The organism is Pseudooceanicola sp. (assembly GCF_029213205.1).
Lineage (GTDB): Bacteria > Pseudomonadota > Alphaproteobacteria > Rhodobacterales > Rhodobacteraceae > Pseudooceanicola.
Genome location: NZ_JARGNH010000019.1, coordinates 1 through 56,863, shown reverse-complemented (window position 1 = coordinate 56,863; position 56,863 = coordinate 1). Strand labels below are relative to the sequence as shown.

At 61.4% G+C, this 56,863-nt stretch carries 56 protein-coding genes and 2 pseudogenes (1 of these 58 cut by a window edge); 25 read left to right on the top strand and 33 right to left on the bottom strand.

Annotation, left to right across the window (positions count from 1 at the left end):
• The 13 genes from P1U48_RS13705 to P1U48_RS13645 form a co-directional block, all read left to right on the top strand.
• Window positions 1–1,041, top strand: partial view of a carboxyl transferase domain-containing protein gene (locus tag P1U48_RS13705; RefSeq protein ID WP_301069650.1) — the 3' portion only. Its footprint begins 567 nt before the window's first position; only the last 1,041 of its 1,608 coding nucleotides appear in the window; the start codon falls outside the window, past its left edge; the stop codon is at window positions 1,039–1,041.
• 10 nt (window positions 1,042–1,051) lie between these two features.
• Entirely contained in the window at window positions 1,052–3,058 is a 2,007-nt protein-coding gene (locus P1U48_RS13700) for a biotin carboxylase N-terminal domain-containing protein (RefSeq protein WP_301069649.1), read from the top strand.
• A gap of 4 nt (window positions 3,059–3,062) precedes the next feature.
• Window positions 3,063–4,022 (top strand): hydroxymethylglutaryl-CoA lyase, encoded by a 960-nt coding sequence (locus tag P1U48_RS13695; RefSeq protein ID WP_301069648.1) that lies wholly within the window; start codon window positions 3,063–3,065, stop codon window positions 4,020–4,022.
• A gap of 12 nt (window positions 4,023–4,034) precedes the next feature.
• Window positions 4,035–4,949, top strand: coding sequence for an SDR family NAD(P)-dependent oxidoreductase (locus P1U48_RS13690; protein ID WP_301069647.1), 915 nt, complete (start codon window positions 4,035–4,037; stop codon window positions 4,947–4,949).
• The gene (locus P1U48_RS13685) at window positions 4,949–5,743 is read left to right on the top strand and encodes a citryl-CoA lyase (RefSeq protein ID WP_301069645.1); all 795 of its coding nucleotides are present in this window, start codon (window positions 4,949–4,951) and stop codon (window positions 5,741–5,743) included. Before P1U48_RS13690 ends, P1U48_RS13685 begins: the two co-directional genes overlap by 1 nt.
• 76 nt (window positions 5,744–5,819) lie before the next feature.
• Complete coding sequence (locus P1U48_RS13680; protein ID WP_301069643.1) at window positions 5,820–6,245, top strand: MaoC family dehydratase N-terminal domain-containing protein; 426 nt, start codon at window positions 5,820–5,822, stop codon at window positions 6,243–6,245.
• A gap of 195 nt (window positions 6,246–6,440) precedes the next feature.
• Window positions 6,441–7,220 carry an ABC transporter ATP-binding protein gene (locus P1U48_RS13675; RefSeq protein WP_301069641.1) on the top strand — a complete coding sequence of 260 codons (780 nt, stop codon included), beginning with the start codon at window positions 6,441–6,443 and terminating at the stop codon, window positions 7,218–7,220.
• Between the two features lie 4 nt (window positions 7,221–7,224).
• Entirely contained in the window at window positions 7,225–9,222 is a 1,998-nt protein-coding gene (locus P1U48_RS13670) for an AMP-binding protein (RefSeq protein WP_366142894.1), read from the top strand.
• Between the two features lie 15 nt (window positions 9,223–9,237).
• On the top strand, window positions 9,238–10,122 hold the full coding sequence (locus P1U48_RS13665) for a branched-chain amino acid ABC transporter permease (protein WP_301069639.1): 885 nt from the start codon (window positions 9,238–9,240) through the stop codon (window positions 10,120–10,122).
• A 93-nt stretch (window positions 10,123–10,215) separates the two neighbouring features.
• Complete coding sequence (locus P1U48_RS13660) at window positions 10,216–11,178, top strand: branched-chain amino acid ABC transporter permease (RefSeq protein ID WP_301069676.1); 963 nt, start codon at window positions 10,216–10,218, stop codon at window positions 11,176–11,178.
• Window positions 11,179–11,213: 35 nt separating this feature from the next.
• A complete protein-coding gene (locus P1U48_RS13655) occupies window positions 11,214–12,452 on the top strand; it encodes an ABC transporter substrate-binding protein (protein WP_301069637.1) in 1,239 nt (412 codons plus the stop codon).
• A gap of 60 nt (window positions 12,453–12,512) precedes the next feature.
• Window positions 12,513–13,304 carry an ABC transporter ATP-binding protein gene (locus P1U48_RS13650; RefSeq protein ID WP_301069674.1) on the top strand — a complete coding sequence of 264 codons (792 nt, stop codon included), beginning with the start codon at window positions 12,513–12,515 and terminating at the stop codon, window positions 13,302–13,304.
• A 13-nt stretch (window positions 13,305–13,317) separates the two neighbouring features.
• Window positions 13,318–14,106, top strand: a complete 789-nt coding sequence (locus P1U48_RS13645) for an SDR family NAD(P)-dependent oxidoreductase (protein ID WP_301069635.1) — start codon at window positions 13,318–13,320, stop codon at window positions 14,104–14,106.
• A gap of 22 nt (window positions 14,107–14,128) precedes the next feature.
• Here the strand turns inward: P1U48_RS13645 and P1U48_RS13640 are convergent, their stop codons facing one another.
• On the bottom strand, window positions 14,129–15,232 hold the full coding sequence (locus tag P1U48_RS13640) for a CaiB/BaiF CoA-transferase family protein (RefSeq protein WP_301069633.1): 1,104 nt from the start codon (window positions 15,230–15,232) through the stop codon (window positions 14,129–14,131).
• Window positions 15,233–15,344: 112 nt separating this feature from the next.
• Here P1U48_RS13640 and P1U48_RS13635 point away from each other — a divergent pair, with 112 nt between their 5' ends.
• From P1U48_RS13635 to P1U48_RS13625, 3 genes are read left to right on the top strand one after another with little or no spacing between them, the layout of a single operon-like run.
• Window positions 15,345–16,133 (top strand): enoyl-CoA hydratase-related protein, encoded by a 789-nt coding sequence (locus P1U48_RS13635; protein WP_301069631.1) that lies wholly within the window; start codon window positions 15,345–15,347, stop codon window positions 16,131–16,133.
• Between the two features lie 15 nt (window positions 16,134–16,148).
• Window positions 16,149–17,387 (top strand): thiolase family protein, encoded by a 1,239-nt coding sequence (locus tag P1U48_RS13630; protein WP_301069629.1) that lies wholly within the window; start codon window positions 16,149–16,151, stop codon window positions 17,385–17,387.
• A 16-nt stretch (window positions 17,388–17,403) separates the two neighbouring features.
• Window positions 17,404–18,570, top strand: coding sequence for an acyl-CoA dehydrogenase family protein (locus tag P1U48_RS13625; RefSeq protein ID WP_301069628.1), 1,167 nt, complete (start codon window positions 17,404–17,406; stop codon window positions 18,568–18,570).
• A gap of 291 nt (window positions 18,571–18,861) precedes the next feature.
• Here P1U48_RS13625 and P1U48_RS13620 read toward each other — a convergent pair whose 3' ends face one another.
• From P1U48_RS13620 to rpoN, 18 genes are all read right to left on the bottom strand, one after another.
• The gene (locus tag P1U48_RS13620; RefSeq protein WP_301069627.1) at window positions 18,862–20,058 is read right to left on the bottom strand and encodes a phenylacetate--CoA ligase family protein; all 1,197 of its coding nucleotides are present in this window, start codon (window positions 20,056–20,058) and stop codon (window positions 18,862–18,864) included.
• 27 nt (window positions 20,059–20,085) lie between these two features.
• Window positions 20,086–20,895: an enoyl-CoA hydratase/isomerase family protein gene (locus P1U48_RS13615; RefSeq protein WP_301069626.1), complete on the bottom strand. Its 810-nt coding sequence runs from the start codon at window positions 20,893–20,895 to the stop codon at window positions 20,086–20,088.
• 33 nt (window positions 20,896–20,928) lie between these two features.
• A complete protein-coding gene (locus P1U48_RS13610; RefSeq protein WP_301069625.1) occupies window positions 20,929–22,080 on the bottom strand; it encodes an acyl-CoA dehydrogenase family protein in 1,152 nt (383 codons plus the stop codon).
• Window positions 22,077–23,186: an acyl-CoA dehydrogenase family protein gene (locus P1U48_RS13605; RefSeq protein ID WP_301069624.1), complete on the bottom strand. Its 1,110-nt coding sequence runs from the start codon at window positions 23,184–23,186 to the stop codon at window positions 22,077–22,079. Before P1U48_RS13605 ends, P1U48_RS13610 begins: the two co-directional genes overlap by 4 nt.
• A gap of 1 nt (window position 23,187) precedes the next feature.
• Complete coding sequence (locus P1U48_RS13600; RefSeq protein WP_301069623.1) at window positions 23,188–23,637, bottom strand: MaoC family dehydratase; 450 nt, start codon at window positions 23,635–23,637, stop codon at window positions 23,188–23,190.
• Entirely contained in the window at window positions 23,634–24,353 is a 720-nt protein-coding gene (locus P1U48_RS13595; protein ID WP_301069622.1) for a transglutaminase family protein, read from the bottom strand. The genes P1U48_RS13600 and P1U48_RS13595 overlap by 4 nt, the downstream gene beginning before the upstream one ends.
• A gap of 504 nt (window positions 24,354–24,857) precedes the next feature.
• Complete coding sequence (locus P1U48_RS13590) at window positions 24,858–25,715, bottom strand: MaoC/PaaZ C-terminal domain-containing protein (RefSeq protein WP_301069621.1); 858 nt, start codon at window positions 25,713–25,715, stop codon at window positions 24,858–24,860.
• Window positions 25,716–25,738: 23 nt separating this feature from the next.
• The gene (locus P1U48_RS13585) at window positions 25,739–26,890 is read right to left on the bottom strand and encodes a thiolase (RefSeq protein ID WP_301069620.1); all 1,152 of its coding nucleotides are present in this window, start codon (window positions 26,888–26,890) and stop codon (window positions 25,739–25,741) included.
• A gap of 3 nt (window positions 26,891–26,893) precedes the next feature.
• On the bottom strand, window positions 26,894–27,271 hold the full coding sequence (locus P1U48_RS13580; protein ID WP_301069619.1) for an OB-fold domain-containing protein: 378 nt from the start codon (window positions 27,269–27,271) through the stop codon (window positions 26,894–26,896).
• 161 nt (window positions 27,272–27,432) lie between these two features.
• Window positions 27,433–28,566 (bottom strand): CoA transferase, encoded by a 1,134-nt coding sequence (locus tag P1U48_RS13575; protein ID WP_301069618.1) that lies wholly within the window; start codon window positions 28,564–28,566, stop codon window positions 27,433–27,435.
• Window positions 28,567–28,569: 3 nt separating this feature from the next.
• Window positions 28,570–30,072: a 3-hydroxyacyl-CoA dehydrogenase NAD-binding domain-containing protein gene (locus P1U48_RS13570; RefSeq protein ID WP_301069617.1), complete on the bottom strand. Its 1,503-nt coding sequence runs from the start codon at window positions 30,070–30,072 to the stop codon at window positions 28,570–28,572.
• Entirely contained in the window at window positions 30,069–31,235 is a 1,167-nt protein-coding gene (locus tag P1U48_RS13565) for an acyl-CoA dehydrogenase family protein (RefSeq protein WP_301069616.1), read from the bottom strand. The genes P1U48_RS13570 and P1U48_RS13565 overlap by 4 nt, the downstream gene beginning before the upstream one ends.
• Window positions 31,235–31,939, bottom strand: a complete 705-nt coding sequence (locus P1U48_RS13560; RefSeq protein ID WP_301069615.1) for an SDR family oxidoreductase — start codon at window positions 31,937–31,939, stop codon at window positions 31,235–31,237. The genes P1U48_RS13565 and P1U48_RS13560 overlap by 1 nt, the downstream gene beginning before the upstream one ends.
• Entirely contained in the window at window positions 31,932–32,702 is a 771-nt protein-coding gene (locus tag P1U48_RS13555) for an enoyl-CoA hydratase-related protein (RefSeq protein WP_301069614.1), read from the bottom strand. Before P1U48_RS13555 ends, P1U48_RS13560 begins: the two co-directional genes overlap by 8 nt.
• 3 nt (window positions 32,703–32,705) lie before the next feature.
• Entirely contained in the window at window positions 32,706–34,325 is a 1,620-nt protein-coding gene (locus P1U48_RS13550) for a class I adenylate-forming enzyme family protein (RefSeq protein WP_301069612.1), read from the bottom strand.
• A gap of 9 nt (window positions 34,326–34,334) precedes the next feature.
• Window positions 34,335–35,114 carry an enoyl-CoA hydratase-related protein gene (locus tag P1U48_RS13545; RefSeq protein WP_301069611.1) on the bottom strand — a complete coding sequence of 260 codons (780 nt, stop codon included), beginning with the start codon at window positions 35,112–35,114 and terminating at the stop codon, window positions 34,335–34,337.
• A 35-nt stretch (window positions 35,115–35,149) separates the two neighbouring features.
• Window positions 35,150–36,382, bottom strand: coding sequence for a CoA transferase (locus tag P1U48_RS13540; protein ID WP_301069610.1), 1,233 nt, complete (start codon window positions 36,380–36,382; stop codon window positions 35,150–35,152).
• 156 nt (window positions 36,383–36,538) lie between these two features.
• Window positions 36,539–37,954: an RNA polymerase factor sigma-54 gene (gene rpoN / locus P1U48_RS13535; RefSeq protein ID WP_301069609.1), complete on the bottom strand. Its 1,416-nt coding sequence runs from the start codon at window positions 37,952–37,954 to the stop codon at window positions 36,539–36,541.
• 230 nt (window positions 37,955–38,184) lie between these two features.
• Here rpoN and P1U48_RS13530 point away from each other — a divergent pair, with 230 nt between their 5' ends.
• Entirely contained in the window at window positions 38,185–39,846 is a 1,662-nt protein-coding gene (locus tag P1U48_RS13530; protein WP_301069608.1) for a sigma 54-interacting transcriptional regulator, read from the top strand.
• 70 nt (window positions 39,847–39,916) lie between these two features.
• Window positions 39,917–40,348 (top strand): annotated as a pseudogene (locus P1U48_RS13525) (transposase); the annotation flags it as partial.
• A 49-nt stretch (window positions 40,349–40,397) separates the two neighbouring features.
• Here the strand turns inward: P1U48_RS13525 and P1U48_RS13520 are convergent.
• The 8 genes from P1U48_RS13520 to P1U48_RS13485 form a co-directional block, all read right to left on the bottom strand.
• Window positions 40,398–41,129, bottom strand: coding sequence for an enoyl-CoA hydratase/isomerase family protein (locus P1U48_RS13520; protein WP_301069607.1), 732 nt, complete (start codon window positions 41,127–41,129; stop codon window positions 40,398–40,400).
• Complete coding sequence (locus P1U48_RS13515; RefSeq protein ID WP_301069605.1) at window positions 41,122–42,072, bottom strand: hydroxymethylglutaryl-CoA lyase; 951 nt, start codon at window positions 42,070–42,072, stop codon at window positions 41,122–41,124. Before P1U48_RS13515 ends, P1U48_RS13520 begins: the two co-directional genes overlap by 8 nt.
• Complete coding sequence (locus P1U48_RS13510; protein WP_301069603.1) at window positions 42,069–42,281, bottom strand: hypothetical protein; 213 nt, start codon at window positions 42,279–42,281, stop codon at window positions 42,069–42,071. The genes P1U48_RS13515 and P1U48_RS13510 overlap by 4 nt, the downstream gene beginning before the upstream one ends.
• A gap of 91 nt (window positions 42,282–42,372) precedes the next feature.
• Window positions 42,373–43,146 (bottom strand): enoyl-CoA hydratase/isomerase family protein, encoded by a 774-nt coding sequence (locus P1U48_RS13505; protein ID WP_301069601.1) that lies wholly within the window; start codon window positions 43,144–43,146, stop codon window positions 42,373–42,375.
• A gap of 15 nt (window positions 43,147–43,161) precedes the next feature.
• Window positions 43,162–43,269: a hypothetical protein gene (locus P1U48_RS13500; RefSeq protein ID WP_301069672.1), complete on the bottom strand. Its 108-nt coding sequence runs from the start codon at window positions 43,267–43,269 to the stop codon at window positions 43,162–43,164.
• Window positions 43,269–43,559, bottom strand: coding sequence for an acyl-CoA dehydrogenase family protein (locus tag P1U48_RS13495; protein ID WP_301069670.1), 291 nt, complete (start codon window positions 43,557–43,559; stop codon window positions 43,269–43,271). Before P1U48_RS13495 ends, P1U48_RS13500 begins: the two co-directional genes overlap by 1 nt.
• A 6-nt stretch (window positions 43,560–43,565) precedes the next feature.
• Window positions 43,566–43,889, bottom strand: coding sequence for a hypothetical protein (locus P1U48_RS13490; protein ID WP_301069600.1), 324 nt, complete (start codon window positions 43,887–43,889; stop codon window positions 43,566–43,568).
• A 63-nt stretch (window positions 43,890–43,952) separates the two neighbouring features.
• Complete coding sequence (locus tag P1U48_RS13485) at window positions 43,953–46,091, bottom strand: acetate--CoA ligase family protein (protein ID WP_301069599.1); 2,139 nt, start codon at window positions 46,089–46,091, stop codon at window positions 43,953–43,955.
• Between the two features lie 225 nt (window positions 46,092–46,316).
• Here P1U48_RS13485 and P1U48_RS13480 point away from each other — a divergent pair, with 225 nt between their 5' ends.
• From P1U48_RS13480 to P1U48_RS13470, 3 genes are all read left to right on the top strand, one after another.
• On the top strand, window positions 46,317–47,093 hold the full coding sequence (locus tag P1U48_RS13480) for an enoyl-CoA hydratase/isomerase family protein (protein WP_301069598.1): 777 nt from the start codon (window positions 46,317–46,319) through the stop codon (window positions 47,091–47,093).
• On the top strand, window positions 47,090–48,220 hold the full coding sequence (locus P1U48_RS13475; protein ID WP_301069597.1) for a thiolase family protein: 1,131 nt from the start codon (window positions 47,090–47,092) through the stop codon (window positions 48,218–48,220). The genes P1U48_RS13480 and P1U48_RS13475 overlap by 4 nt, the downstream gene beginning before the upstream one ends.
• Before the next feature lie 295 nt (window positions 48,221–48,515).
• The gene (locus P1U48_RS13470; RefSeq protein ID WP_301069596.1) at window positions 48,516–49,142 is read left to right on the top strand and encodes a TetR/AcrR family transcriptional regulator; all 627 of its coding nucleotides are present in this window, start codon (window positions 48,516–48,518) and stop codon (window positions 49,140–49,142) included.
• 9 nt (window positions 49,143–49,151) lie between these two features.
• Here P1U48_RS13470 and P1U48_RS13465 read toward each other — a convergent pair whose 3' ends face one another.
• Window positions 49,152–49,553 (bottom strand): OB-fold domain-containing protein, encoded by a 402-nt coding sequence (locus P1U48_RS13465; RefSeq protein WP_301069595.1) that lies wholly within the window; start codon window positions 49,551–49,553, stop codon window positions 49,152–49,154.
• A 259-nt stretch (window positions 49,554–49,812) separates the two neighbouring features.
• On the opposite strand from P1U48_RS13465, the gene P1U48_RS13460 reads away from it, so the two are divergent.
• The 4 genes and pseudogenes from P1U48_RS13460 (at window position 49,813) to P1U48_RS13445 (ending at window position 52,069) form a co-directional block, all read left to right on the top strand.
• On the top strand, window positions 49,813–50,622 hold the full coding sequence (locus P1U48_RS13460) for an FCD domain-containing protein (RefSeq protein WP_301069593.1): 810 nt from the start codon (window positions 49,813–49,815) through the stop codon (window positions 50,620–50,622).
• Between the two features lie 80 nt (window positions 50,623–50,702).
• Window positions 50,703–50,896 (top strand): annotated as a pseudogene (locus P1U48_RS13455) (IS5/IS1182 family transposase); the annotation flags it as partial.
• 93 nt (window positions 50,897–50,989) lie between these two features.
• On the top strand, window positions 50,990–51,265 hold the full coding sequence (locus tag P1U48_RS13450; RefSeq protein WP_301069669.1) for a hypothetical protein: 276 nt from the start codon (window positions 50,990–50,992) through the stop codon (window positions 51,263–51,265).
• Between the two features lie 228 nt (window positions 51,266–51,493).
• Entirely contained in the window at window positions 51,494–52,069 is a 576-nt protein-coding gene (locus P1U48_RS13445; protein WP_301069591.1) for a flavodoxin family protein, read from the top strand.
• A 94-nt stretch (window positions 52,070–52,163) separates the two neighbouring features.
• Here P1U48_RS13445 and P1U48_RS13440 read toward each other — a convergent pair whose 3' ends face one another.
• From P1U48_RS13440 to P1U48_RS13420, 5 genes are all read right to left on the bottom strand, one after another.
• A complete protein-coding gene (locus P1U48_RS13440; RefSeq protein WP_301069589.1) occupies window positions 52,164–52,619 on the bottom strand; it encodes a PaaI family thioesterase in 456 nt (151 codons plus the stop codon).
• A gap of 9 nt (window positions 52,620–52,628) precedes the next feature.
• A complete protein-coding gene (locus P1U48_RS13435) occupies window positions 52,629–53,360 on the bottom strand; it encodes a helix-turn-helix domain-containing protein (RefSeq protein WP_301069588.1) in 732 nt (243 codons plus the stop codon).
• A complete protein-coding gene (locus P1U48_RS13430; protein WP_301069587.1) occupies window positions 53,344–54,198 on the bottom strand; it encodes an SDR family oxidoreductase in 855 nt (284 codons plus the stop codon). Before P1U48_RS13430 ends, P1U48_RS13435 begins: the two co-directional genes overlap by 17 nt.
• A complete protein-coding gene (locus P1U48_RS13425; protein ID WP_301069586.1) occupies window positions 54,195–56,066 on the bottom strand; it encodes an AMP-binding protein in 1,872 nt (623 codons plus the stop codon). Before P1U48_RS13425 ends, P1U48_RS13430 begins: the two co-directional genes overlap by 4 nt.
• A gap of 180 nt (window positions 56,067–56,246) precedes the next feature.
• A partial coding sequence (locus P1U48_RS13420; RefSeq protein WP_301069584.1) for an SDR family oxidoreductase occupies window positions 56,247–56,863 on the bottom strand: 617 nt, incomplete at its 5' end.

The window sequence follows — 56,863 nt, the reverse complement described above, 5'->3', positions numbered from 1 at the left end:
GCGGGCGGCGCCTATATCCCGGCGCTTTGCGACGAGGTGGTGATCGTGCGCGGTCAGGGCTTCATGTATCTTGGTGGGCCGGAACTGACCTTTGCCGCAACCGGTGAAAAGGTTGAAGCCGAAGAACTGGGCGGCGGCAAGATGCATTCGTCCGTTTCCGGTGTGACCGACCATTTGGCCGAAGATGACGCCCACGCTTTGGCCATCACCCGCGATATCGTCAGCCATCTGGGCGAAAAGCCCCAGTCGCGCAAAACGCCTGCGACGCCGCGCGAGCCGGCCTATCCGGTCGAGGAAATCTATGGCCTTGTCAGCCGCGATCCCAAGGTGCCGACCGACAACCGTGAAATTGTTGCTCGGCTGGTGGACGACAGCGATTTTCACGAATTCAAGCCGCTTTATGGTGACACGATCATGACCGGCTGGGGCCGCATCAACGGCCACGAAGTCGGCATCATCGCCAACACCGGGGTGCTCTTTGTCGAGGCCGCGCTGAAGGCCACGCATTTTATCAACCTCTGCGTCCAGCGCGATATTCCGCTGCTGTTCCTGGCCGATGTGAACGGCTTCATGGTCGGCCGCGAGGTCGAGCAGATGGGCATCGCCAAGGCCGGTGCCAAGATGATCACCGCGATGTCCTCGGCCCGGGTGCCAAAGTTCACCATTATCACCGGCGGCTCCTACGGGGCCGGATATCTGGCGATGCTGGGCCGTCCGTTCCAACCGGACGCGATGTTCGCCTGGCCTACGGGCCGCTCCGCGATCATGGGCCCGGAACAGGCCGCCAGCGTGCTGGCGCAGGTCCGCGCGCAGATCAACGAGCGCGAGGGTAAAAGCTGGACCCCAGAGGAGGAGGAAGCTTTCAAGGCGCCGATCCGCAAGGAATACGAGAATTTTCAAGGGGCCTATAATTTCGCCTCCAACCTCTGGATCGACAGCGTGATCGAGCCGTGTGAGACCCGCGATGTCATGGCGCTGATGCTGGATGTGACCTCGCGCAGAGCCAAGGTCGAAACCAATTTCGGCGTGTTCAGGATGTGAGGCGCGAGCAATGAAAATCAAAACGCTTCTCATCGCCAATCGCGGCGAAATTGCCTGCCGGATCGCGCGCACCGCGCGGGCCAGCGGCATCACCCCTGTCGGCGTGCATTCTGAGGCCGATGCCAATGCGCTGCATGTCCGCGAGATCGGACATTCCGTCTGCATCGGCGCCGGTCCAGCCTCCGAGAGCTATCTGAAAATCGACGCGGTGATTGCCGCCGCGCAATCGGTCGGCGCGGATGCGATCCATCCCGGTTATGGCTTTCTGGCCGAAAACTCCGAGTTCGCCCGGGCGGTCGAAGCCGTCGGCATGATCTTCATGGGGCCGACGCCGGACACGCTTGACCGTTTCGGCGACAAGGCCAGCGCCAAAGCGGCGGCCGTGGCTGCCAGCGTCCCGGTGATTTCGGGAGCGGAAGGTGCGCGGTCCGATCCCCAGCAGATTGCCGATGAGGTCCGCGCGATGGGCCTGCCGGTCCTGCTCAAGGCCGTCGGCGGCGGTGGCGGGCGCGGCCAGCGGCTTGTCACCGATGAATCCACCCTTGTGGAAGACATCGAAGGCGCGCTGCGCGAGGCAAAGTCCACCTTTGGCTCCGAAGGTCTGCTGTTGGAACGTTTCCTGCCAGAAGCGCGCCATGTCGAGGTGCAGATCGCGGGCGACGGCAAGGGCCATGTGGTGCATCTGTTCGAACGCGACTGCACGCTTCAGCGCCGCCACCAGAAGGTCATCGAAGAGGCCCCGGCCTGGGGCCTGCCCCGCGCGCTGCTGGACGAGATCGCGCATGACGCGGTGCGCCTGGGCGAAACGCTTGACTATCGCGGGCTGGGCACGGTCGAATTTCTGGTCGCGGGCGAGGATTACTTCTTTCTTGAGGTGAACCCCCGCATTCAGGTGGAACACCCCGTCACCGAGGCGATCACCGGGCTGGACCTCGTTGCGCTGCATCTGCGCATTGCCGAAGGCGCGGGCCTTGGCCTGGTGCAGGATGACCTGAAGATCAACGGCCACGCGGTCGAGGCACGGCTATATGCCGAGGATCCGGCGATGCAATTCGCCCCCTCAACCGGCACCTTGACCACGCTAAGCCTGCCGGAAGGTCTGCGCATCGACAGTGGCGTCGAAGAAGGCGACGCGGTGACGCCCTATTACGATCCGATGATCGCCAAGCTGATCGTTCATGCGCCCGACCGGGAGACCGCATTGGCGCGGCTGGCGACCGCTTTGGAACACGTTGCGGTGGAAGGTGTGCAAACCAACCGCGCCTTTCTGACGGCACTGGCGCGCGACCCTGAATTCGAACAGATGCAGGTTCACACCCGCTGGATCGACGGCAGGCTCGACACGTTGACGCAGGCCGGTGCGCCCGACCGCTCCAACCTTTGGAAGGCGGCGGCGGCTGTTCTTTTTGTGGCCTCAAACCGGTGCGATCACAGCCCGGACCCTTGGCGCAATCGCGACACATTCACCGGTTGGCGCCTCGGTCTCGGCGGCGATCCGCTCGAAGCGGGGCAACGCGTGACGCTGACCGACGCGGGCGGAGACTCTGAAGAGTTGCGCGTCGGGCCGGTCAAACCGGGCAGCCGATACACCGTGCGCTCCGAAGATGGCGAGGCGATCACTCTGACCGCGCGGGAAATCACACCGGGCCGCTGGCAGTTGGGCGAAGGCGATGACGTCTATCTGATCGACGCGCGGCTGCATGCCGGGGTGATCGAACTGGACACGCCAACAGGCCGCCTTGTCTACCGCCCGGCGGCACCGCTGGCCTTTGCGGGTGGTGACGCGGCGGCGGATCGTGCCGTGACTTCTCCGCTGACCGGCATGATTGTCGAGGTCAAGGTCAGCGACGGGCAATTGATTTCCGAAGGCGACGTGATCGCAGTCATGGAATCGATGAAGCTCGAAATATCGATCCGCGCCACCGCCGCCGGCACAGCCAGCAATATCACAGTCTCGAATGGGGACATGGTCGATCGCGGCCAGGTCATCGCCGAGATTCTTCCGTCCGAGGAGTGACAACATGAGCGACTTTCCCAAATTTGTCGAATTCCGCGAAGAAGGCCCGCGCGAGGGCTTTCAGATCGAAAAGAAAATCTATCCGATCGAACAGCGGATCGAGCTGATCGACATGCTCAGCGATACCGGTCTGAAGCGCATTCAGGTTGGCAGTTTTGTCAGCCCGCAATATGTGCCGCAAATGGCCGACACCGGCGAGCTGTTTCAGCGCATCAAGCGCACGCCGGGCGTGAACTACACGTCGCTCTGGCTGAACGACAAGGGGTTTCGCAAGGCCCTGACAGCGCATGAGGTTGATATCGACCCGCGCCTGCTGTTCTACCCCTCCGAGGCCTTTGCCCAGTCCAACAACAATTGCTCCTCCGCCGAAATGCGCGAAAAGCAACGCGATTGGGTTAGGCTTTACAAGGAAGAAGGCTACACGGTTGATGCGGCCTATGTGATGACAGCTTTTGGCTGCAATTTCGAAGGCGCCATCCCGCAAGAGCGCATTCTGGACGATTTCCGCTTCATCCTCGAACTTTGCGAGGAAGAGCAGATTCCCGTGCCGATCCTTGTGGTCGCCGACACGATGGGCTGGGGCAACCCGGAGGCGGTCAAACGAATGATCGGTGCGCTGCGCGAGATGGCACCGGATGCGCGCATCGGGATGCACATCCATGACACCCGCGGGCTGGGCATCGCTAATGTCCATGCCGCCCTGTCGATGGGTGTAGACATGTTCGAAAGCTCTGTCGCCGGCCTTGGCGGCTGTCCTTTCGCGGGCCACGGCCATGCACGTGCCGCAGGCAATGTCTGCACCGAGGACGCGGTTTTCCTGTGCCACGAACTGGGCATTGAAACCGGCATTGATCTGGACGCGCTTATCGCCGCTGCGGTGAAGGCGGAAGAGATCATCGGTGTGCCGCTCATGGGCCGCGTCATGCACACTGGCGGTCTCGACAAATACCGCAAGGCAAGCTGAGGGAGGACGAAAATGACTAAGGCACTTGATGGAAAGGTGGTTCTGGTCACCGGAGCAGGTGGCGGAATCGGACGCGATATTGCCCTGATGGCGGCGTCCGAAGGGGCCGCTGTGGTGGTCAACGATCTGGGCGCGTCGCTGAAAGGCACCGGCCAGACCGAAACCGCAGCGCAAAAGGTGGTTGAAGAAATCAAGGCCGCCGGGGGCGATGCAATCGCCGATGGCGGCAGTGTCGCCGATCCCGACGCCGCACGTGCGATGATCGAGGCCGGGGTAAAGGAATTCGGCCGCATCGACGCCGTGGTGAACAATGCCGGCATCCTGCGCGACGGTTACTTCCACAAGATGACCTATGAGGATTTCGACGCGGTGGTGAAGGTCCATCTTTATGGCGCCTTCAACACCAGCCGCGCCGCCGCCGACTATTTCCGCGAACAGGAAAGCGGCGCGCTTGTGCACATGACTTCGACCTCGGGGCTGATTGGCAATTTCGCGCAAGCGAATTATTCCGCCGCCAAGCTGGGCATCGCTGCATTTTCGAAATCTGTGGCACTGGATCTCAAGCGCTGGAACGTGCGTTCCAATTGCATCGCGCCCTTCGCCTGGAGCCGGATGATCTCGTCGATCAAGACCGACACAGAGGAACAGCAAAAGCGGGTCGAGAAGGTCAAGAAGATGACCCCTGCCAAGGTCGCGCCGATGGCCTGTTACCTGATGAGCGATCGCGCGGCGGATGTGTCGGGGCAGATCTTCGCAGTGCGGATGAACGAGATATTCCTGTTCAACCAGCCCCGTCCGGTGCGCTCTGTCCACTCGGGTGAAGGTTGGACCGCTGATGAAATCGCCGAGCGCGCCATTCCTGCGCTCAAATCGCACTTCACACCGCTCGAAGTATCAGCGGATGTGTTTCCGTGGGATCCGGTCTGATGGGTAAGCGCAAGAAAAAAATCAGCTCGAAGATCGGCTGGAGCACCCCCGACCAAATCAACGTGCGCGGGCTCGACCTGCCGAACGAGATTCTGGGCCACATGAACCTGGGCGATCTGGCCTTTCTGCAACTGACGGGTCGCAAGGCCACGCCCGAGGAAAGTCGCGTCTTCAATGCCATCGTGATCACCCTGGTCGAACACGGGATCACCCCCTCGGCCATGGCCGCGCGCATGACCTATATGGGCGCACCGGAATCGCTTCAGGCGGCTGTCGCGGCTGGCCTATGTGGTTTGGGCACGGTGTTTGTCGGCTCCATGGAAGGCGCATCGAAGATGCTCTATGAGGCGCTGCCCGAGGAAAAACTGGGCACTGGCGCTGATCTGGATGCGATTGCCTTGGAAACGGTCGAGAAGTTCCGCGCCAAAAAGACCATCGTGCCGGGGCTGGGTCATCCGGTGCACAAACCGGTCGATCCGCGCACCCCGCGCCTGTTCGAAATTGCAGCCGAGAACGGCAAATCCGGTGAATACATCGAATTGATCCAGAAAATTCAGGTCGTCGCCGAGGAAAAGTCGGGCAAGATGCTGCCGATCAACGCCACTGGTGCGATTGGCGCGATCTGCTGCGAATTCGGCTTCCCCTGGAAGATCGTGCGCGGTTTTGGCGTCATGGCGCGGGCTATCGGGCTGGTTGGGCATATCCTGGAGGAAAGCGAAAACCCGATTTCCTTTGAATTGTGGCAGCGCGCCGAGCAGGAGATCCTCGAAACCTCCGGTCCCGGAGCAACCTGATCCTGTCCTATGTTGGCGAACATATCCTCGGCATGCCGCGATCCTTCTGAGGCCAGGAACATGAGTGAGATCGACCTTGACCCGCTGGCGCCCTGGCTGGGACGCTCCGAAACCAAGGAAGATGTTCTGCGCAGGGGTGGATTTCTGCCCCCCTGTCCCGCTGCCCGCCCGCATGTGGGCTGACGGCGGTGTTACACATATCGCGCGGCTGAAGATTGGAAAGACCGTCACCCGCCGCTCGTTATTCGGGGATATAACGGCCAAGCAAGGCCGCAGCGGGGCAATCGTCTTTGTCACTGTCGAGCACGAGTATTTCAGTGGCAACCGGCTGTGTATCCGGGAGAAGAAATCAATTGTCTTTCGTGAGATCACAAAGTCGCGCCCGGTGATGCTGCCCTGCGAATTGCTGTTGCACAATGAAGGGACCGAAACCTTCGGGACAGTCTGGTGTCAGAATCAAAACGGCGTTCGAAGCTTTTCCGCAGAAAACGCGACCGTCTGATCAGATTCAGTTGTTGACGAAAATTTCTAACGGTTGTTAGTTTGCGAGGAGCGACTTGGTGCATAGACCAGGCAAACCTCTGAATAAAGAGGTGGGAGGAGAAACGATGCGAGGAAAACTCGTTACCAACGGACAACTGTACGGTCAGGCTATGCTCGACTCCATGAGGTGTCGGGAAAAGACACGGGCTGCATCATGACCACGAATGGCGGGACCGTCCCATCACCGCTTGCGGTGCGTGGTGCAACTTTGAAATTTGGCGGTGTGACGGCGCTCGACGATGTGAGCATCACCGTAAACGACGATGAATTGCTTGCGATCATCGGCCCGAACGGTGCCGGAAAAACATCGCTTCTGAACGTTACCGCGGGCTTCTACCGTCCGCAGAAGGGCCGGATCGAATTGTCCGGGCAGGACGTGACCGGCCTGCGTGTTGACCAGATCGCCCGGCGTGGCCTGGCCCGTACTTTTCAGGGCACCCATCTTTTTGCCGGGCAGACCGTGGTGGAGAACATCATGATCGGCCGACACATGCTGATGAAATCGAATGTGTTTCAGGCCTTTTTCCAGTTTGGTCCTGTGATGCGCGAAGAGTCGGAGCATCGCGAAGCGGCAGAGGAAATCATTGATTTTCTGGAAATCGAGGCGATTCGGAGCAGGCCCGTGGGCACATTGGGCTACGGGTTGCGCAAGCGGGTCGATCTGGGGCGTGCGCTGGCGCAGGAACCGTCGATTCTGCTGATGGATGAGCCGATGGCTGGCATGAACTCGGAAGAGAAGGAAGACCTGGCGCGTTTCGTTCTCGATGTGCGCGAGGCGCGCAAAATCCCGGTGGTTCTGGTGGAGCACGACATGGGCGTTGTGATGGATCTTGCCGACCGGATCGTGGTGCTGGATTTCGGGAGGGTGATCGCCGAAGGCACACCCGAGGAGATCCAGAAAAACCCGGCTGTGATCAAAGCATATCTGGGGTAGCGGGATGGTCAAACAACGAACAGCAATGGTCTTTTCCGACCCGGTCGTCACGCAGTGCGAAACCCTGCCCCAGGTTTTGCTGGCCCGCGCACTTTCGGAGCCCAACGCGCTTGCCGAGCGCCACAAGCGGCTTGGTATCTGGCGCGAATTCACCTGGGCCGATGTGCTTGACAAGGTTCGTGCCCTGGCTCTCGGGTTGGAGAACCTGGGCCTGTCGGCGGGCGAATCCGTCATGATGATCGGCGAAAACGAACCCGAACATTTCTGGGCTGAATACTCCGTTCAGTCGTTGGGCGGCAAAGTCCTGTCTGTCTATCCGGATCAGAACGCCGAAGAAATTCTGTATTTGGCCGAAGACTCGCAAACGCGGATTTTTCTGGCGCAGGATCAGGAGCAGGTCGACAAATGCATCGAGATCGCGGGCAAGTACTCGGGTGCTCTGGCGATCGTTTACTGGGATGATTCAGGGCTCTGGGGCTATGATCATCCGCTGCTGCATTCCTTCGAAAGCGTGAGCGAGGCCGGGCGTGAAATCCACGCTGGGAACCCCTCCCGCTTTGAGGAACACATCAAACGCGGGCGCGCCGAGGACACGGCTCTGCTGTCCTACACGTCAGGGACCACGGGAAAGCCCAAGGGCGTTATCATCAGCCATCGTTACCTGTTCGACAATTGCTCGCGGGTGATGGGCGCGATCGATATCGCGCCCGGCACAGAATACCTGACCTACATTTCTCCCGCCTGGGTGACGGAACAGATTTTCGGCCTGTCGATCGGGCTGATCGCGCCGATGGTCGTCAACTTTCCCGAAGGCCCCGAGGAAGTGCTGGACAACATCCGCGAACTGGCGGTTGACGCTTTGGTGTTCAGCCCGCGCCAGTGGGAAAATCTTGCCTCCATCGTGCAGGCCCGGATGCTGGGTGCGGGCAAGATCCGTACCGCGATGTACAATTGGGGGATGAAGGTCGGTCGCGCCGTTCATGTCGAACGGCTGGAAGGGCGTAAGCCCAGCCTTGCCGCGCGCCTGCAACTTCCCTTCGCCGAAGCGCTGGTCCTGCATCACTTGCGCGACAATCTCGGCCTCGGCAAAGCCAGAAATGCGTTGAGCGGCGGTGCCCTGATGGCGCCGGACGTCTTTCGCATGTTCCACGCGATGGGGGTCAAACTGCGAAACGTCTATGGCGCTACCGAAATCGGGCTTCTGACCGCGCATGTGGGCGAAAGCTATCAGCTTGAGACAAGCGGCAGCTGGATGCAAAGCAACCCGGCCTACGGGGCGCCGCTGGAATTCCGGGTGTCGCCGGAAGGGGAACTCCTTGTGCGCGGCGGTTCGGGATTTGGCGGCTATCACGGCAAGCCCGACAAGACTGCGGAAGCGTTGACCGAAGATGGCTGGTATGAAACCGGCGACGCGGTGTCGATGACCGACGACGGAGAGCTCTTGTTCTTTGACCGTGTCAAGGACATGCGCCGCCTGGCAAACGGGCACAGCTACCCGCCGCAGTTTATCGAAACGCGGCTGCGCTATAGCCCGTTCATCAAGGATCTCATGACCTTGGGCGACGAAGCCCGCGACTTCGTCAGCGCGCTGATCAATATCGACATGGAAGTTCTGGGTCGTTGGGCGGAAGAGAACAAGATCAGCTTCTCCACCTATACCGATCTGTCGCAGAAACCCGAGATTCTCGAACTGATCAAAGGCGAAGTGGCGCGAATCAATGCGCTTTTGCCCGCGGGTTCGCGGGTGGCGCGATTTGCGAACTTCCCAAAGGAACTCGACCCGGACGAAGGCGAGTTGACCCGCAGCCGGAAACTGCGGCGGGCCTTTCTGGAAGAGCGATATGCGAAACTTGTCGAGGCGATTTATGGCGGTGATGATCAGGCTGACCTTGAAATCGCCGTGACCTATCAGGATGGCCGTCAGGGCGTGCTCAAGGCCACCGTGCGGATATCAGATGTAGAACACGCATCGAAGGCTGCCAGTCGGCAGTCCACACTTTGAAGGAGGTCGGTGACAATGGTCTATTTCATCAATGACATCATAACCGGGGCTTTGATCGGCCTGCTTTATTCGCTTGTGGCCATGGGCTTTGTGGTGATTTACCGTGCCAGCAAGGTGTTCAATTTCGCCCAGGGCGAACTTGTGATCATCGGCGGGTTCATCGTCTGGTACACGACCATGGAGGTCGAGCTCAGCCTCTGGCTGTCGATCCCGCTCTCGCTGGTTCTCGCGGGCATCGTCGGCTATCTCATCGAGCGGATTTTCCTGACAAAGCTGATCGGTGAATCGGTCTTTTCGATGGTCATGGTCACGGTCGGCCTGCTGATCCTGTTGCGCGGCGTTGTGCTGCTGCTGTTTGGCCCGGCCGTGCGACCTTTCCCGATCATCTTCCCGCTCAAGCCCCTGTTCCTCGGCGATATGTTGATCCCGATGAACCTGCTGATTGGCGGCATCATCACCATTGTCGCCGCCGTCGGTCTGTCGTGGTTCTTCAACCGGACCCGGTCCGGCCTGCGGATGACCGCGGTGGCGGAAGATCATGTCGTGGCGTCTTCGATGGGGATTTCCGTAAAGGGCTCGATTGCCTTCGCCTGGGTTCTGGGGGCGATCCTGTCCACCATCGGCGCGATGATCTTTCTCAGCGGAAAGTCACTGACCTTCCTGGCCTCGGATATCGGCTTTGCGGCCCTGCCAGTGGCGCTTTTTGCCGGGTTGGAATCCATCGGCGGGCTGATCCTCGCGGGGGTGATCATCGGCATCGCCCAGAGTCTGACCACAAACTACCTCGATCCTTTGATCGGCGGCTCTCTGGGCAGCGTCGTGCCCTACATCATCATGCTTGCCATTCTGCTGATCCGGCCCACCGGGCTGTTCGGCTGGCGCGCGATCGAGCGGGTGTAACTCATGGACCCTTCCGGCATTTTCCCCACAAGCTATCGCACCGACAGACGCGTCGTCCGCACGCGTTGGCAAGCGATTGCACTGGCCTTGTTCATGGTTCTCATGCTGGCGGCGCCCTATCTTGCGAGCGGGCGCATCATTGCCGTGCTGAACATGATGATGATCAGCGCCGTCATCGCCGTCGGGCTTCAGATTTGCACCGGCTATGCCGGGCAGATCAATCTCGGCCAGGCGGCATTCATGGGTGTCGGTGCCTATACGGCCTCGATCCTGGCCTCAAAAACCGGCCTCACGTTCCTTCTGACGATTCCCTTGGCCGGGTTCTCGGCTGCGCTGTTCGGCTTTCTCTTCGGCCTGACTGCGGCACGGATCAAGGGGTTCTACCTGGCTCTGACAACCATCGCGGCCCAGTTCATCTTTCACTTTGCGGTCCTGAACCTGCCATCGACCTGGATGGGTGGGTCAAACGGCATCACAGTTCCCCCTGCGGAACTTTTCGGACTGCGCTTTGTCGGCGAAACATCGCAATTCTACATGAATCTCGTGGTTGCTTCGATCATGATCGCCGGCGCTTTCGGGATCGTGCGGTCACGCTTTGGCCGGGCCTTCGTGGCCGTCAGGGACGATGACGTGGCAGCCGGCATCATGGGCATCAACGTTGCGGCCACCAAGGCGAATGCCTTTCTGATCGGCGCGTTCTATGCCGGCGTGGGGGGCGCGCTCTGGGCCTATCTGATCCGCTTTGTCGGTGTGGATCAGTTCACCTTGTTTAACTCGATCTTCTTCGTGGCCATGATCATCGTCGGCGGAATGGGGTCGATCGTGGGGGCTTTGGTCGGTGTGTTCATCATCCGCCTGATACAGGAAATCATCGCGACGGTCGGCCCCAATATCGCTGAGTCGGTGTCCTTTCTGGGCGGCGACATCGTATTCGCCGGCATGAATGTCATTCTCGGCGGCGTGATCGCATTGTTCATGATCCTTGAACCCAAGGGGCTGATGCACCGCTGGAATATCCTGAAATCATCTTACCGTATCTGGCCGTTCCCCTATTGACGAACAGGGTGGCTTTAAACCTGGGAGGAATAACAATGACCTACAAGACAAGACTTGGGCTTCGCGGCCTGCTGGCAGCGGGTGCCATAGCAGTCACGACAGCCATGCCGTTCAAGGCGCAGGCGGAAACGACATACAATCTGGCTCTGCTTTCGGACTTTTCCGGTCCCTATGCTGACATCATGCCCATTCTGGCAGGCGGACGCGAGGCTGTGTTCACTTGGTGGAATGAAACCCGCGGCAAGGAACTTGGCGTAAGGCTGAACTACAAGAACTACGAAACCCGCTATGACGCGGCACAGGTCGCGAGCCTCTGGCCCGGGATCAAATCGGAACTGGACCCGATTGCCGTGGTGGGCCTCGGCGGGCCTGACGTTGCCGCCCTGTCCGAACGCCTGCCGGAAGACAAGATCCCGATGTTCATGGCGACAGCCGCATACGGCTATGCCTGGCAGTCCGATGCCTGGATTTTCAATCCGCGTCCGACCTATTCGCACGAAAGCGCAGGCTTCCTCGCTTGGTTGAAAGAGAAGCGGGGCGGCGATGAGCCTCTCAAATTCGCAGTTATGGCCTCAGAAGCCTCGCCTGCCTATGTCGATATGGCCAAGGGTCTCGAACTTTATGCAGAAGAGAACCCGGAAGAACTTGATCTCGTCGAGGTCATCTATACCGAAGTACAACCGACCGATCTGACGACGCAGATGCGCCGCGTCGCGCGGGCCGGAGCCGAAGCTTTGATCATCCAGACAAACACGTCGATCGTGGTTGCGGCGAAACGTGGATTGCAAGCCAACGGCGCCGACATCCCGATCATGATGAGTTCGCATAACGGGCTGCCCGCCTCCGGCGGTGCGCTTGGCGGACTCGAGCAGCTCGAAGGCGATTACGAAGCCTACGGTATGGCCGTTGCGGCTGACGAGGATACTCCCTCGCGGCAATTTTATGAAACACTGGTTTCCGATCATGGTCTCGACGCGCCTTGGAACGTCGTCACCGCGATGGGCATTTCCCAGGGTCTGTACACCGTGGCCGTGATCGGGCACGCGATCGAGGAGAACGGCGCCGAGGGTCTGACCGGCGAGAAGGTGCGCGAGGCGCTCTTTGCCGGGCCTATCACCACCGAGGAAACCCACGGGTTCCTGCCGACCCTGACCTTCACCCCCGAAGCGCCTTTCCCTCTGAAGGGTCTCAAGGTGAATGTGGGCACCGTCAAGAATGGCAAGATCTCCATTGAAGCCACCGGCGTCGATGTTCCCGACGTTCACAAGTGGTAAAATAACCGGGCGCCGCGATTGCGGCGCCCGTCCTGATCCTTAGCCCCGGGCAGAATGACCATGCTGGAACTCAACAACGTGGAAGTGACCTATTCCGACGTCATCCTGGCGCTCAAGGGCGTGTCGATGTCTGTCCAGGACGGTCAATGTGTTGCGCTGCTCGGCGGCAATGGCGCGGGAAAAAGCACCACGCTCAAAGCCATTTCCGGGACGCTGAAGTCCGAAGACGGGACCGTTTCGGCGGGGTCCATCATGCTGAACGGCACCGCGATTCAGAACATGGAAGCGTCGAATGTGGTGAAGAACGGTCTGATCCACGTGATGGAAGGCCGGCGCGTGCTGCGTCACCTCACCTCCGAGCAGAACCTGATCGTCGGCGGGCACATGGTGCCCAACTCTGCCGAGCTGAAAAACCGGCTGGACCATGTCTATACGCTGATGCCGCGCCTTGCGGACCTGCGCAGCCGCACCGCCGGCTTCATGTCCGGCGGCGAGCAGCAGTTGCTGCTGATCGGCCGGGCGATGATGGCCAAACCGAAACTCATCGCGATCGACGAACCGTCGCTGGGGTTGGCCCCGATGATGATCCGCGATGTCTACGCGGTGCTCAAGCAACTCAAATCGGAAGGCACGACGTTCTTCCTGGTCGAACAGAACAGCGCCGCGGCGCTGTCGATCGCGGATTATGCCTATGTGATGGAAAACGGACGTATCGTGATGGACGGCCCGGCCGACAAGCTCGCCGATAACGAGGACATCAAGGAATTCTATCTCGGTGTCACCGCCTCGGGCGAACGCAAGAGCTATCGTGAAATCAAACACTATCGGCGCCGCAAGAGATGGCTGGGATAGGAAAGGAATTGCTATGAGTGAGCTACTCGACATCAAGGGACGTACTGCATTTGTAACCGGGGCCGGTCAGGGCGTGGGCCGACAGGTCGCGCTTTATCTGGCCCAGCACGGCGCAGGCGCCGTTGTGATCAACGATTTCCACGCCGAGCGCGCCGAAAGCGTTGCTGCCGAAGTGGAAGCGGCAGGCGCAAAGGCGCTCCCGCTCGCTTTTGACGTGTCCGATTTCGAAGCGGTCGGCGCGGCCTTTGCCAAGGTACAGGAAACCTTCGGCAGCGTGGATATTCTGGTCAATAACGCGGGCAACGCCGGGCCGACGTCGCGGCTTGACGACCTGGTTCCGTTCTGGGAATCGGACCCGTCGGAATGGCGCCGCTGGATGGCCACCAATTTCGATGGGGTTCTAAACTGCACCCGCCATGCGATGCCGCTGATGGTCAAAGGCGGCTATGGGCGTATCGTGACGGTGATCTCGGACGCGGGCCGCGTGGGCGAGCCGCATCTGGCGGTGTACTCCGGTGCCAAGGCCGGGGCGGCAGGTTTCATGCGCGCCATTGCAAAGGCCGGTGGCCGATTTGGCATCACCGCAAATTGCGTCGCCCTGGGCGGCACCAGAACCCCGGCGGTCGCCGATCTGCTCCCCGACGCCGAGACCGAAAAGCGGGCGCTGTCGCAATATGTGATCCGCCGGCTGGGCGAGCCGGAAGACCCCGCCGGCATGATCCTGTTTCTCTGCTCGGATGCCGCCAGCTGGATCACCGGACAGACCTATCCGGTGAATGGCGGGTATTCCTTTGCCTGCTAGCGCCAAATGCGGGGGGTGGCCGTCAATCGGAGCCGCCCGCAAAGACGCTGTCATTGTCGGCGCCGATCTCCGGAGGCAGGCCCGAAATCTCGGAGTCAAAATTGTCGAACTTCAACGGCTGGACCAGGAAGGTTTCGGTCTTGCCGCCGTCCTGCGTCATGGTGCGCAGCAGCTGGCGCGCACGCACATGCGGGTCATCAAGCGTTTCAACGAGCGAATGGAGCGGGCCCCAGGGCACGCCGGCGCGGTCGAACTGATCGCCCCAGTCATTGCGCGTCTTGCTGACCAGCACCGCCGCGATCTCTTCGCGCAGCGCGTCCTTACGGGCGACACGCTCGCGACCTTTCAATCCAGCAAGCTCCGGCTTGCCGATCACATTGCAGAACGGTGTCCAGAACCAGTCCTCATGCGCGATAGACAACGTCATCAACTTGCCGTCCTTGCAGGTAAACACGCCATAGGCCGGTTCGGCGATGAACTCGCCAAGCGGCGTGCCATTGGCCGCCGGAACAAGGAAGGCGGTGAGCATGGAGACCACGGCGTCCGACATCGAGACATCCACGTAACGCCCCTGCCCCGTGCGCTGACTGGAGACAACCGCCGACAGGATTGCGATGGCCGCAAACAGCGCCGCGCCAATATCCGCCAAGGGGACGGTCGGCAGCGGTCCGGCCTGCCCGGCATCCGCCTGATCGGCCAGCAGACCACCGACCCCTTCATAGCTCAGATCGTGCCCTGCCCTGTCTCGATAAGGTCCATCCTGCCCGTATCCCGAAATCGACACGTAAACGAGGCTCGGATTGATCTTGCGGATGTCCTCGAACCCGGCACCGAGCGCCGCGAGCTTTCCGGGGCGGAACCCTTCAACGATGACATCGGCGGTTTGCGCAAGGGTGCGAAATTGTGCGAGGCCATCGGCGGATTTCAAGTCGAGCGCCACGCTGCGCTTGCCACGGTTCAGCGCCCTGAACAGCGGTGGAAATTGCCGGGCCGGATCGCCGACCCCCGGTCGTTCGATCATGATCACCTCGGCCCCCATGTCCGACAACAGCATGGTCGCATAGGGACCGGGGAATTGTTCGGCGAGGCTGAGGATTTTCAGGCCGGCCAGGGGTGCAGTGCTCATATCAGGCTCCAGGTCTTGTTTTTTCCGCGTGCGGGACCACCCCATAGCAGCGCAATCCGCCGCAAAAGGCAAGCCGAAAACAGAAATCATCTTTGTTCTTCAGGAGGTTAACGTGACTGAAGCCCCCCAGGCCCTGTCCGTCGAACGTGTGGCTAGAACCGAATGGATCACCTTCCAGCGGACCGATCAGTTGAACGCCATGTCCACGCAGATGCTGCGCGAGATGACCGCCGCTCTGGAAACGGCGATTGCCGATGACGCGGTGCGCGCCATCGTCCTGACCGGGTCGGGTCGGGCGTTCTGCGCCGGTGCCGATCTGAAGGAGGTTGCGGGCGCCAAACATGAACCCGGCGAGCCGGATCTGCTTGATCTGGTCGACCACACCTTCGGGTTGATGCGCGATGGCCCCAAACCCGTGATTGCCGCCGTGAACGGGCTGGCAATGGCCGGCGGCCTTGAAATGGTGATGGCCTGCGATCTGGTCTTTGCTGGCGAAAGCGCGAAACTGGGCGATGCCCATTCCAATTTCGGTGTCTTTCCCGGTGCCGGGGGCGCAGCGATCCTGCCGCGCCGGATCGGGCTGAACCGGGCCAAATACCTGCTGTTCTCGGGCGAAAACGTATCGGCGCAGGTCATGATGGACTGGGGGCTGGTCAACACCGTCGTGCCGGACGCGGAATTGCGCGCCGCCGTACAGGCTTTCACCGACCGGTTGTCGGACAAGAGCCCCGCTGTGTTGCGCCGCATGAAGAAGGTGGCGAACCGGTCGCTGAACGTGGACGAAACCGCCGCCCTGGCCGAAGAGATGCTGAACCTGCGCGCGCATATGCGTTCCTGGGACATGCGCGAAGGGCTGGCGGCTTTCAATGAAAAGCGCAAACCGCAGTTTCGCGGTTACTGAAAAGGAGACTGCAAGATGCAGGACATCTACGTTGTTGGCGTCGGGATGACGCCGTTCGGAAAATTCCGGGACAAATCGATCAAGGACATGACGGGCGAGGCCGTCGCCGCCGCACTGACCGACGCCGGGGTGACGGCCGATCGCATCGACGGCGCGTTCTTCTCGAACGCGGTGCAGGGCCATATGGAAGGCCAGCACATGATCCGGGGTGAGATCGCGCTGCGCGAGATGGGTATTCAGGGCATTCCGGTAGTCAATGTCGAAAACGCCTGCGCCAGCGCCTCGACCGGTTTCAAGCTGGCGGTCGATTTCCTCAAGGCCGGCAATGGCGATTGCTGCCTGGCTGTGGGCGCCGAGAAGATGTATTCCGATGACCGTGCGCTGATGTTTTCGGCCTTTGACAGCGGCTGGGACGTCAGCAACGGCGAAGAGGTCGCGCAGCGTCTGGCCGATCTGGGCGCCGGGGTCGAGGAACCCGAAGGGTCGAAGTCGCCCAAACCCTATAGTGTATTCATGGATGTCTATGCAGGCTTCGCGCGGCTGCACATGAAGACCTTTGGCACCACGCAGGAACAGTTCGCCGCCGTCTCGGCCAAGAACCACGCGCATTCGGCGCATAATCCACTGGCGCAATACCGCGATGCGATGACCATCGAACAGGTTTTGCACGCGCCGCCCATTACCTACCCGCTGACCCTGCCGATGTGCGCGCCGATCTCCGACGGCGCGGCGGCCGCCGTGCTTTGCACCGGTGAGGGGCTGAAGCGGCTGGGGCTCGATCCGGCCCGCGCGATCAAGGTCAAGGCGGCGATCCTGCGCTCCGGCACCGACCGTCCGCCGGAGGATTTTGAAAATCACCTGACCCGCCTGGCGGCGCTTCAGGCCTATGAACAGGCCGGGCTTGGCCCCGAGGACATGTCGGTTGCCGAGGTGCACGATGCCACCGCCGTGGGCGAGGTGATCCAGATCGAAAACCTCGGCTTTGTGGCATTTGGCGAGGGTGGCCCGGCCAGCCTGCGTGGAGAAACCAGTATCGGCGGACGGATCCCGGTAAACCCCTCCGGTGGGCTGGAATCCAAGGGGCACCCGGTCGGGGCCACCGGGATCGGCCAGATCTTTGAACTGGTCACACAACTGCGCGGCGAAGCTGGCGCGCGCCAGGTTGAAGGCGCGCAAAACGCGATTGCCGAAAACGGCGGCGGCCTGCACGGCGTCGAGGAAGCTGCCGCCTGCGTCACCATTCTGGGCCGCTGAAACAAGGAAAAGAACAATGGAAAACGTGATCGCCGCCGCTCAGGCAATCTATTCAGACGAGCAACGCATGTTGCTGGAAAACTTCCGCAAGATGGCCGAGGCGGAATTCGCGCCGCTGGCCGAGAAATACGAAAACCTCGGCCACCCGCCCGATGCGGAAACGCTGAAATCCCTGTTCGCCAAGGTCGAGGAATTCGGGCTGATCAGCGGCCTTATCCCCGAAGAGGACGGCGGCGCCGGGATCGACCGCATGACCTATGGCATCCTCTACGAAGAACTCGCCCGGATCTGGGCCGATCTGGCGATTGCGGTGCTGATCCAGGGCCACGCGGTGTTTGCGGTCAACCTTTTGGGCGACGCGGCGCAAAAAGAGGCCTATCTGAAGCCACTCCTGCGCAGCGAACGCATTTGCGCCACCTGCATTTCCGAGCCGGAAGTCGGCTCGAACGTGCGCGAGGTCAAGACCCGCGCAGAACGCAAGGGGGGCAAGATTTTCGTCACCGGACAGAAGCTCTGGATTTCCAATGGGGCCCAATCGGACTTTGCCATTGTGGTGTGCAATCTGGATGACGGGATTTCCATGGTCATCGTCGACCGCGACACCGGCGGTTATGAAAGCCGCGAGTTGCGCAAGATGGGGCTTGTCGGTGCCTCGACCTGCGAATTGTTCTTTGATCAGGCCGAAACCACGGAGGCCCACGTTCTGGGCAATTCCGGCGGCGGTCTGTTCCAGACCTTGAAGCTGTTTGAAAGCGCGCGTGTGTTTGTTGGACTGACCAGCATCGGCATCGCTCAGGCGGCGCTGGAATGTGCGGTCAAATATGCCCAGGAACGCGAGCAGCATGGCAAACCGATTGGCGGGCATCAGTTGATCCAGGGCTATCTGGCGGACATGGCCACCCATCTCGATGCCGGTCGGCTTTTGTGCCAACGCGGGCTGCAACTCTTGGATCTGGGCGTGCGCTGCGACACCCAGACCTCGATGGCAAAATGGTATGCGACCGAGATGGCTGTCGAAATCGCCGGCAAAGCGGTGCAAATCCACGGCGGCAACGGCATCACCAAGGAGTTTCCCGTTGAGCGGCATTTCCGCAATGCCAAGGTCATGCCGATTCCAGACGGCACCACCGAAATTCAGAAGCTGGTGATCGGGCGAAACCTGACCGGGTTGAACGCGTTCTGAAAAAGGGCCTTGGCCGCCCCACCCTCGACGGTCGTCAGCGTCGAGGGTGGGCACGACCCGGCGGGATCGCGATACGGGCGCGAAGGGTCAGTAGGAGTTTGGAATCCCCAGTGCCTTCTCGGCCACGTAGGAGAGGATCAGCTCCTCGCTGACCGGCGCGATAACGTTCAGTACGCTTTCGCGGAAGTACCATGCCGCCCAAGATGCGTGCTGCGCCTGACGAAAAAGGGCGGCAAGTTGCCCAGCCGCCCATCTGTTCCTGCCGCTATCGCAGAGGATTGAGAATCGATCTCAGCCGTCTTTTTGGTTGATGATCAGTTCTGCATTCTCGGGCAGTTCCGCAACAACGCTCACCGCATCGGCACGGATCCTTGCATGCAATTTGAAGGCCTCTGCTGCGGCTGTTTCCGCAGTTGTGGCGTCGGCACCGTCTTCCAGCACAAGCGAAAGCCGGATCATGTCACGGTCACTTTCGCGTGTCACCACGGCCTGCGCGGCCTTTGCGCCCGGCGTCGCGATCACGACTTCTTCGATCACGCGGGGATAGACGAAGATCTCGCGCACTTTAACCGCCGCGCCGACCCGGCCCTGCAACGCAGAAATGCGGCCGACACTGCCATCTTCATTGCTTTCCAGAGCAAAGGCGCTGTCGCCGGTGCCGAACCGGATCATCGGCCAACTGGCATCGCGCGCGGTCACGACAACCTCGCCCGGTTCGCCATGGGCTACCTGCTCGCCACTGATCGGATCGCAGATCTGCACCACGCGGTCGGGATGAACCAGATAGCCTTCGCCGCCATCCTCATAGGCGACAAGGCCCAGATCGGCGGTGGCATAGGCGGCCCAGGTGGCCACGCCATATTCGGCCTCGATCCGGCGGCGCTTGGCCATCCAGTCGCCCATCTCACCGCCGAGGAAGGCGGTTTTCACCTTCCACGCATCCCGGCCATAGGTTTCGATCACCTTGTCCGCCAGCGTCAGGAAAAACGCGGTCGAGGCGCAGATCGAGGTCACGCCGGTTTCGACGATGATCTGCGCTTGAAGCTCGGTATTGCCGACGCCGCCAGGAATGACTGTGGCACCCGCAGCCTGCGCCGCTTCGTCAAACAACAGACCCGCCGGCACCAGGTGATACATCCAGGTGTTCAGGATGATGTCACCTCCGCCCACGCCTGCGGCCTTGAACAGCAGGTCAAGCCCATGCCCGCCGCCGCCCGGAAGCGCCGGTTCGAAGATCGGGCCGGGTGAGACGTAGATCCGTCCGATATCTTTCAGATCAGAAGCGAGGAATCCGCCGAAAGGCGGGTTGTCGCGCTGGATCTTCAGAAGGTCTTCTTTTTTCATCACCGGCAGACGCGACAAGTCCGCCAACGATGTCACAGCCGCCGGATCGAATCCGGCAGCTGCAAATCGTGATTTCAAACCCGGGGCCTTCTCGGCCGCGGCCGCATAGGCTTGAGCTATGTCCTGGTAAATGTCGTCAGACATGTTCATGCCTCCTTGAGCCGTCGGGGTTTAAAGCGGGCAGTCCTTGCGGAAGTTGGGAGCCCGCTTTTCGCGGTGCGACAGCACACCTTCCTTGACGTCCTCACCCATGAAGCCAAGCATCTCCAGCGCGGTCGACGCGTCAAAGATCGGGCCAGCCTGGCGCAGCCAGTTGTTCAGCGAATACTTGGTCCAGCGGATCGCGCTTTGCGAACCATTGGCCAGATCGACAGCCGTGTCCAAAGCGATTTTCTGCAGCTCTTCGTCCTCGACACACATCGACACCAGACCGATGCGTTCAGCTTCTTCGCCGGACACCGGCTTGCAGGTCATCAGGTAGTATTTCGCCTTGGCCATCGATGTCAGCAGCGGCCAGATGATCGCCGCGACGTCACCGGCGGCGACACCCAGGCGCGGGTGGCCATCGACGATCTTGGCTTTCTTGCCGGCGATCGAGATGTCGGCGAGGAGCGCCACGACAAGGCCAGCGCCCGCCGCCGGGCCATTGATCGCGGAAATGATCGGCTTGTTGCAGTTGATGATGTTGTAGACGAGACCCTTGGCCTCTTTCCACGTCTTCATGATTTCGTACGAGTTGCCCATCATGTTTTCGATCAGGCTGAAATCGCCGCCCGCCGAAAACGCCTTGCCCGCGCCGGTCACGATCACCGCGTTGATATCGGGGTCGCGGTCGATGTCGACCCACATATCCGTCATCTGGGTGTGGGTTTCCGCATCAACGGAATTCAACGTCTCGGGCCGGTCGAACGTGATGCGCAGAACGCGATCCGCCGGATAGTCGAATTTCAACTTGTCGTATTTTGCGTAACGGTCCGACATATTTCTGTTCCTTCACTTGATATTGTTGTGGGTTTAACCAGGCAATCCGAGGACGGCCTTGGAAAGGATATTGCGTTGGATTTCGTTTGATCCGCCGTAGATGGTTCCCGGTCGGGCCTTGTAGAAGCTGGCCAACACGTCGACGCTGACATTGCCGACCTGCAGCGGCCCGATGGAGCCGCCATCCGGGCCTGCCGCCTCGATCATCAGTTCGGTGATGCGCTGGAAGCACTCGGTCACCCAGATCTTGAGCATCGAGACATCCGCGCCCAGTGTTTCGCCGCGCTTGAGTTGATCGGCGAAACGCGTGTAAAGCGCGGCGTGATCCTCAACGTCGAGCGCCGCCTGCGCAAAGCGGTCGCGGAACACCGGGTCGTCAAAGGCGCCACGGCCACGGGCAAAGCTTTCGAGCTGTCCCAGAGCATTCTGGGCCAGGTTCGGCGCTCCGATGAAAATGCGCTCGAAGCTCAAAAGCGCCTTGGCCATCGTCCAGCCCTTGTTCAGCTCGCCGACCAGGTTTTCCTTCGGCGCGCGGGCACTGTCGAAGAACACTTCGCAAAACTCTTTCTCGCCCGACAGGGTTGTGATCGTACGCACCTCGACGCCGGGCTGATCCATCGGCGCAAGAAGGAAACTGATGCCCTGCTGTTTCTTCGGCGCATCCGGATCGGTGCGCACCAGCATAAAGATGTGCGACGCGTCATGCGCCATCGTGGTCCAGATTTTCTGACCGTTGATGACAAAGTCGTCGCCGTCAATCTCCGCGCGTGTGCGCAGGTTGGCGAGGTCTGACCCGGCACCGGGTTCGGAATAGCCCTGACACCAGATGTCTTCGCAACTCAGAATACGCGGCAGCCAATAGTCTTTCTGTTCCTGGGTGCCGAACTTGATGATCAGAGGGCCGACCATCTGAATACCCATGTCCCGTCCGCGGTTCACGCCCCAGCGCTGCTGTTCTTCGTAGAAAATCAGCAGTTTGGCCGCGTTCAGCCCCATGCCGCCAAATTCCGCAGGCCAGGCCGGGGCAACCCAGCCCTTGGCATGCAGCTTGACATGCCAGTGCTCAATCTCGGCAAACTTTGGACGATGTGACAGATTGCGCAGTTCTTCGGGATATTCGGCTTCAAAGAACCCGCGCACCTCTTTGCGGAAGTCCGCATCGCTGATTGCGTTCCAATCGGTCATTGTGCGGCTCCTTCTTCTTCGCGCGCATCGAACCAAATCCGCCTGTGATAGGCGTCATCGCCCAGCCAGGCCGACAAAACCAGCGCCCGGTTCAGGTAAAGCCCGATGTCATATTCGTCGGTATACCCAACCGCCCCATGCATTTGGATCGCGTCGCGCGTGATCTTTTTGGCGGCGGTGACGGCCCGCGCCTTGGCACGACTGGCCAGCTGTGCGCGGCGTTTGGGATCGGCTTCGGCGTCCATCTGCGCCAGAACTTCGCGGACACCCGCCTGCGCGACTTCGCGCATGATATGCAAATCCACGGCGCGGTGCTGAATGGCCTGGAATGACCCGATCGGCTTGTCAAACTGCTCCCGCGTCTTGATGTAGTCGAGCGTGATGTCAAAAGCGCTGTCGGTCAGGCCGACAAGTTCGGCGGCGGCAAGGGCGGTTGCATCGCTGATCGCCTCGGCGAGCGCGTCTTGAACTGCGGGGCCTTCGGCAAGTTGTTCCGCCGGGGTTCCGGAAAAGGAGAGCTCGCCCAGGGAACTGCCGTCGGCCTGTGTACGCTTGTCGACAGAAAGCCCGGTTGCGCTGGCGTCTGCAAGGACCAGAACCGGCCCGTTGTCACCCTCGGCCACAACAAGGAACCCCTGTGACCCGGGCGCACCGGCCACCCAGGCCTTGCTGCCCGTCAGCTTGCCGTCCGCATAGCGACATGTCGCTTCGCCCGGCGCGCCGCCAGGACCGCGTTCCTGCCAGGCGACCGCCAGGACAGAGTCACCGCTGATCAATTGGGCCATCTTCGGATGATCCGGGCACACGCGCCGCAAAAGGCCAAGGCTTAACCCGACCGTCATCACCACGGGTTCCGGGGCAATCACCCGGCCAACCTCTTCGGCAATGACGCCGCCCGCGGCCAGGCCCATGCCGAGCCCGCCGTTTTCTTCGGGCACGGTCACGCCGAAAACGCCGGCCTCGGCCAATTCGCGGACCATCGCCGGGTCAAAGTTGCCACCGGCATCGCGCAGTTTTCGGGCGCGTCCGCTGCCGCCAGCCCGCTCAAAAAGCGTGCGGGTACTCTCGCGCAGCAGGCGAAGATCGTCTTGTTCGCTGGAGGTCATGTCAGTCTGTGTCATTTTGTTTACGCTGTATCATCACGGGGGTGTCGGTCGAAAAAACGACTTCTCCCTTTGGGTTCTTGGCGCTGAGTGTATAGTGCAGGATACCCCGGTCGGGCTTGCTTTTTGACGGCGTGACCGAGTTGATCGTCAATTCGATATCGAGGGGTTCATCCGGACGCACGGGACGGTGCCAGCGCAGATTGTCGAATCCGATGCCGCCGATATTGGCGATTCCAACCATGAACTCCGTCATGATCGGCTTGAACACCTCAAGCATTGTCTGAAAGCCCGAGGCGATCAGGCTGCCGTGCACGGTGGCCGCATAGTCTTCGTCGGTGTGCAGCTGTTGCGGGTCCCACTCCTCGGCGAAGGCTATGATCGCCTCCTTGCTCATCGGGTCGCTGCTAAAGCGAAACACCTGGCCCGGCGCAAAGTCCTCCAGATACTTCAAGAGGCGCCCTCCTTCGAGAACCCGGAGTCATACCCGGTCGAGTCCTTGGAAATGCGTACCCGGTTGAACTCTTCCAGTTTCGGGTAGGTCTCCTTGAAGACCCCCAGGAATTCCTCCATCGGCGCGTCGAAATAGAGCCCCCGGTCGTTCACGTATTCCATGTGCCGATGGTTCTGTTCGTCGAACTCGTGAAAGAGCGCATCGTGATAGCCGTCAAAGACCAGCGGCTTGACGCCGAATCGCTCACAGAGCTCCATGTTGAACGCGGGCGTGATCTTGTAGGGCTCACCGTCCAGCCACAATTGAACGTAGCCGTGATAGATAAACAGATCCGTCCCCATCAGCTCTTGCAGCTTGGGCGTATTCAGGTGGTTGCGCACATCGGCAAAGCCCAGTGCGGCGGGGATACCCACCGCCCGCAGGCAGGCCGCCAGAAGAATTGCCTTGGGCACGCAAAACGCCGCTTCCGCTCCGGCAATTCGGCTGGCACGGTAGGAATCTTTATCCAGCGCAAAGCAATAGGGATCGTAACGGATTTCATCGCGCACCGCTTCGAACAAGCGGATCGCCTTGTCGCGTTTGGAGGCGTCCGATGGGAGGTCACGCAAAGCCGAGGATACAAAACTCTGCACTTCGAGGCTGTCACTATCGACATACCGCGCCGGCATGACATAACGCTCAGCTTCGACCGGCAGGTCGTCTTTGGATTGCGTCATTGCGTCCCCCTCTTTTCTAACGATTGTTAGATTAATGATTTGAAACCTGCCCGTCAACGGGATTTATACAGACCTTCTGTGGTTCGGCATCCTATCGAGCATAGCCTTCCCCTAGGGAAGCGGCACGTGATGCCATACGCCCGGGAACGCGGAAACACGGAGCGATCCGTATCAAGCGCGCAGACATGATCCTGCCCTGCCAGAAATACCCTTTTCCGGTCGCAGACGCACCGTGTGGCAGCCTGCAGGCCAACCGCCGATTCGGCGGGTTCCATGAACGAACAGCATCAATCGGTTGCCGTCAACAGCGGCCCCAACCAGTCAAGGGAGCAGCGGTAACAGTGCGAACCGCATGGCAAAACCCGCTTTTCGAATCCTCCCATCGCTGGGTGCCGGGCGCCATCTCCTGTTGCGAGAGCTTGAATGCTCTTCGGCCCGGCCGCGCGCATGAGCGTCGCCATCGGGCCGGGAGTTTTCCTGAGCAACTGAGGCACCGTTCAAACCTCAGGCGAAACGCGCGGCTCCGTTGTTCAGAACCAGAACGTCGCGTTCCAGGACCGAAGCGCGGAAGCGAGCCTCGCCACCTTCCTCCCAGATTTCAAACCGTACGGTTTCGCCTGGATAAACCGGCGCGGAGAACCGAACATCCAGGCCGACCAGCCGCGCGGCATCGTAGTCAAGCGACGCCTTGAGGATCGCCCGCGCTGCCAGACCATAGGTTGCCAGACCGTGCAGGATCGGGCGTTCGAACCCGACGGAGCGGGCAACATCCGGGTCCGCATGAAGCGGGTTGTAGTCCCCGCTGAGGCGGTAGATCAGCGCCTGACGCGGCATGGTCTCGATATCGCAGACATGATCCGGCGCGCGGTCGGGTACCACTGCGGGAGCGGGACCGGGCTTGTTTTCGCCGCCGAACCCGCCGTCGCCCCGGCAAAAGGCAGACATCGCCACGCGCGCGAGCTTTTCACCGCTGTCCGCGTCGATAATGTCGCGGCTCTGATAGATGACGGCGCCCTTGCCCTCACCCTTGTCGGAGATGAAATCGATCTTGCTCCGACCGATGAACCGGCCCTTCACCGGCAGCGGCTTGTAGATGTCCAGCCATTGCTCGCCGTGCAGCAGTTTTTGCCAGTTCACGCCGGTCCTGGGATCGGCCAGCCAAAAGCCCGGATACCCCATTGTCACCGCCATCGAGGGAACCGCCTTGAGACCGTCCTCATAGACATAGGCCAGTTCTTTCTTGTCAGTCGGATCCTCGCCAAACCCCAGTCCGAGCGCATAAAGGATGGTATCCCGCTCGGTCAGTGTCTGTTCGATTTCCTCAAAGTCCCAGTTCGAAAGTACCTCGAAATCCAATGGCATGATCTTTCCTCCCTTGATTGCCGTCAGAGCGTGTTTTGTGACCCCAGAATTGCCGTGACCTGGCTGGACAGCACACCGCCATTGCCATGCGCCAGCGCCAGGTCGATATTGTTCAATTGCATACCCGGCGCGTCGCCACGGATCTGGCGGGCGGCCTCGATCACAGTGAAAATACCGTACATGCCGGGGTGCACACAGGACAGGCCGCCGCCGTTTGTATTCACCGGCAGGATGCCGTCCGGCGCGATATGCCCGCCTTCCACAAGGGCGCCACCCTCGCCCTTGGCACAGAAGCCAAGGTCTTCGAGGAACAGGATCGTGTTGATGGTGAAGGCATCGTAGAGTTCAACCACCTGGATATCACCCGGCGCGACCCCCGCCGCGGCAAAGGCGCGCTGGCCCGACTCGCGGGCTGCGGTGACCGTGAAATCCTTCATCTGCGAAATCTGCCGGTGCGAGCTGGCCGCGGCACTGCCCAGTACATAAACTGGTGCCTTTGGAAAATCCCTGGCGCGGTCGGCCCGCACCATCACGATTGCGCCGCCGCCATCGGTCACCAGGCAGCAATCGCGCACCGTCAGCGGATCGCCCACCATGCGCGCGCCGAGCACGTCCTCGCGAGTCAGCGGGCCGCGTTCGAACGCTTCGGGGTTGTGCCGCGCCCAGGCCCGCGCAGAGACCGCCACATCCGCCAATTGCTCGCGTGTGGTACCGTATTCGTGCATGTGCCGCGCCGCCGCCATCGCATAGGCGGAAATCGGATAGCGTGGATTATATGGCGCCTCATAGGCCGGCGGGCGCGAGGCCGTCACCAGCTTGCCCGACGCCGTACGTTGATTGGAGCCATACACGATCAGCGCGACATCACACAGACCAGCGTCAAGCGCCATGGTCGCGGATGTCAGGTAATTCACGAAGGACGAACCACCCGTCATGGTGCCGTCAATGAAGCGAGGCTGAATGCCCAGATACTCCGCCGCCATCAGCGACGGCATGCTGTCTTCCATCATGGTGCAGAACAGGCCGTCCACGTCGGACAGCCTCAGCCCGGCATCGTCCAGAGCGGCAAGTGCGGACTGCGCCATGACATCATAGGCCGACAGGCCGTGCGCTTCACCGAAACCGGCGTGCCCGGTTCCGACAATCGCGGATTTTCCCCGAAGTCGATCGGTCATGCGTTATGCCTCCGCCGGTTTGAAAAGCACGGCCGGGGCCCCCTCGGCCTCTCCCACGAAGGCGGTCACCGCCATGTCGATGACTACGTTTTCCGGGGATATTCCCTCGACCCGGCTCATCATCCTGACGCCTTCCTCCAGTTCGACCATGCACACGTTGTAGTCGCCTCCACGTTCAGGTTTTCGACGGACGATGGTTGTGGTGTGGACCGATCCCGCACCGGTCGCCCGCTCCCACGAAATCGCGGCGCCATGACAGTGTGGGCACAGGACTCTCGGGAAAAAGTGATAGGCCCCGCAGTCGTTGCATTTAGGCAGCAAGATCTCTCCATTTGCCAATGCGCGCTGGAAAATCTGATCTGGTCCTGTGGCGTCCGGCACCGCAGTTCTCCTTCAAGTGGTCCAATTTGCGGTTAAGCATATTGATAATATTTCTAACATTTGTTAGATTTCGTCAACCTTTTAGGACCATTTGCGCGACACTCAATGTCAGGATCAGACTTAGCTCCGCTTTCCGGTAAACGCGCGAACGACGACGGCCTTCATGATTTGTAACCCCCGGTCAGGGCGTCGGTATGTGCTCCGAGGGCGGGCGCAGGCAAGACATCATTCGGGGCCGCGCGGAACGCTGGAGCGATCGGCAAGGGCAGCGCCGTAATGCGCGCGCCGTCGGCATTGACCAGCGCATTGTCGAACAGTCCGCGCGCGCGGTAATGGTCGGAACGCATCGCCTCTTCGACGGTCTGGACGATGCTGCAACAGCAATCGGCCTCGTCGAAAACCGGTTCCCACTCTGTCGCAGGACGGCTGGCGATGATTGCCGCGACCGCGTCGCCGGTGGCCTCCGGGTCACGCGCGTCGTCGCGGAGCGCCGGATCTAGCGCGATTGTCGCGCAGAAGCGTTCCCAGAATTTCTGCTCAAGCGGCGCAGCGGCCAGGATGCGGCCGTCTGATGTCGGGTAAAGCCTGTAACGCGGTGAGGCGCCGGTGGTCTGGCTGTCGCCGTTGCCCGGATAGCGGCCCGAAACCTGGCCGACCGCCATTGCGGAATAGAGAAACGGAAAGATCGTTTCGGCCATGGCGATGTCGATATAGGCCCCCGCCCCGGTCTGGTCCCGTTGACGCAAGGCCATAAGAATGTTGACAAGCGCCGGATAAGCGCCGCCCGCGATATCGGCGATCAGGGCGGCGGGCACCACCGGCGATTGCTGAGGGCCATAGCTGAGCGATAGCAGCCCGGCGTCGCCCTGATAGTTGAGGTCATGCCCTGCCCGCTGAGCCCGGGGGCCGGACTGCCCGTAACCGGAAATCGAACAGTAAATGATGTCTGGACGAAGGGCCCGGATGTCGTCGTAAGACAGGCCGAGCCGCGCCATCACACCGGGTCGGAATTGTTCCACGATGATATCGGCGCTTTCGATCAGCGGCATCAGTTTCGCGCGGTCCTCCTCGGACTTGAGGTCCAGCGCGATGCTTTTCTTGCCCCGGTTCAGCACGTTGAAATTGGCGCTGTCCTCGCCCCAGCGCGGTTGATAACTGCGCATCTCGTCGCCGCTTCCGGGCCTTTCGATCTTGATGACTTCTGCCCCGGCCTCGGCGAGGAACTGGGTCGCCATTGGTCCCGGCAGCAGGGTCGAAAAATCGAGGATACGCAGGCCGCTCAATGCGCCGGACATGTCTCAGGCCGCCCGCGTCTTGGCGACGACAGCGGCGCGGGCCGGGGTATAGCCCGGCAGGCCGGTCATCGACTGGATCGCGGTCGTCACGTCGTAATGGCGAGCCAATCCGCCGCGCGTCACCCGCTCCACCGGGCCATCGGGATAGCCAAGCCCCATGCAGCAGGTCCGGTCCATGTCTTCGGCGCTGGCCAGCCCTTCGTCGAGGAAGCGCAGCGCGTCGTTGTACTTGGGGCGGACCAGCCGATCAATGATGCGGCCCGGCCGGTCGGCGCAAACCACCACGTCGAAGCCCGCGACCTCGAAGATCGCGCGCGCGGCGGCCAGGGCGGTTGCGTCGGTGGCCGGCTGCCGGACCAGTTCGATCAGGTTCGAGGGCGCGTCGGCGCCATTGCGGTAGCGCGCAAACCCCACCACGTTCGATCCCTCGCGGCCCATGTCCTCGCCGGTGTGCACGCCGAGGCATTCGGTATCGAGCTCAACCAGAACGGCGGTCTTGCCGGTATCAGGTGCGAAACCACCCCCGAGGTGAATGGTGACGGGTCCGTCGCCTTGCGCGGCGGACAGGAAATCGTCGCCCGCAGGGAAGGAACGGCTGTCCCCGGCGGTAACGATCGAGAACGCCTCCGCCTCTGTCGCCCGGGCGGGCGCGTCGCCCGAGAGCAACCCTCCGCCGGCCTTGTTGCCCAGCTTGCCTGCGGCCACCATGCGCCGCAGCAGCGGCGGCACCGAGGCGCGGGTGTCCAGGGTGATCGGATAAAACGCTTCGCCCAATAGAACCTGTGTATCCAGCCCGATCAGATCGAGCAGCGTACAAGGCCCCATCTTGTAGCCAAGCCCGGAGCAGATCGCCGTGTCGATGTCCTCGGGCGTGCACAGCCCGGCCTCGATCGCGCGGATCACGTCGTTGTTGAACGGTACCAGCAGCGCATTCAGGATAAAGCCTGGCTTGTCCTGCGTTTCGACGGGGATCTGCCCCGCCGCTTCGGTCCAGGCCCAGGCGGTGGCGAAGGTCTCGTCGGAGGTGTTGATGCCGCGTGACATCTCGATCAGCTTCATCACCTGCGCGGGCAGGCAGAAGTGCATGCCGACCATCCGGTCGTCGCGCCCGGTGCCACCCGCGATTTCAGTGATCGACAGGGTCGAAGTGTTGGAAGCAAAGATCGTGCTGTCCTTGCAGATGCTGTTCAGTTCGCCGAACAGTTCCTTTTTCACCTTCAGGTTCTCGAAGATCGCCTCGATCACCAGGTCGCAATCGGCAAGATCCTGCAGCGATGTCGTATCGGTCATCCGGCCAAGCGCCGCGTCGCAGTCCTCCTGGCTCATCCGGCCCTTTTCGACGGATCGGCCAAAGAACTTCTGCGCGGCCTTGCGCGATCGGGCAAGCCCGTCCGCTGACAGATCGAAGCAATAGGTTTCGTATCCGGCACGGGCCGCGACAAGCGCGATACCGGCCCCCATCGTGCCGCCTGCCCCGCAGATTGCGACTTTGCGAATGCTGGTCATTTGGTGATGAAACTCCGTCCGATAAGCTGGCGGTGAACCTGGTTGGTCCCCTCCCAGATCTGGGTGATCTTGGCGTCACGCATCAGGCGCTCCGCGCGGTAATCGCGGCAATAGCCATAGCCGCCGTGGAACTGGACGCACTCTGTCGTCATCTTCATGGCAAGGTCCGAGGCGCGCAGCTTGGCCAATGACGCCTCCATTCCGAAGTCCGGCTCGCCGCCGTCCACAAGCCCGGCAACGTGGTCGAGCCATGTCTCGACCATCAGCAGCTCACCGGCGAGGTCGGCCAATGTGAACTGGTTGCCCTGGAATTCGAGGATCTTCTTGCGGCTCTGAACCCGGTCGTTGCCATAGGCTACCATGTCCTTGAACGCCGCTCGCGCGATGCCGAGCGCATGGGCCGCGACAGAAGGGCGGGACCGGTTGAGCGAGCCGAGCAGGATCTTCAACCCGTCGCCGGGGTCCAGCAGCAGGTTGGCACGCGGCACCCGGGCATTGTCGAACGACAGCGCGCAGGTAGAGGAGCCGTTGTGGCCCATCTTTCTTTCCTTGCCGATAACATTGAAACCCTCGGTCCCCTTTTCGAGGATCAGCGCCGAAATCGCCTTCTTCGGATCGTCCACGCCGGCCCATTTCCCGAACACGAGATACCGGTCGGCGACGTCGCCATTCGAGATGAAACTCTTGTTGCCCTTGAGGATAATGTCGTCGCCGTCGGGGGTGAAACTGGTCTTCATGCCGGTGGCGTCCGACCCGGCGGTCGGTTCGGTGATCGCCAGCGCCCCAAGGCCGCCTTCGGCGATGCAGGGCAGCAGGCGCGCCTTCTGTTCTTCGGACCCGTATTCGATCAGCGGCTTCATGCCGTGGTAATTCGTGGCATAGATGATCCCGGTCGAGGCACAGGCTTCCGAGATGATTGCGACGATCTCCAGATACAGGCGAAAGGACGTCGGCATCCCACCGTATTGCGCAGGCACAAAGACCGCGTTCAGGCCGAGCGCGTTGATCGCTTCAACGTTCTGCCATGGAAATTCGCCGGTGGCGTCGATGTGCTCTGCGTTTGGGGCAATGACCTCGTCCGTCATCCGCTGGACCTGATCGAGGATCGCGCGGTCTTCGTCGCTCCAGGGCCGAGCGCGGTGCAGTTTGTCGTACATGTTCATCAGTGATTGATCCCCTGCGCCCCGTCGATGTAGATCGTCTCGCCGGTCATGTAGCCGATATTCTCGGCAAAGATGGTCGCCACCAGGCGGGAGACGTCATCCACCGAGCCGGGCGCACCCGTCGGAATGCGCTGCGCCATCCAGGCGCGCACCTTTTCCCGCGCCAGAAATTCGCGGTTCAGGTCGGTCTCGATATAGCCCGGTGCAACGTTCATCACCTTGATCCCGTCGCGCGCCCATTCCACCGCCATGCAGCGCGTCATCGCGGCAACAGCGGCCTTGGAGGCAGAGTAGGACAGGTTGTCCGGCACGCCCATCCGGTCGAAGAAAGACCCGATGTTCACGATGATGCCGCCGGCGTCCTTCAGGTGCGGATAGGTCTCGCGCGCGGCGACCATGATCGCGGTCGCGTTCAGCGCCATGGTCCGCTCGAAATCCCGGGTGTCGAGCGTGGCAATCGCCCCTGCGATGTGAACGCCCGCGTTGTTGACCAGCCCTGTGACCGGACCACGCGCGGCGACTTCGCTCATTGCGGCGCGCACGGCTTCTTCATCCGTCATGTCGCAGGCGATGCCGTGCCCCTTGGGGGCGGTGCCGCTGCGTGACAGGCAGACGACGTCAAATCCGCGCCCGTCCAGTTCCGTAGCAATGGCGGCACCGATGCCCTTGGAGGCGCCGGTGACGATGATCTGACCTTTAGCCATCCTTGAACTCCGCTTTGCGTTTCTCTTCAAAGGCGGCCATGCCTTCTTCGGCATCCGCCGTGCGGAAGGCAAGCGTCGAGAGGTCGGCCTCAATCCTCAAGCCTTCGTCAAGCGTGACGTCTCCCGCCCGCTGCACAGCACGTCGGGCGCATTCCAGCACCGGCAGGCTGTAGCGGGTGAACTTGCCGGCAAAGTCGCGGCCGGCCTCCATCAGATCGCCCTCGGCAATTGCGTTCACCAGGCCGATGCGCTCGGCCTCGTCCGCTTTCACGTTGCGGCCGGTCATGATGATTTCGAGCGCCCGGCCCTCACCGACCAGTCGCGGCAGGCGCTGCGTCCCACCGTAGCCGGGGATCAGACCCAGTTTGATCTCTGGCAGCCCGAATATCGCGCGCGGCGACGCCAGCCGGAAGGTGCAGGCTAGTGCAAGCTCCGAGCCGCCGCCGAAGGCATAGCCATTGACCAGCGCCACCGAAGCGACCGGCAGATTGTCCAGTTTGGCAAAGACAGATTGTCCCAGTTCCGCCCCGCGCTTCTGGTCGATCAGCGTCCGGCCCCGCAGTTCCTTGATGTCGGCCCCCGCGCAGAACGCCTTGTCGCCTGCGCCGGTGACAAGCAACGCGCGGATGTCTTTCATCCCGGCCACCTCGTCCAGTGCTCGGGCGATATCGTCCAGGATCAAAAACGACAGAGCGTTCAGGGCCTCAGGACGGTTTAGAGTGAGGACGGCAAAATCGCCTTCTTTTTTTAATTCTACAGCCATTGGTTATTCTGCTCTTGCCATCTTGTAGCGGACTTGGAGCGGTTTCAGCTCACCGCGGTCAACCATGTCGATCATTTCTCGTTTCAGTATCTTTCCGCTCGCGGTGAGTGGCATCGCGTCGACGTCAAGCAACCACTCGGGCATGTCGTATTTTGACAGCCCTTCGCGCGCGAGATGCGCCAGAATCTCTTCGGGAGAGACGTCGCCGATCAGCGCGAGACAGACCCTTTCGCCCAGCCGGTCGTCGGGCAGGCCAAACACCGCCGCCTTCTCCACGCGTTTGTGCTCCAGCGTCAGCGACTCGATGCGCGAGGGGTTGATATTGTGCCCCCCCCGAATAATGACGTCCTTGATCCGCCCCTCGATCCGCAGGTTGCCGTTGATATCGAACGACCCGAGATCGCCGGACAGCAGGTATCCGTGCCGGTTCATGGTATTCTCGGTCGCCGTCTGGTTGGCGAAATAGCCCAGCATCATCGCCGCGCCCTTGCCGCCGATGTTGCCGGTCTGACCACGCGGCACTTCCACATCCGGATTTTCCGGATCCCAGATCTTGACCTCATAGGCCGGACCGCCGCGTCCGCAGGTCTGGATCCAGACCTCCTTTGGATCGCCAGGATGGGTGTATTGATGCGAGGAGCATTCGGTCATGCCGTAGATGTTCTGCGGCGTAATGCCCTGATCCACGAAGGCCTGTGCCACGACCTCGGGGATCGCCGAACCGGCCATGTAGAAGGTTTGCACCTGTCCCAGCCGTTCCATCCCCTGCCGCTTCTGATCGGCGAGAATGTCCATCGCATGTGTCGGCACGCCGAGGACATAGGTGGCGCCGGATTCCACGATCCACGCCAGCCGGTCTGTGCCTTCGGGCGGATAGTCGGTGACGAACCGGCCCCCCGAAACCAGCCATTGCCCGCAGGCCACCCAGGCAATGTGATGTGACAACGGGCTGAGCGTCAATAGCACTGTCTGCTCTGACAGCGCCCAGTCCCACGCGAGATCGCGGGCGTTGGACAGGAGCGTGTTGCACGAGTGCATGACGCACTTGGGCTTGCCCGTCGTGCCCGACGTGAAGGCGAGGTAAATGACGCTGTCCGGGTTGGTGTGGGGCGTGCGGTCGACGCCGGTAATGTACTGGGGGAAGGTGTCGGGGGTGTAGACCTTCTTGAGGAACGGCAATTCCTTGAGCAGAGCATAGAGATCGACGGTATCGCGGTCCGCGCCCCAGCCGTCCTCTGTCACCAGCGCGCTGGCCGAGAGTTCGCTCAGCAGTTCGACAATCTCGCCGCAAGTGTAGGTGCGGTGAAGGGAGGGATTACAGGCAATCCCTTCGCGCGAACAGGCAAGAAAGGCGATCACCGCCTCGATCCGGTTCGACATCCAGATCGCAACCCGGTCGCCCGTGCCGATGCCATGTGAGAGCAGGCTGTCGGCCATGGCGTCCACCCTCGCTTTCAGCGCACACCAAGACAACGAGGTGAGCCCGTCCAGAAGGGCGATATCGTCCGGCCGACGGTCCGCGTGATCGCTCATCAGAGAATAGAACGTGTCGTCCTTCCAGAGCCCTTGGGCATAGAATTCTCGTGCCGTCTGGGGATCATGAAGCGTGAGGAATGGTTTCATTGTTCCGCCTCAATGTCCGAACTTGGTCGTATCCGGCTTGCGCCGTTCGGAAAAGCTCGCTTTCAGTTCCTTTGCCTCCTCGGTGCCGAGGTACTGGCCGAGCAGCAGGTCATGCGTCACACGCGACAGGCCGCCAACGCCGCCATGACGTGCATTGAATGCGCCTTTGATCGCGGCCAGCGCGAAGGCACCGCGGTCCGCGATTTCCAGCGCGAATTCCCGTGTCTTGTCAGCCAGTTCCGCATCGGGAACGACGCGGTTGATCAAACCGATTTCCTTGGCCTGTGCCGCGGTCAATTTGGGGTTCGCGTACCAGAGTTCCTTGGCGCGCTTCTTGCCTACGAGGTCCTCAAGATACCAGGTTCCGTAACCGGCATCGAACGATCCCATCATCGGGCCGACCTGACGAAAGATCGCGGACTCCTTGGCGATGGTCACATCACAAACCATCTGGAGCACGTTGCCGCCGCCAACAGCAAAGCCGTTCACGCTGGCGATCACCGGCTTTTGCAGCTTGTCTATCGCCTCGTACATTTCCAGCGTCGGCAATGTGCCGGCATAGAGTTTGGTTTTTTCCATGCCATCCTTGGAGCCGCCTATGCAGAAGAACCGATCTCCCGCCCCAGTCAGCACGACAACGCGAGTTCGGGTCTCGCGGCGAATGCCCTCGATGCAATCACGGATTTCATGGCACATCGTTTCGGTGAACATGTTGCCATCATCCGGGCGATTGAGGGTGATGGTTCCAATTGGCCCGTCTTCCTCGTAGGTGATTTCCTTGAAAGCCATCGTTTTTCCTCTCTTAATTAGATGTTCCGGACCCGTCACTCGGATGCCTTCAGTTCTTGCAGAACGTCCTGTGTGTCCGCGCCCAGACGGGGCGGTGCGAGGTGCGCAATGCTCGAGCGTCCGTTGATGCGGATGCCCAGGCCGATTTGCGGTATGATCCGGCCTTCGTCGTCTTTGATCGCATAGAACAAATCACGTTCCCTGAGGAGCTCGTCCGAGGCAACTTCGTCCACCCGGTTGATCGGGCCTGCAGGCACACGGGCATCGCAGAAGATGTCAAGCCAATGCGCGCGGCTTTCCTGCTGCAGAATATCCTGTATGCGTGCGACGATCTCGCTCCGGTTCTCGCGTCGGAGTGCGTTGGTGCGGAACGCGTCGCGGGCCGCGAACTCGGGATCGCCAACAGCGGTCCAGAAGCGGCCCCAGATCGCATCGGATCCCAGCCCCAGCGTGATCGGTTGATCCGCCGTCTCGAACGGTTGGTAAATCGCGATGACGCTGTCCCGTCCGCTGGTCCGTTCGGGGATTTCGCCCGCTCCAAGATAAGGAGAGATCCGGCAGGACAGGAAGCGCGTCATGCTCTCGACAAGGCTAATGTCGATGCACTGGCCCTCGCCGCCGTTGTGGCGCCGCCCGGCCAGAGCAGCCATTGTCGCCATCGCTGCATCCTGCCCGGCCAGCATGTCTGCGGCCGGGGCACCGATTTTCTGCGGCTCCGCATCAGCCGAGCCAGTGATGTCCATAATCCCCGAATAGCCTTCGGCGATCAGGTCGTAGCAGGTCAGGTCTGCCCGCTCGCCATCAAGGCCAAAGCCGGTGATGGCGACAAAGATCAGCCCCTCCCGCTCTTGCTTGAGCGTCTCATAGTCCAGACCCAGCTTCTTTTGAACAGACGGCGGCTGGTTCGTTACCACCACGTCACTGCTGCGGACGAGGGCAAGGAGGTCGGCGCGGCCCTGTTCGGTCTGGGCGTTGATCACGACGCTTCGCTTGTTGCGGTTGACCGCTGCGAACCACAAAGCCTGCTCGTGAAGGAACGGCGGCCCCCATGTCCGGGCATCGTCCCCCGAGGGACGCTCGACCTTGATGATCTCGGCCCCAAAGTCGGAAAGCAGCATCGTGGCATAAGGTCCGGCGACCGACGTCGTGAGGTCCAGGACACGGATCCCGTCGAGAAATCCGAAGGTTTGCCCCGACGCCTTGATCGGTAGTGTCTCATACGGCAAACCGGTCGGTTGCGGCTGCTGTTCTCTTGCCTTGTTTGTCATGGTCCACATCTCTTGTCTTGCACCATGATAAGTATGCAATCTCCGTGCCAAATTCGCGGGCGCTCCGGTTGCGGGCAGCAAAACTTTTAAAGACAAGGCCGCCGACCAGCCTTGCGGAATCGCGCATACCGGTGATCAGAATGGCAATCGGTGAGGTCAATCCGCCTGCGCCAAGGCGCGAGCACCTGCCAGAAGCGGGGCCTTGAGCCGCTTGCGCTTGCGCGAAGTCGGGATGCCCATCATCTCCCGATACTTCGCGACGGTGCGGCGGGCGATGTCGATGCCTTCGGACTGCAGCGTGTCCATGATTGCCTGGTCCGACAGGATATTTGTCGGCGTTTCGGCATCGATCAGCTGGCGCAGACGGTGGCGGACAGTATCACCTGAGAGACCGGACTCGCCGTCCATGACGCTGACCGAATTGGCAAAGAAGAACTTGAGTTCGAACATGCCGCGCGGCGTCATCATGTATTTGTCGGCCACGGCACGGCAGACGGTCGACTCGTGCAGGTCTACCTCGGCCGCGATATGCTTGAGCGACAGGGGCTTGAGACATCCCGCCCCGTAGCGGAAAAAATCGTTCTGATGGGCAACGATTTCGGTCGCGACACGCAGGATGGTCCTGGCCCGCTGGTCGATGCTCCGCGCCAGCCAGTTCGCGTTGCTCATGGAATCAATCATGAATCGCTGGTCGGCCTTGCCGTCGATCCCTGCACTGACCTCGGCATAGTATTCCCGGTCGATCAGGACCCGCGGCATGACGCTGGTGTTCAGCTCGACGGTCAACCTGCCGTCGTCCGCCATCTCAACATATATGTCCGGCAGGGCCGGGACCACCGGATCGGTGTCGAACCGGCGGCCCGGGTGAGGATCGAGTTCTCGTATCCGCCGCACCAGGTCCATCACCCCTTTCGCGTCGAGGCCGCAGATCCGCGCCAGCGCCTCGATCTTGTAGTCCCCCAGCAGATCCAGGTTTTCCAGCAGGGCGCGCATCGGCTCTGTCAGGCCGCCCCGTTCCACGAGCTGGAGGGACAGGCATTCGGGCAGGTCGCGCGCCGCGACGCCGGTCGGTTCGCATTCCTGCACCGCCTCCAGCGCGGTCTGGACGCGCGATACCGGAATACCCATCAGCTCAGCCATCTCTTCGGGATCGCGGCGAAAATATCCGTCCGGGTCCAGCGAATCCACGATCTCCCGGGCGATCAGTTGATCCACCGGTGTCTCGACTATCAGCGAGATCTGCGCGATGAGATGGTCGCGCAGGGATACGCGCGCCTCCAGGTACTGGTCAGGGCCGGGCATGTCAGCCGCGACACCCGACGATGGTAGACGCGGTGTCCCGCCCGGTGATCCACCCCGGTCTTGCGCCAGAGTGCAGGCACTGCTGTCCGGCTTTTGCACGTCAGACGCCCCGACAACCACCGTGACCAGTGGATTGTCGTCCGCCTGCTCGCGCAGAAAGTCCTCAAGCTCGTGATTGCCCAGTTGCAGCAGTCGGATCGACTGGATCACCTGACCGGTGATCGACAGCGATTGCTTCTGCTGGTGAAACTGCTGTGGTCTGAGTTCCATTGCCCCCCCTTACTGTTGGCCTCACCGTGTGTGAGCCAACTTTATTCGCACCCCCACCGGCGCCCCCCAAAGGTCCTTGCTAGCAATTGCCGTGCCAAACACCAAGCCCAACTATTGCATTTTGGGAGGGCACATTTAAAGCCCTGATTCACGACAGCCCTCGTTGACTTATGTCCACAATGGAGACAATTTTTGCCGGAAGTAAGGGTGGATGTCATGGTAGGGGGAACATGGTGAGTTCGGAAAATGTTGACGACATCGGTATCAAGGGTGTTCTTGTCGCTGATACCAAAGGGAAATGTCTGCTCGCCTCGGGCATGGCGGACGATGTGCGAATCCGTGCCATCATCTCGGACTCTGCCTGGCTGAAGGACGCCGCCCAACGCCGCTTCATCCCGATTCTTCTGACCACAGGTCAGTTTGTCTGCCTCGTTTCACCCTACCCTGACGGCTATGTCGTCCTGCTTTCTTCGCCCCCTGCGGACACTGTCCTGCAATTCATCATGGGAGTCGACTTTGCCTATGACATTCTGAATCACATCCTGAACGACCCCTACGATGCAATGACCATCGTGGATAAGAACGCCAAGATGGCGTATATCTCGCCGGTGCATGAAAAATTCTTCGGGCTGGAGCCGGGGGGCGGCGTTGGCAAGAACGTCCGGGACGTCATCGAGAACACCCGCCTTCACCTGACGTTGAAGACGGAAGTGGCCGAGGTCGGACAGGTTCAGAGGATGAAAGGCTTCGACCGCGTGGTGTCGAGATATCCGATCCAGCACGGCAAGAAAGTTGTCGGTGCCATCGGTCGGGTCATGTTCAAGGGGCCGCAGCAGCTCGAAGCGATGGCGCGCAAGATCAGAGATCTGGAAGGCCAGATCAAGACCTACAAATCAAACGCGAGCAAGAACAAGAAAAACGACCCGCCCGACGTTCTCGATGCCATCATCGGCAACAGCCTTGCCATGCGCTCGGTCCGTGATCAAATCCGCAAGATCGCGCCTTTGGACATTCCCGTGCTGATCCAGGGCGAGAGCGGCACCGGCAAGGAGCTGGTCGCTCAGGCGTTGCATCACCTCAGCGCGCGCAAGGACAAACGGCTGGTCACGGTGAATGCCGCCGCCCTGCCCGCCTCATTGGTGGAAAGCGAGCTGTTCGGCTACGAGGCCGGGTCCTTTACCGGCGCCGACCGGAAGGGGCGTGCCGGCAAGTTCGAACAGGCGGATCAGGGCACGATCTTTCTCGATGAAATCGGCGACATGCCGTTGGAAGTGCAGACAAAACTGCTGCGCGTGCTGCAGGACCGAATGGTCGAACGGGTGGGCGGCGACAAGCCGAAACGCGTCGATTTCAGGCTTTGCAGCGCCACAAACCGGGATCTTGAGGCGTTCGTCGAGCAGGAAAAATTCCGGCTGGACCTGTTTTATCGGATCAGCCCGGTTTGCATCCACATCCCGCCGCTTGATGAGCGCAGAGAGGACATCCCGCTGCTGCTGAACCATTTCGTCTCGGAACTCGCCAACCAGTACGGCCGCGACGTCCCGGAGGTCGAAATGAAAATCGCCCATCACCTGATGGAGCGGTCTTGGCCGGGCAACGTCCGGCAATTGCGGCATGTCGTGGAACGCGCTTTCGTCTTCGCCGAAGGGTCGAAGCTCACGCTCGCCAATTTCGAAGACGGGACCGGGGCCGATTTCAAGGCCCACGCGGCGCTTCAGGGAGGCTCAACCTCCTCGTCGGTTCAGGGTCGCACGCTGAAAGATGCGCTGGAAGAACTGGAGTTACAGCTGATCAACGATGCGGTCATCCGCTCCAAGGGCAACAAGAAAAAGGCGGCCGAACACCTCGGTGTGTCGCGCTCATATCTTTACAAGAAACTGGAAGCGTCCTGAGGGGACTGATGCTGTAACCGCCCCCCGCCGGCATCTTTGTGCCAAGGTGGGATCGCAACAATCCAATTTGGAAGGCGTCTTCGCCAGGATCATGGCCGGGTTGGCTGGTGAACACGGTGAGGAAAAGATAGTGATGATCGACGCGACCTATCTTCAAAGCCCACCGGACAGCGGCCAGCCTGGGCGTGAAAAAGAGGGGCGTGGACGCCTGATTGGGCGCACCAAGGGCGGCATGAATACCAAGCTGCACGCGATCTGCGACAGTCTTGGCCGCCCGATCAACTTTTTCGTCACCGCCGGACAGGTCAGCGACTACATCGGCGCACAGGCATTGCTGAGCAGCCTGCCCAAGGTCGACTGGTTGCTCGGAGATCGGGGATACGACGCCGATTGGTTCAGGGAAGCGTTGCAAGGCAAAGGGATACGCGCTTGCATCCCGGGCCGAAAGCAGTGCAGGGCACCCCTAAAATATGACAAGCGTCGCTGCAAACGCCGCAACCGTCATCTTCTGGTTATGAAACGGGAATGTGTCCTGCCCTAACGTCACCGCCTCACTCGTCTTTGGAAAACCCGCGCATCCGGATGTTGGCGGCCAGCCCCTGCTGCATCGCCTCTTCAAATCCGAGGTCGGCGGTGAGATGCATCAACGCCTTGCTTTCGCGCATCGCGGCGCGCGGTCGCTCGGCACAGCGCAGCGCCAGTTCCATCGCGGTGTCGACCACCGCATCGCCGCTTTCCGCACGGTTGGCGATGCCCAGAGACAGCAGTTCCTGCCCCGACAGGATTCGGCCGGTTGCGACCAGTTCAAACGCCAGCTTGGGATGGATGTGGCGCACCAGGCTCGACATCACCAGCGCTGGCACCAGACCATGCTTCAGCTCGGGATAGCCGAAGCGCAGATCGTCCGACACCACCAGGATATCCGCCGCCAGCGCCAGACCGGCACCGCCACCCATTGCCACCCCCTGCACCGCCGCGATCACCGGCTTGCCGATCTGGCGCGGCAGGCTGTGGACGCGGGTGGTCAGATGCGCGCGCTCATTGACCAGATGCGCATTGTCCGGGTTCAGGTCCTTGAATTCGCCGGTATCCGCCCCGGCACAAAACCCACGTCCGGCCCCGGTCAGCAGCACCGCACGGACGCTGTCATCACGATCCGCCTCTTCCAGCGCCGCGCAGAACATCCGCGACATTTCCATATTCATCGCGTTCAGCTTGTCAGGGCGATTCAGGGTCACATGACGCACCGATCCCTGGTTGGTTACAAGTACAGGTTCAGTCATCAAAGGCCCCCCAATGCGCCAGCCCGGATCCGGACCGCGCCACCATTGACCGCAATTCGCGGCCCAAAATCTTTTCGCAGAGCCGCGAAGCCGTGGCCAGCCGATCAAAATCAAGCCCGGTGTCCACGCCCTCTTCCTCCAGCAGGTTCACCAGATCCTCGGTGCAGATATTGCCGGTAAAGCCGCCGCCATATTTGATCTGCGCCGGATGGCCGCCGGTGCCGCCCATGGCGCTGTCAAACCAGGTGCACCCGGCCTCAAGCGCGGCCATGCAATTGGCCAGGCCAGTGCCGCGGCTGTCGTGGAAATGCGCGATCGGCACGGCCTCGGGCAATTCGCGCGCCATCCGGGTCCAAAAACTGCGGATCCGGCGCGGGCTGGCCAGGCCGGTGGTGTCGCCAATGGTCAGATGCCGCGCGCCCAGGTCAACGAACCGCGCCGCGTCCGCGATCAACCTGCCCTCATCGACCGCGCCCTCGAACGGGCAGCCAAAGGCGACCGAGATGACGCCGACCAGCCGGACTTCTGAATCCGCCTCGGTCGCAGCCCGGGCCATGTCAGTGACATTGCGCCACTGCGTTGCCCGGTCGGTGCGCAGATTCTTTTGGGTATGCGCCTCGGTCGCGGAGACCAGCAGCGAAAATTCCGAAGCGCCATGACCATCCGACCGGTCCATCAGCGCCCGTTCGACCGCCCGCAGGTTCGGGCAGGTCGCTTTGGTGCTGACCCCTGCGGGCAGGTCGATCCGGCGCAGCACCTCCTGGCCATCGGCAAAGGCGGGGACATGTTTCGGGTGCGAATAGCTGGTCACCTCGATCCGGGGAAACCCGGCGGCGGCAAAGGCATTGATCGCGGCGACCTTGGCATCGGTGGCGACAAAATCCGCCTCATGCTGCAGCCCGTCGCGGGCAAAGCATTCGCAGAGCACCACATCGGCGCTCATGCCGCCTGCCCCGGCGCCTGCGGTTGCACATGTGCGGCCCAGACCGCCCCGGCAGCCTCGGCGGGCGCAATCCCCTGAAGCGCGGCAACCGCGTCCAGCCCTTTGTCAGGCTGCGCCAGCAGCGCAGGCGTCAGAGCGTTCAGCCGTTCGGAATGGCCGATGGTCAGCCAGGCAGCTTTGCCTTCGCGGGACAAACGGTTCTCGGGCATGGATTCCTCGCTGAATCGAAATGTCGGGGAAAATTAGGGTCGAAAACGGCGCGTGAACACGCCGCTTTCGTGCTGTCAGCCTCAGCTATTTTCAATAGCCTTTGAAATCCGGCACCCGGCGTTCGTTCATCGCCTTGACGCCTTCCTTGAAATCATGGGTCTGGTTCAGAAGGTTCTGTTCAAAGGCTTCATTGTAGGTCGCCAGTTTGAACGCATCGACGACCCCGTTGCGCAGGGTCTTGCGGGTGAATTCCACCGCCAGAGGGGCCGAAACCGCGATCTCTGCCGCGACCTCATGCGCCTTCGCACGGATTTGATCGGACTCCACCAACCAGTCGAGAAGACCCATCTCATAGGCCTCGTCGCCCGGCACCCGACGTCCGGTGTAAAACAGCCAGGCCGCCTGTTGATCGCCAACGATCCGGGGCAGCGTATAGGTGGTGCCGAAACCGGGATGATAGCCCTGGCGACAGAAATTCGCGGACAGCCGGGTTTCGGCGGAACCGACACGGAAATCGGCGGACAGGGCCAGGCCGATCCCGGCGCCAACCGCAGCGCCCCGCACCGCAGCGACCACCGGCTTGCGGTTCGACATCAGACGATGCGCCTCTTGATAGAGATGCCGAGTCGCCTCTTGAGTGATTGAATCGCCGTCGTCCTTGACGCGCTCGGCCAAATTCGCACCGGCCGAGAAATGCTTGCCGTCCGAGCACAGCACAATCGCGCGCACCGAGGTATCAGCATCCAGCTCTTCATAGGCGGTGGCGATGTCATTGATCAGGCTGATATCGACGAAATTATTGGGGCCGCGCTGCAGCTCGACCGATGCGACGTGACCGTCGCGGGTTATTTTGACTTCGCTCATGGTTTCTCCTCAATATCAGAACAGGCCGGAAATCCGGTCCTGGAGCGCGTGACGCGCGATCAGCATACGGTGCACTTCGCTGGGACCCTCGTAAACCCGCAGAAGGCGGACATGGCTGGCCATCAGCGGCAACGGCAGCTCCTTGGTCTACCCATGGCGCCAAGGGATTGCATCACCTTATCGATGGTGTCCCAGGCCAGTTCGGCACCCATCAGCTTGATCACCGAACATCCGGTTCGCGTCTGCTGACTGGCATCGATCTTGGCGGCATTGTTGTAAATCAACCGCCGCAGCGCGTGCAACTGCATCTCTGCATTGGCAATCCTCCACCAGATCGATGGCCTGTCTGAGCGCAGCGTGCCAAAAGCCTTGCGCTCTCTGACCCGGCAACGCCGATTTCGGCAACCGCAGATCTTGAATTACGATTTCATAAGTGTAGCGATTACCGAGCATGGAAAGGCGCCGGGTGACGTTGAAACCGGGCATTCCCATGTCGGCCAGAAAGGCACTGATTCCACCGCGTTCCATCGCGCGCGCCTTTTTCCGGGTCGGTCGAGGGCATCAGCATGGTGAAATCCGCAGCCCGCCGTGCCGATCCAGATCTTGCGCCTGTTGGTCACCCATTCGCCACCGTCCAGAACCGCGCGGGTCTTCAACGCCGCCGGTTCCCCGGCGACGTCGCCTTCGGCCTCAAGGTGCAGCCCCTTGTCATGCGGGAAGTTGCGGGCCAGGTCCTTTATCATTCTCTGCCCATCGGTCAGCCACTATCCATCTCGGTCGGCTTTCGATTGGCAGGTGTCCCGGTGTCATTTGAGGATCACAACCGCGTCGGCGACGCTGATGCCGGATCCGTCTGCATGCAGGATCACCGGGTTGAATTCCATTTCAGCAACGTAATCACGACCGGCCATCGCCGCCTGGCTGATCCGCGAGATCAACGCGGCGGCCGGTTTCAGGTCGATTGGGGCCGCCCCGCGAAAGCCGTCGAACAGGGGCGCGGATTTCAGGCTGCGCAACAATTCTTCGGCCTTGGCCGGGCCGAACGGTGCCGGATAATGCAGCACGTCGCCATAGAGCTCGACCGCGACACCACCAGCGCCAATCATCATGATCGGGCCAAAGGTGGCATCGTTGACCATGCCGATCACCAGCTCCACACCTTTCGGCGCCATTTTCTGCACCAGCACCCCGTCAACCTTGGCTTTGGGGGCTTTTTGCGCCGCGTTCGAGACGATTTCGCCATAAGCCGCGCGCACCGTTTCTGCGTCCTTCAGCCCGACGCGCACGCCGCCGACCTCGGTCTTGTGCAGGATGTCGGGCGACTGGATTTTCAGCACCACCGGATAGCCGATGGCATCCGCCGCCGCTGCCGCAGCATCACCGGACCCGGCCAGAACGTCGCCCTCGCCGCCAATGTCATAGCCTGCCAGCCAGGCCTTGCTCTGCATTTCGGTCAGCGCGCCCGCCGTGGTGTCGGGCCGGGTCAGCGCCGGGCCAGAGGTGGCGTCATCATCCGTCGGACTGGCAAGGAAGGCCCCATATTCGGCCAGCTTGGCCAGCGCCAGACCGCATTGCCGGAGATCTGTCATCAGCACCGTGCCGCCCTCGGCGGCGGTAACCTTGGCCAGTTTTGACGCCAGCGTATAGGTCCAGACCAGGATCGGCACCTTACCGCGATCCTGAATACCGCGCAGCTTGTCCGGCAGCAACGAAACCGAGGTTTCACGCGCTGCCGAGACGATGCCCAGAATGAGATCGACCTCGTCGCTTTGCTCCAGCATCTCGGCGATCTGCATTGAGACGGGGCCGGTCGAGGCGCCCTGCGCAGTGGTGTCGACCGGGTTCAACGCCGAGGCGTGCGGCGGGATCAGCTTTTCGATTTCGGCCTGCAGCGGCGCCGACAATTCCGGCACCGTCAGGTCGAAATCGGCAAAGATATCCGCCGTCGTGGTGCCGCCGCCGCCCGATGCGGTGACAATCCCGACCCGGCGCCCGCGCGGCGGCGCGCAGGTGGCAAAGACCGCGGCCAGCGCCACCGCCTCATCCATCTCGGCAGCCTCGATCAATCCGTATTTGCGGAACACCGCACGATAGGCGGAATGTTCGCCGGTCAGCGAGGCGGTATGCGAAGCGGCAGCCCGCGCCCCGGCGGCGGAGCGGCCCAGCTTGCAGACGATCACCGGTTTGCCCGCTGCTCGCGCAGCCGCCGCAGCGCGACAGAATCCATCGCCGTCACGGATCGATTCACAGAGCACCACGATCACATCAGTGTCGGGGTCGCGGACCATCACATCCATATAGTCGGCGGCGGTCAGATCGGCCTCGTTCCCGGTCGAGATCACATGGCTGAAACTGATGCCGAGGTTGCGCCCCCGGGTGAAAATCGCGAAGCCCATGCCGCCCGATTGCGACACCACGCCAACCCGGCGGTCGGGCCGGGCATGCGCCATCTCGTCCTTGTCGAGCGATTCGACCACCGGCGAAAACGTGGCACTGACCGGGGTAACGGCGTTAAAGAACCCCTCGCTGTTCGGGCCGACAATCCGCATGCCCGCCTTTTCGGCAGTGGCGAGGATCCGATCCTGCAAGGCGGTTGCGGCGCCGCCCTCTTCGGCAAACCCCGAAGAGATGATCATCACATTCTTGACCTCGGCCTCGGCGCATTGATCAACCACATCTGGCACCAGCTTTGCCGGGATCGCGATCACCGCCAGGTCGACCGGCGCCTTTACGTCAAGGATCGAGGCATAGCATTTGGCCCCGTGAATTTCCTTGTGCGTCGGGTGGATCGGGTAGAGCGCGCCGGTATAACCATTCTTGATAGTGAAGTGGAACAACCGGCCGCGGATGGTGTCGAGGTCCGGGGTCGCGCCGACAAAAGCCATCGAGGACGGGCGAAAGAAATCATCGGGCAGCGGCGGCTTATGTGCGGTGGTTCCAGTCAAATCGATTCTCCCTAAATCTTATTGTTGAAACGCCAGATGACAGACCTGTGCGATTTTGGTATGCCATTTTTCAATGGTGTTACCTTTGAAGCATTGAAGGGTCAATATGACCGCAAGGCAATCCATTCGCGCCGTTTCGCAGATGTGAAAAATCCAGCGGCAAGGATGGGCGTGGCCGGTCTGATCGGCATACTGATTTTGGGCGCAAGACCCCTGGGAGGACAAATGGCAATCGACATGGACGTGGACGGTGACGGCGTTGCGCTGATCACCATCAACCGGCAGGAACGGCGCAACGCGCTGGACGCCGAACATTACCAATTGCTGAGCGAGGCCTGGCAACGGGTGCGCGACGATGATGCGATCCGCTGCGCGATCATCACCGGCGCCGGCGACAAGGCGTTCTGCGCTGGCGCCGATCTGAAAAGCTTTGTCGGGCGCAAGGTGCCGCTGTCCGAGCTCTGGATGACGCAGAAGGATCAGATCCTGAACCGCGGACTTGAGGTCTGGAAGCCGATCATCTGCGCGGTGAACGGCGCCTGCATGGGTGGCGGCGTCACCCTGATGCTGGCCACCGACATCAGGATTTCGGTGCCCGGTGTCGGCTTTGGTCTGTCCGAGGTCAAGCGCGGCATCATCGCCGCCAATGGCGGCACCCAGCGGGCGCTGAAACAGCTGCCCTATGCCGTCGGCATGAAAATGCTGCTGACGGGTGAGCCCATCGATGCCGAAGAGGCACAGCGCTGGGGCTTCATCAACGATGTGGTCGAACGCGATCAGCTGCTGCCCAAGGCCTATGAATATGCCCGTCTGATTGCCTCTTGCGCGCCTCTGGCAGTGCAGGCGGCGAAGGAGCTGGGGGTGCGGTCGCAGGATATGGATCTGTCCACCGGCCTTAGAATGGAACAATTGATCAGCAAAATCCTGCAGGGCAGCGAAGACACCGCCACCGCCCGCGCCGCCTTTGCCGAGAAACGCAAACCGGAGTTCAAGGGCCAATGAGGGGGAATATTGTCATTGCCGGGGTCGGCAACACCGCCTTCGGGAAATTGCCCGGCCGCGATCGGCTGTCATTGATCGCCGAGGCGACGCGCAAGGCGCTGGACGACGCCGGGGTCGAGAAATCGATGGTCGATGCGGTGATGGTCAAGACCGGCAATTCCGATCTGGAAATCCTCTATGGCCAGAAGGTCAGCCAGGCGTTGGGAATCCAGCCGAAAATGTGCGGATCGCTGGATCAGGGCGGCGCCGCCAATATCGCCCAGATCACCAATGCCGCGCTGGCGCTGGATGCCGGGATGATCGACTGCGCGCTGGTGGTCTTTGGCGACAATCCCAAGACCGGATCCCGCGCCGTCTATTCCCGCCCGCGCGGTGATGACGCGCTCTATGGCTTTTATTCCACCGCCGCCGGCTATGCGATGATCCATCAGCGCTACAAGCAGCAATACAAGGTGCCTGACGAACAGTTCGGCGCGATTCCAGTGGCCATCCGTGGCTATGGCGCCCAGAACCCGAACGCCCAATTGCAAAAAGCAATCACTCTCGACGATTACATGGCCGACCCGTTTCTCATCGCCCCGATGCGCCGCGACGATTGCTGTCTGGTTTCGGACGGTGCCGTCGCCATCGTGATGATGACCGCCGAACGCGCCAAGGAACTGAAGATCGACAAGGCGGTGCCGATCCTCGGCCTTGGTCAGGGTCAGGAAACGCTGGACGTGCATCTGCGCAAGGATCTGACCCGCACCATGGCCGAGGTGTCCGGCAAGACCGCCTTTGCCATGGCCGGGCTGACGCCCAAGGATATCGGCGTGGCGCAGATCTACGATTGCTTCACCATCACCCCGATCATCACGCTTGAGGATTACGGCATCTGCAAACGCGGACATGCCGCCGCCTGGGCCGCCGAGGGCGCGATTGCGCTGGATGGCGAGATGCCGATCAACACCTCCGGCGGGTTGCTGTCAGAATCCGGCACCCCGGGCCTGCAACTGGTTGCGGAGCTGGTGCGCCAGATGCGCGGTGACGCCAATCTGCAGGTCGCCGGTGACAAACCCGGACTGGTGTCGAACCAGGGCGGCACCATGCACACCCATGGCACGATGATACTGGGCCGCCCGATCTGACATTCGAAGGGTATCCAATAACCATCGACACGGGTGACTTGCAGGGTGTGGCCCCATGGGCACCGCCCGCGATCTGCTTGGCGACCGACCCGAGCTTTGTCGCCGACTCGCTGGATCCGGACGTGCACGCTCTTGGTGGGCATAAGACCGCTGGCGGCTTCCGAAACAACATATAGGTGTAATGTCGCAGCATTCCCTGCCTGCCGGTCGGTAAATTACTTTCTTATCGAAGCGCTGAACGCTAAGCTTTTGGCTTTAACGGCCTTCGCCGCCTACCCGATCCGGAGAACACGCTGTGACCCAGCCTGCCCCCCCCGCCACGACCAAGATGCCTTCGGATCAGCGAAAGGCACAGATCATCGATGCGGCCACGCAATTGTTTGCAAATTCCGGCTATGCCGGAACCTCTTTGCGCGATGTGGCCCAACAATGTGGAATGACCAAGGCGGCACTTTATTACCATTACCCGGACAAGGAAAGCCTGCTGAAATCGGTGGTCTCAACCCGGATGACCCGGTTGAACGATCTGATGGAACAGGCGATCGCCGCGACCAATTCTGACGATCCGATGTTGCGGATGCGGGCCTTCCTGCTGGCCTGCGCCCGGTACATTGATCAGAACCGCTCTGGCTGGGTGGTTAGCTCGCGGATATTCTGGTCAATTGCGGCGATTTCGGACCGGACTGAGATGGTCGAATTGCGCGACCATTTTGAGAGTCTGCTGCGCACCGAGGTTGAACGGGCGATGGCCGCCGGAACCCTGCTGCCAGAGAATCCCTCGTTGGTGACCCGGCTGCTGTTGTCCTGGCTGAACTACATCCCGCGTTGGCACAAGCCGGACGGCAAATTGTCAGTCGAGGAAGTCGCCGAACAATTTCTCAGACTGTCGTTGAACGGATTGCTGACCGACCGCACGACTTGACCCGCGACCTTACAGCGGATCGAAACTGGTAATCGATTGGCCAAACCGTTTGGTCGGTCGGAACATGACCGGTTGATCGATGCGCAGGGCTTCCGGTTCTGTGGTCATCACATTGGTGACCAGACGCGGCCCCTCTTCCAATTCGACGATCGCAACGTTGTAAGGAATCTGATCCTTGAACGCCGGATCATAAGCCCGGTGGTAATCGACCCAGGTGACCAGGGTGCCCCGGCCCTCGGACTCGACCCAGCCGAGATCGGTGCCAAGGCAATTGGTACATTCATGCCGGGCGGGCAATTGGTTCTGCCCGCAATTGGCGCAATGTTGAAACATCAGCGCGCCACGTTCCAGCGCGCTCCAGTAAGGCGCTGACGTTTCGGTGATATCCGGCTTGGGAAGAACCTGAGTCATTCGTGACACCCCCCTGTAATCGGCAAATGCATGGCATCTCCTCTCCCGTTTCGCCGTGGCCGCTGGCGCGGCAAAGCGGCATCCCTCTCACCCGCAGAATAGAATCTGCGACGCCTTGATTTAATGGTAGGACCATAGGTTGTCTCTGTCAACGCGGCTTTTCGATCTTCTGCCGCAGAATGGCCCGATACCGGTGGACGGGTCTGGATCGCAGTACAATAGCGCGTGCAATTTGCTGCCGGAGGATTAGAATCTGCACATGCAGCATGCCACACTCAACCCGAACCGCACCGCCGAAACTCTCGCGGAGATTCAGCAGAATGTGCGCGCCCGGGTCGAGTCAGGCGAGGCCGGAATGCGCCGCTATGAATTGCTGGCTGATGAATTGCGCGACCGGATCCTGTCCGGCGATCTGGCCGAAGGCGTCGCTCTGCCCGGGGAGCGGGAATTTGTCCAGCGCACCGGCCTTGGTCGCGGATCCGTGCGCGAAGCAATCCGTATCCTGGAATCCGAGGCGCTGCTCAGCCCGAAATCACCCGGGCGCTATGGCCAGTCGGTGGTCCTACCGGTATCCGGCAAAGGCGTGCAACGGCAATTGGAATTCTTTATTCGGGGCGGCGCAATTTCCTCAGACGACCTGGTCGAGGTGCGCCTCGCCATCGAACCGCCGCTGGCCCGGCTGGCCGCGCAGAACCGAAATCAGGAGGATCTGCAACGCTTGCGCGCCATCCTCACGACGATGCACGAAACTCCGCTGGCAGATCGGCGCACCTTGAAACGGCTGAATTTCGATTGGCATGTTGCGATGGCCAAGGCCAGCCACAACGAATTGCTGCGCGCCTTTCTGTCCGGCATCACCAGCATGCATGACCGCGCCAACAATATGGAAGTGCATGGCACCGATGACACCACCAAAGCGATGATCGCCGCGCTGGAACGGATCCAGGCGGCGATCGAAGCGCGGGATGCGGAAACCGCGATGCAGCGTATGGCCCGGCATTTGCAGGCCTATGCCGATGGACTTGGCCGGATGCTTCCCGAGGAAATCCCCCTGGAAGCCACCGATTAGCAGGTTGCTGAACTTGCTCTGCCTCGACAGGGCTTTCAGAACATGATTCACCCTTTGGGCCGCGCCGACGGGGGGTGAGGATGCGCGGGACGGACGAGACGAGCGGCTCGCGGTTCAGCTACGTTGATCTGGAGGAGCGCGTCCCGGCTCGGCAGCCATTGCGCAAGCTCCGACAGGTCGTGAATGACGTGCTCGCCCGTCTCGATACCGACTTCGAGGCGCTTTACACCGATTTCGGCGCCCTTCGATTCCGCCGGAACGCTTGATCCGGGCGAAGCCCCGAAAGAAGAGTGAGGAAGCGTTCGGATGGGCAAAATACCTGATCAAGACGGGCGGCGAAAATGTCTATCCCGCGGAAATCGAACGTGTGCTTCTGGCGCATCCGCGTGTGATCGGTGCCGCGGTGGTGCGGGCCTTCGACGCAAAGTGGGGCGAGAGCCCGGTGGCCTTTGTCGCCTGCTCCGATGGCGGACTTGGGTCGCAGGAACTGATAGAACTGTGCCGGCAGAATCTGGCCGGCTACAAGCGGCCCCGCGAAATTCGGTTCATCCAATTCGCGTATTTCCCCCGGTCGACCAGCGGCAAGGTCCAGCGCCACGTGCTCGAAACCTGGGTCGCTGATGAAAAAGCGCGCAGCCAATAACAAACTCGCGCACAATGGCTGTGCGGCTGCGCTCACAACACCTTGGAAGACTCCCTACCTTTGGTATAAAATTAATATATTACAATGGCCTGCGTGTGAAAATCACGAACCGCCATTGTCGCCTCTCCAGTTCGCGCGTGAGGTTTCTAAAAACAATTAGCTTTCTTTTCGTAACTATCTCTCCTAGGTCGGAACCATTCAGATTCCAAGCAAAAGGTGTACCGAACCATGACGAAAGTCGCGATTGTCTATTACAGTGGATATGGCCACACGGAAGTGCAGGCCAAAGCCGTTGCCGAAGGCGCCAAGGGTGTCGACGGAACCGAGGTCGACCTGCTGAAATTGTCTGACGATGGAGAGCTGGACGACGCGGCCTGGGCCGCGCTCGATGCGGCCGATGCCATCGTCTACGGCAGCCCGACCTACATGGGCGGACCCGCCTGGCAGTTCAAGAAATTCGCTGATGCCAGCTCCAAGCCCTGGTTCACGCAGAATTGGAAGGACAAGATTGCCGGCGGGTTTACCACCTCGGCCACGGTCAATGGCGACAAGTTCTCGACCATCCAGTATTTCATCACCCTGTCACAGCAACACGGCCAGCTATGGTGCGGTGTTGGCCTGATGCCGGCAAACACCAAGGCGGACGGCCCCGAAAAACTGAACTGGACGGGCGGATATTCCGGCCTTCTGGCGATTGCCCCCTCTGACAGCGCCCCCGAGGAATACCCCACGGGCGGCGATCTGGATACGGCGCGGTCCTACGGCCAACGGTTGGCAGAAACCGCAAAACGCTGGAACAGCTGATCCAGCTTTCCGATAAAACGACCCGGCCGCCCGGATGTGCGGCGGCCGGTTCACCGGCCACGGCGCAACGCCGCAGCCGTTGTCGGGGTGACGGTCACCCGGCAACGCCCGTCCGCCCCACCAGCGCCATCAGGGTTCCGGTCATCGTGGCGACAAGCTTTTCATTCTCGCCCTTCACTGCATAGGCGCGCGCCTCGCAGATGGTCAGGGTTCTGCCCGGTTTCACCACGTCGGCGACAAATCGAAACTGCTCGCCATCCGCCGGGTTGAGCAGGTTGATCTTGAATTCTACTGTCAGCACTGCCGCTTCGGCAGGCATCAGCGAAAAGGCGGCATATCCGCAGGCGCTGTCCAGCGCGGTGGATACGATTCCTGCGTGCAGGAACCCATGCTGCTGGGTCAGCGCGTCGCTATGCGCCATCTCCAGAACGATGTGACCGGGCGAGAGGTCGGTAATGCCGATCCCAAGCGTGTGCATCACATTCTGCAGATTGAAACTGTCGCGCACCCGCGCGTCAAAATCTGGGTTCTTCGGCTCAAATTGCACCATGGTGTGTTTTCACTCCTTACAGTCATCCATAATGACCAATCGTAGCCGGTCCTTGAGGCGCGCATCTTGTAACGAAAGGCCAAAAGCGCGCGGGGTCGCCTGAGACCGCAGCGCACCGGGCGGTCTGCCGGCACAGGCCCGGCAGGACGCGGACATATGTGATTGATCGTAGTAGCCCGCGTTCAGCGCCAGATCGCTCAACGGCGGGGTGGGCCCCGCGAGCTGTTCCAGCAGTCGGCGAAATCGCCGGGCGGCGGCGAGCCGCCGTCGGGAAATCCCGGTGTCGGCGCGCGTCCTGCGCCGTTCGGTCCGATCGCTAACCGCCTTCGGACGCGCCGCGAAGCTCAGCCCGCATGCAACATCGTCCAGCGCTGCAACAAGCGATGGCAGGCCATCATCACCCTGCCGGACGCGGGCCAATGCCAAAGCCAAGGGCTCCAGCGTTGCGGCCTCCGGCATATGTTCCGGCCGGGCGGACAGCCGTAGCCCGGCCACGATGCCGCAAAAGGAAGACTGTCGACGGGTAAAATCCGGGCGGGGTGGCGCAAGCGATATTTGCGTCCTGTCGCCACCTGTCACCGAAAGGGTGAAGAGATCGGTGGCAAAACGCCCACTGCCGCGCCCGCTCAACGCGCCGGTGTCGCGGAACACAAATAGATGGGCGACCTGCGCCGCAGCCTCCGCAGGCGGCGCCAGCTCAAGATAGAGCGGCACCGCCACCCAGTTATTGGACGAAAGCATCCCGATTCTCGGCAACTAAATCGCGGAAGCGGCGCGCCGGGCGTCCAAGGACGTCGCTGACCGTGGTTTCGATGCCCCCGAGGTAGCCCTTGGGCGCGATCGAGGCCAGTTCGACCATGGCCGCGGCGACCTCGTCCTGCATCCCGCCGGCGACCATCGCGGCCTTGGCGTCATCGGGGGACAGGGGCGCAGAGGTGATGGAGCGTCCGGTTTCCTCGGACAGGACCGCGGCAATTTCCTCGCCGGTCAGGGCCTCGGGGCCGGTCAGACCATAGCCCTTGCCTGCGTGGCCCGCGCCGGTCAGCGCCTCGGCGGCGACATCTGCGATATCGCGGGCGTCAATCCAGGACACAGGCCCGCCCAGATCGTCATAATAGACTCCGTCTTTTGCGATGCTACCGGCCTGCCACATCAGGTTCTGCATGAAGTAGGTCGGCTGCACAAAGGTCCAGTCAAGGCCGCTTTCCTTCAGCAATTCCTGGGTTTCAGAATGCCACTTGCCAAAGGTCAGTCCCGCTTTGGGTGACGCGCCAAGCCCGGTGGCCAGAACGACATGTTGCACGCCTGCGGTCTTGGCCGCCGCGATCACATTGGCTTTCCATTGGCGCATGTCCAGATGCGCAGGCGTCACCAGATAGATCTTGTCCGCCCCGGCGCAGGCCTGTTCCAGCGCCGCAGTATCGGTGAAATTGGCCGCAACCGCCTCGCATCCCTTGGCCCTGAGGCCGTCGAGCTTTGCCGGATCGCTGGTGACAGCACGCACCTTGGCACCCTTAGCCAAAAGCGTATCGACAAGGGGGGCACCGGTGGTGCCGGTGGCACCAAAGACAGTAATCATTTCGTTTCCTTTCTTAGAGCAGCGATGGCATCCATCGTCTCGGGATTGCTCACCGCTGACAAATCACCCGGGTCTTCGCCCAGGAAGGCCGCGCGCACAATCCGACGCATTGTTTTCATGCTGCGGGTTTTCGGGAGCGCGTCGACAAAATGGATCTCGCGCGGGCGGAACGGTTTGGAGACAACCTCACCGACCCGATCCTTGAGCTGTTCGACAAGAGCGTCATCAGGCGACACACTTGGCGCGGCCACACAGACACAGACCACAGCCACGCCCTTGATGTTGTCGGGGGCGGCAATGGCGGCGGCATCCACCACCCTGCCGCTCTCGGTCAGCGCCGCCTCGATCTCGGGCGGGCCGATGCGTTTGCCGGCGATGTTCAGCGTGTCGTCGGAGCGGCCAAGAATATACCATGTGCCGTCCGGATCCCGGCGCACCCAATCGCCGTGCCGCCACTTGCCTGGAAAGGTGGACCAGTAGGTTTCGACATACCGCTCGCGGTCGCCCCAGATGCCCGGGGTCAGGCCCAAAGTCGGCTGCGTCACGACCAGTTCGCCGACCTCGCCCGGCGCGGCTTCGCTGCCGTCCTCGCGCAGCACTTTCGCGCCGACACCCAGGGCCTCAGCGGAGAATCCGCCGGGTTTGATCTCGTGCAGCACGGTCGAGGTCAGGATCGCACCGAAAAGCTCGGTGCCCCCGGCAATGTTCAGCGGCACCGCGCGCCGCCGACAGATATGGTCGAACTGCCAGAGCCAGGCGTCATCGGTCCAGGGTTCACCGGTAGAGGCGACAATGCGCAGCGCCGACAGGTCATAGTCAGCCAACGGTGCCGGATCCTGCGTCATGAACTGGCGCACCAGCGTCGGCGCCACGCCGAGATGGGTCACCTTCAACTCGGAGGCCAGACGCAACAGTCGGAAGGGATCGCCCGGCATCGACGGCGCGCCCTCGGCCAGCACCAGCGAGGCCCCGGACAGCAGCACGGACATCAGGGTAAGCGGCCCCATCACCCAGCCCATGTCGGTCATCCAAAGGTGGCGGTCATCCAGTTTCATGTCGAGACACAGCAGGAAATCCGCCGTGGCCTTGGCCTGTACGCCCAAATGGGTATGCACAACGCCCTTGGGCCTGCCAGTCGTGCCCGAGGTATAGGCGATCATGAAAATATCATCGGATTTGACGGGAACAGCCGGGAAATCCGGGCTCGCGGCGCCCACGGTTTCGGCCCAGTCGAGATCACGGGTGGGATCGGCCACCGCGCCGCCGAAACGGCGCAGGCTGAACACCGTATGCACCGAAGGCACGTCGCTCAACGCGTCGGCCAGCGCGGCCTCCATCCAGACTGGCTTGCCCCGTCTGGGTGTGGCATCCGCCGTCAGCACCGCCACCGCCCCGGAATCGTTCAGGCGCGACACGATGGCGGGGGGCGAAAAGCCGGAAAACAGCGGCACCGCGATAGCTCCCAGCCGCGCGATGCCCAGAAGGGCGGCCTGGATTTCGGGGATCATCGGCATGAAAATCCCAACCGCCTGGCCGGGTTTCACGCCCCGTTGCGCCAGCGCAGAGGCCACCCGTGCGGATTCGGCGGTAAGCTCCGCATAGGTCCAGCGACGGCGGCTTCCGTCTTCGCCAACCCAATCAATCGCGCGTTTCTCGCCAAGACCCTCGGCAAGCCGGGAGTCGAGACAGGTCTCTGTCAGATTGAGGGTGCCGCCAACGGCCCATTTGATCGACTGCGGCCCGTCGGACATATCCCGCAGCACCGTGTAGGGGCGAGAGAATTTTATACCGGCGCGGTCGATAAGCCGACCCCAGAACCAGTCCGGGTCATCGTTGGCGCGGCGGGCAAGATCCTCATAGGTCTCCATGCCACAGTCCTGCAAAAAAGCGGCAAGCGTGCTGGAACGCTGAATGTCAGAATCTGCCTGGAACATGTGTCGCCTTTTTCAACGAAAAAAGGCCGCACTTTTGGCGCGGCCAGTCAGGGAGGTAACTCTTCTGGACACGGCGCGGCGGCAGCACCTTGTGACAGGCACTGCCGCCAGCGATCAACCGTGCATCGACAAGCCACCGGACACCGAAAGCACCTGGCCGGTGATGAACCCGGCGTCATCTGACGACAGGAAGCAGATAATGCCAGGGTAATCTGACGGTTGCGCCAGACGCTTCATCGGGATGGCCCGTTTGAGGCCCTCGGCGATCTTATGACCGGCCTCGCCCTCTGCAACCTGTGCGAACAGCGGCGTATCGGTCGGCCCGGGCGCAACAGCGTTCAATTGAATGCCCTTGCGCGCCAGTTCCCGCGCCACGGTCTTGGTAAACGAAATGATGCCGCCCTTGCAGGCCGAATACACAGCCTCGCCCGAGGAACCGACGCGGCCGGCGTCCGAGGCGATGTTGACCACGCGGCCGCCACCGTTCTTGACCATGCCCGGAAGCACCGCGTGATGCATGTTGAGCGGGCCATAAAGATTGATGTCGATGACCTTTTTCCAAAGGTCGGCATCGGTATCAAGGAACGGTTTGATCACGTCCCAGCCGGCATTGTTCACCAGCACGTTGATCGGTCCGCCAGATTCGAATGCGGCAACTGCCTTGTCGACCTGAGCACGGTCGGTGATGTCTACCTTGAAGGCCTGCGCCTTTCCGCCTGCCTCGGTGATCA

Bases quoted from the DNA above. Each gene is read 5' to 3' on its own strand.
- P1U48_RS13560 (WP_301069615.1), bottom strand. From the start codon at position 31,939: ATGGCTAAAGGTCAGATCATCGTCACCGGCGCCTCCAAGGGCATCGGT.
- P1U48_RS13500 (WP_301069672.1), bottom strand. From the start codon at position 43,269: ATGGCCAGCCATGTCCGCCTTCTGCGGGTTTACGAGGGTCCCAGCGAA.
- P1U48_RS13620 (WP_301069627.1), bottom strand. From the start codon at position 20,058: ATGTCTGACGACATTTACCAGGACATAGCTCAAGCCTATGCGGCCGCG.
- P1U48_RS13425 (WP_301069586.1), bottom strand. From the start codon at position 56,066: ATGGAGACCTATGAGGATCTTGCCCGCCGCGCCAACGATGACCCGGAC.
- P1U48_RS13670 (WP_366142894.1), top strand. From the start codon at position 7,225: ATGGTCAAACAACGAACAGCAATGGTCTTTTCCGACCCGGTCGTCACG.
- P1U48_RS13510 (WP_301069603.1), bottom strand. From the start codon at position 42,281: ATGCCCGAGAACCGTTTGTCCCGCGAAGGCAAAGCTGCCTGGCTGACC.
- P1U48_RS13685 (WP_301069645.1), top strand. From the start codon at position 4,949: ATGGGTAAGCGCAAGAAAAAAATCAGCTCGAAGATCGGCTGGAGCACC.
- P1U48_RS13430 (WP_301069587.1), bottom strand. From the start codon at position 54,198: ATGATTACTGTCTTTGGTGCCACCGGCACCACCGGTGCCCCCCTTGTC.
- P1U48_RS13690 (WP_301069647.1), top strand. From the start codon at position 4,035: ATGACTAAGGCACTTGATGGAAAGGTGGTTCTGGTCACCGGAGCAGGT.
- P1U48_RS13575 (WP_301069618.1), bottom strand. From the start codon at position 28,566: ATGTCCGGCGCATTGAGCGGCCTGCGTATCCTCGATTTTTCGACCCTG.
- P1U48_RS13585 (WP_301069620.1), bottom strand. From the start codon at position 26,890: ATGACCGATCGACTTCGGGGAAAATCCGCGATTGTCGGAACCGGGCAC.
- P1U48_RS13660 (WP_301069676.1), top strand. From the start codon at position 10,216: ATGGTTCTCATGCTGGCGGCGCCCTATCTTGCGAGCGGGCGCATCATT.
- P1U48_RS13490 (WP_301069600.1), bottom strand. From the start codon at position 43,889: ATGATAAAGGACCTGGCCCGCAACTTCCCGCATGACAAGGGGCTGCAC.
- P1U48_RS13625 (WP_301069628.1), top strand. From the start codon at position 17,404: ATGGAAAACGTGATCGCCGCCGCTCAGGCAATCTATTCAGACGAGCAA.
- P1U48_RS13645 (WP_301069635.1), top strand. From the start codon at position 13,318: ATGAGTGAGCTACTCGACATCAAGGGACGTACTGCATTTGTAACCGGG.
- rpoN (WP_301069609.1), bottom strand. From the start codon at position 37,954: ATGGAACTCAGACCACAGCAGTTTCACCAGCAGAAGCAATCGCTGTCG.
- P1U48_RS13550 (WP_301069612.1), bottom strand. From the start codon at position 34,325: ATGAAACCATTCCTCACGCTTCATGATCCCCAGACGGCACGAGAATTC.
- P1U48_RS13630 (WP_301069629.1), top strand. From the start codon at position 16,149: ATGCAGGACATCTACGTTGTTGGCGTCGGGATGACGCCGTTCGGAAAA.
- P1U48_RS13505 (WP_301069601.1), bottom strand. From the start codon at position 43,146: ATGAGCGAAGTCAAAATAACCCGCGACGGTCACGTCGCATCGGTCGAG.
- P1U48_RS13650 (WP_301069674.1), top strand. From the start codon at position 12,513: ATGCTGGAACTCAACAACGTGGAAGTGACCTATTCCGACGTCATCCTG.
- P1U48_RS13435 (WP_301069588.1), bottom strand. From the start codon at position 53,360: ATGCTTTCGTCCAATAACTGGGTGGCGGTGCCGCTCTATCTTGAGCTG.
- P1U48_RS13665 (WP_301069639.1), top strand. From the start codon at position 9,238: ATGGTCTATTTCATCAATGACATCATAACCGGGGCTTTGATCGGCCTG.
- P1U48_RS13615 (WP_301069626.1), bottom strand. From the start codon at position 20,895: ATGTCGGACCGTTACGCAAAATACGACAAGTTGAAATTCGACTATCCG.
- P1U48_RS13540 (WP_301069610.1), bottom strand. From the start codon at position 36,382: ATGACAAACAAGGCAAGAGAACAGCAGCCGCAACCGACCGGTTTGCCG.
- P1U48_RS13590 (WP_301069621.1), bottom strand. From the start codon at position 25,715: ATGCCATTGGATTTCGAGGTACTTTCGAACTGGGACTTTGAGGAAATC.
- P1U48_RS13465 (WP_301069595.1), bottom strand. From the start codon at position 49,553: ATGACTCAGGTTCTTCCCAAGCCGGATATCACCGAAACGTCAGCGCCT.
- P1U48_RS13515 (WP_301069605.1), bottom strand. From the start codon at position 42,072: ATGAGCGCCGATGTGGTGCTCTGCGAATGCTTTGCCCGCGACGGGCTG.
- P1U48_RS13545 (WP_301069611.1), bottom strand. From the start codon at position 35,114: ATGGCTTTCAAGGAAATCACCTACGAGGAAGACGGGCCAATTGGAACC.
- P1U48_RS13530 (WP_301069608.1), top strand. From the start codon at position 38,185: ATGGTGAGTTCGGAAAATGTTGACGACATCGGTATCAAGGGTGTTCTT.
- P1U48_RS13440 (WP_301069589.1), bottom strand. From the start codon at position 52,619: ATGGTGCAATTTGAGCCGAAGAACCCAGATTTTGACGCGCGGGTGCGC.
- P1U48_RS13605 (WP_301069624.1), bottom strand. From the start codon at position 23,186: ATGACCTCCAGCGAACAAGACGATCTTCGCCTGCTGCGCGAGAGTACC.
- P1U48_RS13480 (WP_301069598.1), top strand. From the start codon at position 46,317: ATGGCAATCGACATGGACGTGGACGGTGACGGCGTTGCGCTGATCACC.
- P1U48_RS13640 (WP_301069633.1), bottom strand. From the start codon at position 15,232: ATGAGCACTGCACCCCTGGCCGGCCTGAAAATCCTCAGCCTCGCCGAA.
- P1U48_RS13655 (WP_301069637.1), top strand. From the start codon at position 11,214: ATGACCTACAAGACAAGACTTGGGCTTCGCGGCCTGCTGGCAGCGGGT.
- P1U48_RS13570 (WP_301069617.1), bottom strand. From the start codon at position 30,072: ATGACCAGCATTCGCAAAGTCGCAATCTGCGGGGCAGGCGGCACGATG.
- P1U48_RS13520 (WP_301069607.1), bottom strand. From the start codon at position 41,129: ATGACTGAACCTGTACTTGTAACCAACCAGGGATCGGTGCGTCATGTG.
- P1U48_RS13565 (WP_301069616.1), bottom strand. From the start codon at position 31,235: ATGAACATGTACGACAAACTGCACCGCGCTCGGCCCTGGAGCGACGAA.
- P1U48_RS13695 (WP_301069648.1), top strand. From the start codon at position 3,063: ATGAGCGACTTTCCCAAATTTGTCGAATTCCGCGAAGAAGGCCCGCGC.
- P1U48_RS13460 (WP_301069593.1), top strand. From the start codon at position 49,813: ATGCAGCATGCCACACTCAACCCGAACCGCACCGCCGAAACTCTCGCG.
- P1U48_RS13445 (WP_301069591.1), top strand. From the start codon at position 51,494: ATGACGAAAGTCGCGATTGTCTATTACAGTGGATATGGCCACACGGAA.
- P1U48_RS13475 (WP_301069597.1), top strand. From the start codon at position 47,090: ATGAGGGGGAATATTGTCATTGCCGGGGTCGGCAACACCGCCTTCGGG.
- P1U48_RS13555 (WP_301069614.1), bottom strand. From the start codon at position 32,702: ATGGCTGTAGAATTAAAAAAAGAAGGCGATTTTGCCGTCCTCACTCTA.
- P1U48_RS13595 (WP_301069622.1), bottom strand. From the start codon at position 24,353: ATGACGCAATCCAAAGACGACCTGCCGGTCGAAGCTGAGCGTTATGTC.
- P1U48_RS13700 (WP_301069649.1), top strand. From the start codon at position 1,052: ATGAAAATCAAAACGCTTCTCATCGCCAATCGCGGCGAAATTGCCTGC.
- P1U48_RS13675 (WP_301069641.1), top strand. From the start codon at position 6,441: ATGACCACGAATGGCGGGACCGTCCCATCACCGCTTGCGGTGCGTGGT.
- P1U48_RS13610 (WP_301069625.1), bottom strand. From the start codon at position 22,080: ATGACCGATTGGAACGCAATCAGCGATGCGGACTTCCGCAAAGAGGTG.